The organism is Trichocoleus sp. Lan (assembly GCF_039961855.1).
GTDB lineage: Bacteria > Cyanobacteriota > Cyanobacteriia > Cyanobacteriales > FACHB-T130 > FACHB-T130.
The window spans coordinates 1-56,857 of record NZ_JAMPKA010000008.1 but is presented as its reverse complement, the minus strand read 5'-3'; the positions used below and the strand labels follow the sequence as shown (position 1 = coordinate 56,857).

Annotated in this window: 58 protein-coding genes and 1 tRNA gene (1 of these 59 cut by a window edge); 28 read left to right on the top strand and 31 right to left on the bottom strand. The window is 48.4% G+C overall.

Going from position 1 to position 56,857, the window contains the following annotated elements; genetic code table 11:
• Positions 1-151: the 5' end (the start) of a phosphodiester glycosidase family protein gene (locus NDA03_RS09175; RefSeq protein WP_348237873.1), read on the bottom strand. Its footprint begins 2,024 nt before the window's first position; 151 of the gene's 2,175 nt are visible here — the first part of the coding sequence; it begins with the start codon at positions 149-151; its stop codon lies beyond the left edge, outside the window.
• Between the two features lie 787 nt (positions 152-938).
• On the opposite strand from NDA03_RS09175, the gene NDA03_RS09170 reads away from it, so the two are divergent.
• On the top strand, positions 939-5,591 hold the full coding sequence (locus tag NDA03_RS09170) for a glutamate synthase-related protein (protein ID WP_348237872.1): 4,653 nt from the start codon (positions 939-941) through the stop codon (positions 5,589-5,591).
• A gap of 237 nt (positions 5,592-5,828) precedes the next feature.
• Here NDA03_RS09170 and NDA03_RS09165 read toward each other — a convergent pair whose 3' ends face one another.
• The 4 genes from NDA03_RS09165 to NDA03_RS09150 form a co-directional block, all read right to left on the bottom strand.
• The gene (locus NDA03_RS09165; RefSeq protein WP_339380555.1) at positions 5,829-6,806 is read right to left on the bottom strand and encodes a polysaccharide deacetylase family protein; all 978 of its coding nucleotides are present in this window, start codon (positions 6,804-6,806) and stop codon (positions 5,829-5,831) included.
• Positions 6,807-7,163: 357 nt separating this feature from the next.
• A complete protein-coding gene (locus tag NDA03_RS09160) occupies positions 7,164-8,750 on the bottom strand; it encodes a bifunctional pantoate--beta-alanine ligase/(d)CMP kinase (RefSeq protein WP_190690305.1) in 1,587 nt (528 codons plus the stop codon).
• 177 nt (positions 8,751-8,927) lie between these two features.
• Complete coding sequence (locus tag NDA03_RS09155; protein WP_347276958.1) at positions 8,928-10,235, bottom strand: septal ring lytic transglycosylase RlpA family protein; 1,308 nt, start codon at positions 10,233-10,235, stop codon at positions 8,928-8,930.
• Between the two features lie 173 nt (positions 10,236-10,408).
• Complete coding sequence (locus NDA03_RS09150; protein WP_190415379.1) at positions 10,409-10,567, bottom strand: hypothetical protein; 159 nt, start codon at positions 10,565-10,567, stop codon at positions 10,409-10,411.
• Between NDA03_RS09150 and purM the strand changes: the two genes are divergently transcribed.
• Positions 10,566-11,618: a phosphoribosylformylglycinamidine cyclo-ligase gene (purM, locus tag NDA03_RS09145; protein WP_190415377.1), complete on the top strand. Its 1,053-nt coding sequence runs from the start codon at positions 10,566-10,568 to the stop codon at positions 11,616-11,618. The two genes, NDA03_RS09150 and purM, sit on opposite strands and share 2 nt — an antisense overlap.
• 2 nt (positions 11,619-11,620) lie before the next feature.
• Here purM and NDA03_RS09140 read toward each other — a convergent pair.
• Together NDA03_RS09140 and NDA03_RS09135 are read right to left on the bottom strand one after the other, a co-directional pair.
• A tRNA-Cys gene (locus NDA03_RS09140) sits at positions 11,621-11,692 on the bottom strand.
• A 218-nt stretch (positions 11,693-11,910) separates the two neighbouring features.
• The gene (locus NDA03_RS09135) at positions 11,911-12,042 is read right to left on the bottom strand and encodes a hypothetical protein (RefSeq protein ID WP_277877673.1); all 132 of its coding nucleotides are present in this window, start codon (positions 12,040-12,042) and stop codon (positions 11,911-11,913) included.
• Between the two features lie 10 nt (positions 12,043-12,052).
• Between NDA03_RS09135 and cpdA the strand changes: the two genes are divergently transcribed.
• From cpdA to NDA03_RS09110, 5 genes are all read left to right on the top strand, one after another.
• Entirely contained in the window at positions 12,053-12,850 is a 798-nt protein-coding gene (gene cpdA, locus NDA03_RS09130; protein WP_190415375.1) for a 3',5'-cyclic-AMP phosphodiesterase, read from the top strand.
• Positions 12,851-13,101: 251 nt separating this feature from the next.
• Entirely contained in the window at positions 13,102-13,998 is an 897-nt protein-coding gene (locus NDA03_RS09125) for an ATP-binding protein (protein WP_190690316.1), read from the top strand.
• Positions 13,991-14,197 (top strand): hypothetical protein, encoded by a 207-nt coding sequence (locus NDA03_RS09120; RefSeq protein ID WP_190690319.1) that lies wholly within the window; start codon positions 13,991-13,993, stop codon positions 14,195-14,197. Before NDA03_RS09125 ends, NDA03_RS09120 begins: the two co-directional genes overlap by 8 nt.
• 8 nt (positions 14,198-14,205) lie before the next feature.
• Positions 14,206-14,412, top strand: a complete 207-nt coding sequence (locus NDA03_RS09115) for a hypothetical protein (protein WP_190690322.1) — start codon at positions 14,206-14,208, stop codon at positions 14,410-14,412.
• On the top strand, positions 14,412-14,777 hold the full coding sequence (locus NDA03_RS09110; protein WP_190690326.1) for a hypothetical protein: 366 nt from the start codon (positions 14,412-14,414) through the stop codon (positions 14,775-14,777). Before NDA03_RS09115 ends, NDA03_RS09110 begins: the two co-directional genes overlap by 1 nt.
• A 184-nt stretch (positions 14,778-14,961) precedes the next feature.
• Here the strand turns inward: NDA03_RS09110 and NDA03_RS09105 are convergent, their stop codons facing one another.
• Positions 14,962-15,696 (bottom strand): hypothetical protein, encoded by a 735-nt coding sequence (locus NDA03_RS09105; RefSeq protein WP_339380557.1) that lies wholly within the window; start codon positions 15,694-15,696, stop codon positions 14,962-14,964.
• A 97-nt stretch (positions 15,697-15,793) separates the two neighbouring features.
• Here NDA03_RS09105 and NDA03_RS09100 point away from each other — a divergent pair, with 97 nt between their 5' ends.
• On the top strand, positions 15,794-18,472 hold the full coding sequence (locus NDA03_RS09100; RefSeq protein WP_348237871.1) for a GAF domain-containing protein: 2,679 nt from the start codon (positions 15,794-15,796) through the stop codon (positions 18,470-18,472).
• Between the two features lie 664 nt (positions 18,473-19,136).
• Positions 19,137-21,344 (top strand): PAS domain-containing protein, encoded by a 2,208-nt coding sequence (locus tag NDA03_RS09095; RefSeq protein WP_348237870.1) that lies wholly within the window; start codon positions 19,137-19,139, stop codon positions 21,342-21,344.
• 111 nt (positions 21,345-21,455) lie between these two features.
• Here NDA03_RS09095 and NDA03_RS09090 read toward each other — a convergent pair whose 3' ends face one another.
• On the bottom strand, positions 21,456-21,932 hold the full coding sequence (locus tag NDA03_RS09090) for a peptidoglycan-binding protein (RefSeq protein ID WP_190525648.1): 477 nt from the start codon (positions 21,930-21,932) through the stop codon (positions 21,456-21,458).
• A gap of 475 nt (positions 21,933-22,407) precedes the next feature.
• Here NDA03_RS09090 and NDA03_RS09085 point away from each other — a divergent pair, with 475 nt between their 5' ends.
• The gene (locus NDA03_RS09085) at positions 22,408-22,614 is read left to right on the top strand and encodes a hypothetical protein (RefSeq protein ID WP_190525646.1); all 207 of its coding nucleotides are present in this window, start codon (positions 22,408-22,410) and stop codon (positions 22,612-22,614) included.
• A 34-nt stretch (positions 22,615-22,648) separates the two neighbouring features.
• On the opposite strand, the gene NDA03_RS09080 is transcribed toward NDA03_RS09085, so the two are convergent.
• Both NDA03_RS09080 and NDA03_RS09075 read right to left on the bottom strand, forming a co-directional pair.
• Positions 22,649-23,326 carry a response regulator gene (locus NDA03_RS09080; RefSeq protein ID WP_190428820.1) on the bottom strand — a complete coding sequence of 226 codons (678 nt, stop codon included), beginning with the start codon at positions 23,324-23,326 and terminating at the stop codon, positions 22,649-22,651.
• Positions 23,327-23,510: 184 nt separating this feature from the next.
• Positions 23,511-24,119, bottom strand: coding sequence for a hypothetical protein (locus NDA03_RS09075; RefSeq protein WP_348237869.1), 609 nt, complete (start codon positions 24,117-24,119; stop codon positions 23,511-23,513).
• A 181-nt stretch (positions 24,120-24,300) separates the two neighbouring features.
• On the opposite strand from NDA03_RS09075, the gene NDA03_RS09070 reads away from it, so the two are divergent.
• The 4 genes from NDA03_RS09070 to NDA03_RS09055 all read left to right on the top strand — a co-directional run bounded on the left by NDA03_RS09070 (position 24,301) and on the right by NDA03_RS09055 (position 27,475).
• Entirely contained in the window at positions 24,301-24,648 is a 348-nt protein-coding gene (locus NDA03_RS09070) for a hypothetical protein (RefSeq protein ID WP_190415708.1), read from the top strand.
• A 104-nt stretch (positions 24,649-24,752) separates the two neighbouring features.
• Positions 24,753-26,264: an AAA family ATPase gene (locus tag NDA03_RS09065; protein ID WP_190415355.1), complete on the top strand. Its 1,512-nt coding sequence runs from the start codon at positions 24,753-24,755 to the stop codon at positions 26,262-26,264.
• A gap of 145 nt (positions 26,265-26,409) precedes the next feature.
• Positions 26,410-26,763 (top strand): DUF1257 domain-containing protein, encoded by a 354-nt coding sequence (locus NDA03_RS09060; protein WP_190415354.1) that lies wholly within the window; start codon positions 26,410-26,412, stop codon positions 26,761-26,763.
• Positions 26,764-26,905: 142 nt separating this feature from the next.
• Entirely contained in the window at positions 26,906-27,475 is a 570-nt protein-coding gene (locus tag NDA03_RS09055; protein WP_190415351.1) for a transposase, read from the top strand.
• A gap of 144 nt (positions 27,476-27,619) precedes the next feature.
• On the opposite strand, the gene NDA03_RS09050 is transcribed toward NDA03_RS09055, so the two are convergent.
• On the bottom strand, positions 27,620-27,775 hold the full coding sequence (locus NDA03_RS09050; protein WP_190415349.1) for a hypothetical protein: 156 nt from the start codon (positions 27,773-27,775) through the stop codon (positions 27,620-27,622).
• Positions 27,776-27,853: 78 nt separating this feature from the next.
• On the opposite strand from NDA03_RS09050, the gene NDA03_RS09045 reads away from it, so the two are divergent.
• Positions 27,854-28,450, top strand: coding sequence for a COP23 domain-containing protein (locus tag NDA03_RS09045; RefSeq protein ID WP_190415347.1), 597 nt, complete (start codon positions 27,854-27,856; stop codon positions 28,448-28,450).
• Positions 28,451-28,580: 130 nt separating this feature from the next.
• Here the strand turns inward: NDA03_RS09045 and NDA03_RS09040 are convergent, their stop codons facing one another.
• The 8 genes from NDA03_RS09040 to NDA03_RS09005 all read right to left on the bottom strand — a co-directional run bounded on the left by NDA03_RS09040 (position 28,581) and on the right by NDA03_RS09005 (position 34,690).
• Entirely contained in the window at positions 28,581-29,372 is a 792-nt protein-coding gene (locus NDA03_RS09040; RefSeq protein ID WP_348237928.1) for a tetratricopeptide repeat protein, read from the bottom strand.
• Positions 29,318-30,205 (bottom strand): serine protease, encoded by an 888-nt coding sequence (locus NDA03_RS09035; RefSeq protein ID WP_348237868.1) that lies wholly within the window; start codon positions 30,203-30,205, stop codon positions 29,318-29,320. The genes NDA03_RS09040 and NDA03_RS09035 overlap by 55 nt, the downstream gene beginning before the upstream one ends.
• 426 nt (positions 30,206-30,631) lie before the next feature.
• The gene (locus NDA03_RS09030; RefSeq protein WP_277877672.1) at positions 30,632-30,760 is read right to left on the bottom strand and encodes a hypothetical protein; all 129 of its coding nucleotides are present in this window, start codon (positions 30,758-30,760) and stop codon (positions 30,632-30,634) included.
• Positions 30,761-30,798: 38 nt separating this feature from the next.
• Positions 30,799-31,857, bottom strand: coding sequence for a 3-deoxy-7-phosphoheptulonate synthase (gene aroF / locus NDA03_RS09025; RefSeq protein WP_190441324.1), 1,059 nt, complete (start codon positions 31,855-31,857; stop codon positions 30,799-30,801).
• Between the two features lie 233 nt (positions 31,858-32,090).
• Entirely contained in the window at positions 32,091-32,555 is a 465-nt protein-coding gene (locus tag NDA03_RS09020; protein WP_348237867.1) for a PAM68 family protein, read from the bottom strand.
• A 15-nt stretch (positions 32,556-32,570) separates the two neighbouring features.
• Positions 32,571-32,840, bottom strand: a complete 270-nt coding sequence (gene rpsO, locus NDA03_RS09015; RefSeq protein WP_190415339.1) for a 30S ribosomal protein S15 — start codon at positions 32,838-32,840, stop codon at positions 32,571-32,573.
• Between the two features lie 85 nt (positions 32,841-32,925).
• Positions 32,926-33,441, bottom strand: coding sequence for a Holliday junction resolvase RuvX (ruvX, locus tag NDA03_RS09010; RefSeq protein WP_242030640.1), 516 nt, complete (start codon positions 33,439-33,441; stop codon positions 32,926-32,928).
• Complete coding sequence (locus NDA03_RS09005; RefSeq protein WP_190674147.1) at positions 33,404-34,690, bottom strand: GNAT family N-acetyltransferase; 1,287 nt, start codon at positions 34,688-34,690, stop codon at positions 33,404-33,406. The genes ruvX and NDA03_RS09005 overlap by 38 nt, the downstream gene beginning before the upstream one ends.
• A 449-nt stretch (positions 34,691-35,139) precedes the next feature.
• On the opposite strand from NDA03_RS09005, the gene cruF reads away from it, so the two are divergent.
• Positions 35,140-36,060: a gamma-carotene 1'-hydroxylase CruF gene (cruF, locus tag NDA03_RS09000; RefSeq protein ID WP_348237866.1), complete on the top strand. Its 921-nt coding sequence runs from the start codon at positions 35,140-35,142 to the stop codon at positions 36,058-36,060.
• Positions 36,057-37,304, top strand: coding sequence for a 2'-O-glycosyltransferase CruG (cruG, locus tag NDA03_RS08995; RefSeq protein WP_348237865.1), 1,248 nt, complete (start codon positions 36,057-36,059; stop codon positions 37,302-37,304). Before cruF ends, cruG begins: the two co-directional genes overlap by 4 nt.
• Before the next feature lie 133 nt (positions 37,305-37,437).
• On the opposite strand, the gene rnhA is transcribed toward cruG, so the two are convergent.
• Together rnhA and NDA03_RS08985 are read right to left on the bottom strand one after the other, a co-directional pair.
• Positions 37,438-38,316, bottom strand: coding sequence for a ribonuclease HI (gene rnhA / locus NDA03_RS08990; protein WP_190537006.1), 879 nt, complete (start codon positions 38,314-38,316; stop codon positions 37,438-37,440).
• A gap of 82 nt (positions 38,317-38,398) precedes the next feature.
• A complete protein-coding gene (locus tag NDA03_RS08985; protein ID WP_348237864.1) occupies positions 38,399-40,003 on the bottom strand; it encodes a tetratricopeptide repeat protein in 1,605 nt (534 codons plus the stop codon).
• Between the two features lie 226 nt (positions 40,004-40,229).
• On the opposite strand from NDA03_RS08985, the gene NDA03_RS08980 reads away from it, so the two are divergent.
• On the top strand, positions 40,230-42,359 hold the full coding sequence (locus tag NDA03_RS08980) for a DNA polymerase III subunit gamma/tau (RefSeq protein ID WP_348237863.1): 2,130 nt from the start codon (positions 40,230-40,232) through the stop codon (positions 42,357-42,359).
• An 80-nt stretch (positions 42,360-42,439) separates the two neighbouring features.
• Here NDA03_RS08980 and NDA03_RS08975 read toward each other — a convergent pair whose 3' ends face one another.
• Both NDA03_RS08975 and NDA03_RS08970 read right to left on the bottom strand, forming a co-directional pair.
• Entirely contained in the window at positions 42,440-43,876 is a 1,437-nt protein-coding gene (locus tag NDA03_RS08975) for a glycosyltransferase family 2 protein (protein WP_348237862.1), read from the bottom strand.
• Entirely contained in the window at positions 43,830-44,804 is a 975-nt protein-coding gene (locus NDA03_RS08970) for a radical SAM protein (RefSeq protein ID WP_348237861.1), read from the bottom strand. The genes NDA03_RS08975 and NDA03_RS08970 overlap by 47 nt, the downstream gene beginning before the upstream one ends.
• Before the next feature lie 379 nt (positions 44,805-45,183).
• On the opposite strand from NDA03_RS08970, the gene ebsA reads away from it, so the two are divergent.
• The 3 genes from ebsA to rbsK all read left to right on the top strand — a co-directional run bounded on the left by ebsA (position 45,184) and on the right by rbsK (position 47,700).
• A complete protein-coding gene (ebsA, locus tag NDA03_RS08965) occupies positions 45,184-45,558 on the top strand; it encodes a type IV pilus biogenesis protein EbsA (protein WP_190425538.1) in 375 nt (124 codons plus the stop codon).
• Between the two features lie 26 nt (positions 45,559-45,584).
• The gene (locus tag NDA03_RS08960) at positions 45,585-46,676 is read left to right on the top strand and encodes a phosphotransacetylase family protein (protein WP_348237927.1); all 1,092 of its coding nucleotides are present in this window, start codon (positions 45,585-45,587) and stop codon (positions 46,674-46,676) included.
• 88 nt (positions 46,677-46,764) lie between these two features.
• Entirely contained in the window at positions 46,765-47,700 is a 936-nt protein-coding gene (rbsK, locus tag NDA03_RS08955) for a ribokinase (RefSeq protein WP_348237860.1), read from the top strand.
• 236 nt (positions 47,701-47,936) lie between these two features.
• Here the strand turns inward: rbsK and NDA03_RS08950 are convergent, their stop codons facing one another.
• From NDA03_RS08950 to NDA03_RS08940, 3 genes are all read right to left on the bottom strand, one after another.
• The gene (locus tag NDA03_RS08950) at positions 47,937-48,368 is read right to left on the bottom strand and encodes a nucleoside deaminase (RefSeq protein ID WP_348237859.1); all 432 of its coding nucleotides are present in this window, start codon (positions 48,366-48,368) and stop codon (positions 47,937-47,939) included.
• A gap of 141 nt (positions 48,369-48,509) precedes the next feature.
• Complete coding sequence (locus NDA03_RS08945) at positions 48,510-50,411, bottom strand: S9 family peptidase (protein ID WP_348237858.1); 1,902 nt, start codon at positions 50,409-50,411, stop codon at positions 48,510-48,512.
• Positions 50,412-50,451: 40 nt separating this feature from the next.
• On the bottom strand, positions 50,452-50,652 hold the full coding sequence (locus NDA03_RS08940) for a hypothetical protein (RefSeq protein WP_348237857.1): 201 nt from the start codon (positions 50,650-50,652) through the stop codon (positions 50,452-50,454).
• Between the two features lie 54 nt (positions 50,653-50,706).
• Here NDA03_RS08940 and NDA03_RS08935 point away from each other — a divergent pair, with 54 nt between their 5' ends.
• From NDA03_RS08935 to NDA03_RS08920, 4 genes are all read left to right on the top strand, one after another.
• Positions 50,707-51,105, top strand: coding sequence for a DUF433 domain-containing protein (locus NDA03_RS08935; protein WP_190415307.1), 399 nt, complete (start codon positions 50,707-50,709; stop codon positions 51,103-51,105).
• The gene (locus NDA03_RS08930) at positions 51,098-51,451 is read left to right on the top strand and encodes a DUF5615 family PIN-like protein (RefSeq protein WP_190415305.1); all 354 of its coding nucleotides are present in this window, start codon (positions 51,098-51,100) and stop codon (positions 51,449-51,451) included. The genes NDA03_RS08935 and NDA03_RS08930 overlap by 8 nt, the downstream gene beginning before the upstream one ends.
• A gap of 129 nt (positions 51,452-51,580) precedes the next feature.
• Positions 51,581-51,811: a CopG family transcriptional regulator gene (locus tag NDA03_RS08925; protein ID WP_190441130.1), complete on the top strand. Its 231-nt coding sequence runs from the start codon at positions 51,581-51,583 to the stop codon at positions 51,809-51,811.
• The gene (locus NDA03_RS08920; RefSeq protein WP_190441131.1) at positions 51,798-52,157 is read left to right on the top strand and encodes a type II toxin-antitoxin system PemK/MazF family toxin; all 360 of its coding nucleotides are present in this window, start codon (positions 51,798-51,800) and stop codon (positions 52,155-52,157) included. The genes NDA03_RS08925 and NDA03_RS08920 overlap by 14 nt, the downstream gene beginning before the upstream one ends.
• A gap of 81 nt (positions 52,158-52,238) precedes the next feature.
• Here the strand turns inward: NDA03_RS08920 and NDA03_RS08915 are convergent, their stop codons facing one another.
• From NDA03_RS08915 to NDA03_RS08900, 4 genes are read right to left on the bottom strand one after another with little or no spacing between them, the layout of a single operon-like run.
• The gene (locus NDA03_RS08915; RefSeq protein WP_348237856.1) at positions 52,239-52,691 is read right to left on the bottom strand and encodes an HNH endonuclease signature motif containing protein; all 453 of its coding nucleotides are present in this window, start codon (positions 52,689-52,691) and stop codon (positions 52,239-52,241) included.
• 2 nt (positions 52,692-52,693) lie between these two features.
• Complete coding sequence (locus NDA03_RS08910; protein ID WP_190415300.1) at positions 52,694-52,972, bottom strand: hypothetical protein; 279 nt, start codon at positions 52,970-52,972, stop codon at positions 52,694-52,696.
• Between the two features lie 35 nt (positions 52,973-53,007).
• Positions 53,008-53,331 carry a PIN domain-containing protein gene (locus NDA03_RS08905; protein WP_190441133.1) on the bottom strand — a complete coding sequence of 108 codons (324 nt, stop codon included), beginning with the start codon at positions 53,329-53,331 and terminating at the stop codon, positions 53,008-53,010.
• The gene (locus NDA03_RS08900) at positions 53,324-53,626 is read right to left on the bottom strand and encodes a hypothetical protein (RefSeq protein ID WP_199299815.1); all 303 of its coding nucleotides are present in this window, start codon (positions 53,624-53,626) and stop codon (positions 53,324-53,326) included. Before NDA03_RS08900 ends, NDA03_RS08905 begins: the two co-directional genes overlap by 8 nt.
• Between NDA03_RS08900 and NDA03_RS08895 the strand changes: the two genes are divergently transcribed.
• The 3 genes from NDA03_RS08895 to NDA03_RS08885 all read left to right on the top strand — a co-directional run bounded on the left by NDA03_RS08895 (position 53,604) and on the right by NDA03_RS08885 (position 56,727).
• Positions 53,604-53,873: a hypothetical protein gene (locus NDA03_RS08895; protein WP_190674102.1), complete on the top strand. Its 270-nt coding sequence runs from the start codon at positions 53,604-53,606 to the stop codon at positions 53,871-53,873. The genes NDA03_RS08900 and NDA03_RS08895 overlap by 23 nt on opposite strands.
• Positions 53,861-54,214 (top strand): 4a-hydroxytetrahydrobiopterin dehydratase, encoded by a 354-nt coding sequence (locus tag NDA03_RS08890; RefSeq protein ID WP_190441137.1) that lies wholly within the window; start codon positions 53,861-53,863, stop codon positions 54,212-54,214. The genes NDA03_RS08895 and NDA03_RS08890 overlap by 13 nt, the downstream gene beginning before the upstream one ends.
• A 74-nt stretch (positions 54,215-54,288) precedes the next feature.
• Positions 54,289-56,727: a PAS domain S-box protein gene (locus NDA03_RS08885; RefSeq protein ID WP_348237855.1), complete on the top strand. Its 2,439-nt coding sequence runs from the start codon at positions 54,289-54,291 to the stop codon at positions 56,725-56,727.
• Positions 56,728-56,857: the final 130 nt, after the last annotated feature.

Sequence of the window (56,857 nt, the reverse complement as noted above, 5' to 3'; positions counted from 1 at the left end):
GCTCTTTAGTGCTTCCGACCGGGGAAGAAGTCGCCATGTAAACTGAGAGGGCAATAATGGACGGGAGCGAGAAAGCGATTAGGCGACCGGGGGCAATTATGCCCGCCACACCATCGAACGTCTCACTCTGTGACGTCGTTCTCCTGATCATTCGACAACATCAATAAAATAGGGCAGCTCTTCTGTAGGGGCGTATTTGCCATACACCTGGATAACGCTGGATGCGTGTCTACAGAGTCAAGACTTCTAAAATAACTCAGCGCGTCAGCAGCACAACTATCAAAAAACAATGACTTTATCTTCTCAAGCCTGCTTTTTTAGCTTCATAATAAAAAGCATAACCGCAGGGTTCGGCAAGACGCTTTATTCAACAACTCAATAGGGCGAAGCATTCGCTCTCAAAGTAGCGGCTAAAAACATAGCCCAGTCTGGACTTGGTGTTGACGATAGCCCCTACAATTTGTTTGTCCTGGCTCTATGTCTTGGGGTCCCTTACCAGTCCCTTGACCGGCGTCGGGGATTTATATTAGGCGTCATTAAAAAATGATAAGATGTCTAATCCGTCACTCTTGCAGGCTGCTGGTATAGGAATCGGGTTAGAACGAGGTTCTTAACAGCACCTTGCGGGAAGCGATCGCTCTGACAACCAGTTTTGTCACCCTTGGCTCTAGCGCAAAAAAAGCAGAAAAAGTAGTAATGTCATTCAGTTGCAGCCTTCATGGTCAAATGGCATCTATATCTAGATAAGTCAGGCTTTGGAGGCATCACCTAGTCTCGGCGAGAGAAGACTGAAATGAGTGTTTAAATACATTGACGACGAGTTTTGTCATCGTTTGACAATTTTTAATCCTGTTGTTTAGTAAAGTCTTGCCACAGGGTTAGCAACCTGAGAACGGGAAATTTGTATCAGTAAGTAAAGGAAAAACGTGGATCAGCTCATGGAGAACAGGAGTGTGAATGATAATCATCAATTACAGGGAACGCTAAAGGGGGCAGAAACCTCTCCTGGCCCGCGATGGTTGGTAGAGGAACGTGATGCCTGCGGCGTCGGCTTCATCGCCAATCCGCAGGGAACGCCAGAGCATGAATTAGTCGAGAAGTCTTTATCTGCCCTGGCTTGTCTGGAACACCGGGGCGGTTGTAGTGCTGACCAGGATTCTGGGGATGGAGCCGGTTTGATGACCGCCATTCCGTGGGAACTGTTGGGTGAATGGTTGGCAACTCAAAGCATAGAAATGCCCCCGACTCAGCAGACAGGGGTGGCAATGGTATTTTTACCCCAAGATACCGAAGCTGCCAGCAGAGCCAAGGACATTGTTCGGAAAACTCTCGAACAGGAAGAATTAACTGTCTTGGGATGGCGAGAGGTGCCGGTACAGCCCCAGGTGCTTGGGATACAGGCAAAAGAGAACCAGCCACGAATCGAGCAGCTGATCTGTACCTCGACCCATTTACAGGGCGATGAACTGGAACGAAAGTTGTATTTGGCTCGCTGCCGTATCAGCAAGGCACTCAAGGCCAATAGCGACCTCGATCTAGAATGGTCTGAAGATTTTTACGTCTGTTCGTTCTCTAGCCGCACCATCGTTTATAAGGGCATGGTGCGCTCCGCCGTGCTGGGAGAATTTTATACAGATTTAAAAAATCCAGTTTATAAGAGCGCCTTTGCGGTCTATCACCGCCGCTTCAGCACCAACACCCTGCCCAAATGGCCTCTAGCCCAGCCAATGCGGCTTTTGGGGCACAACGGCGAGATTAATACGCTGTTGGGAAATATTAACTGGATGATGGCACGAGAGGCAGAGCTGAAGCACCCGCTTTGGGGAGAACGCATCAACGACCTCAAGCCACTCGTTCATCTCGATAATAGCGACTCGGCAACTCTTGATAACGTACTAGAGTTACTGGTACGCACGGGTCGGAGTCCTCTGGAAGCCTTGACGATTATGGTGCCAGAGGCGTACCAAAATCAGCCGGAATTGTTGGAGCGTCCAGAAATTGTTAATTTTTATGAATATTACAACGGGCTTCAGGAACCTTGGGATGGCCCAGCACTGCTAGTATTCAGCGACGGGAAAAAAGTAGGGGCGACCCTCGACCGTAACGGTCTGCGACCGGCTCGATACAGCATCACGCGGGATGGCTACGTCGTCGTCGCTTCCGAAGCAGGTGTAGTCGATTTGCCCGAAGCAGAGATTCTGGAAAAAGGTCGCTTGGGGCCAGGTCAAATGATCGCCGTTGACCTGGAAACCCACGAAGTTCAAAAAAATTGGGAGATTAAGGAACGGATTGCGGCTACCCATCCTTATGGAGAGTGGCTAGCGTCTCACCGACAAAATCTGGCAGCGGAGCCTTTTGCACCAGAACCAAAGCTGGATAATCAAACCTTGCTGCGCCAGCAAATTGCCTTTGGCTACACCACCGAAGATGTGGAAATGGTCATTGAGGAAATGGCGTCTTCTGGGAAAGAACCGACATTTTGCATGGGAGATGACATTCCCCTCGCAGTGCTGTCAGAAAAGCCGCATTTGCTTTATGACTATTTCAAGCAGCGCTTCGCCCAAGTGACAAATCCGCCAATTGACCCCCTGCGCGAAGGCATGGTGATGTCGCTATCGGTTTCTCTGGGTAAGCGGGGAAATCTCTTGGAAGTGAAACCAGAGTATGCCCGGTTGCTGAAGTTAGAGTCTCCGGTTCTGAATGAAGCACAACTAGAGCAAATCTGCGCTTCTTCTTTCGAGACAGAGCAGTTCTCAACGCTGTTTGAAATTGAGAAAGGGCCAGAAGGGCTAGAGGCAGCGGTTAGAAGCTTATGCGAAGCAGCGGCTCAAGCCGTCCGTGCTGGGAAAGAAATAATCATTCTAAGCGATCGCATAGCGAATGGTATTAGTGCCGAATCCAGCTATATTCCACCGCTCCTAGCTGTAGGGGCAGTACACCATCACTTGATCCAGCAGGGTCTGCGGACGAGGGCATCCCTAATTGTCGATACCGCTCAGTGTTGGAGTACGCACCACTTTGGTTGTCTAATTGGCTACGGTGCTTCTGCGGTTTGTCCTTATCTGTCTCTGGAAACCGTGCGTCATTGGTGGAGCGACAGCAAGACGCAAAATATGATGCAGCGGGGCAGAATCAAGAGTATTAGCTTAGAGCAGGCTCAAAAAAATTACTGCAAAGCGGTAGAAGCTGGATTGTTGAAAATTCTCTCAAAAATGGGGATTTCTCTACTGTCTAGCTATCAAGGGGCACAAATTTTTGAGGCAATTGGTATTGGAGGAGATTTGCTGAAGCTCGGCTTCGCGGGGACGGCGTCGCGCCTCGGTGGCTTGAGCGTAGCAGAACTTGCCCAAGAAGTGATGTCCTTCCATTCGGCGGCGTTCCCAGAAGTGCCGCGCAAAAAGCTGGAAAACTGTGGCTTTGTGCAGTACCGTCCGGGGGGCGAGTACCACATGAACAGCCCGGAAGTTGCCAAGTCGCTGCATCAGGCGGTGAAGAATCCGCAGTACGACCACTACGAAGTTTATCAAAAGCACTTGCAAGGGCGACCTGTAACGGCGCTCAGAGATTTGCTGGATCTAGAAAGCGATCGCGCCCCCATTCCACTGGCAGAAGTAGAGCCAGTCGAGGAAATTTTCAAGCGTTTCGCTACAGGTGGGATGTCTCTAGGGGCATTGTCGCGGGAAGCGCACGAAACCCTCGCGATCGCCATGAACCGCATCGGCGGTAAATCCAACTCTGGAGAAGGCGGCGAAGACCCAGTTCGTTACAAAGTTCTCGATGATGTCGATGAAATGGGTCATTCCCAGGTCTTACCGCATCTGAAAGGATTAAGGAATGGGGATACGGCTTCTTCTTCGATTAAGCAGGTTGCTAGCGGTCGCTTTGGCGTCACCCCTGAGTACCTGATGAGCGCCAAGCAAATTGAAATCAAAATCGCTCAAGGTGCCAAGCCGGGAGAAGGCGGTCAGCTACCGGGGACAAAAGTTAGCCCTTACATCGCCATGCTGCGCCGTTCCAAGCCTGGGGTGACGTTGATTTCGCCGCCGCCGCACCACGATATCTATTCCATTGAAGATTTGGCGCAGTTAATTTTTGACTTGCACCAAATTAACCCGAAAGCGGGAGTATCGGTGAAGCTGGTAGCAGAAGTTGGCATCGGTACCATCGCGGCTGGGGTCGCCAAAGCAAATGCCGATATTATCCAGATATCCGGTCACGATGGGGGTACGGGCGCTTCTCCGCTGTCGTCGATTAAACACGCCGGAAGCCCTTGGGAACTGGGGTTAACCGAAGTGCATCGCGTCCTCATGGAAAACAGCTTGCGCGATCGCGTGATTCTGCGAGTAGACGGTGGCTTTAAGAGTGGCTGGGATGTCGTTATTGCCGCTTTAATGGGCGGAGAAGAATACGGTTTCGGCTCAATTGCTATGATTGCCGAAGGCTGCATTATGGCGCGGATTTGTCATACCAATAACTGCCCTGTAGGCGTAGCTTCTCAGCAAGAAAACTTGCGGAAGCGCTTCCCCGGAATGCCAGAACACGTCGTCAACTTCTTCTACTTTGCAGCAGAAGAAGTGCGGAGTCTCTTGGCACGGTTGGGATATCGGTCGCTCAACGACATCATTGGTCGAGCCGACCTCTTGAAGGTGCGCCCAACGAAACTCACCAAGACACAGGCGCTGAATCTAGATTGCCTGACCCGTCTTCCCGATACCCGTGAAGACCGTTCCTGGCTGGTTCACGAGGCCGTTCATAGCAATGGCTCGGTTTTGGACGATCAACTGCTCAACGACCCGGAAGTTAAGGATGCGATCGCAAACCAATCGAGCGTGACCAAAGCTGTAACCGTAGTAAATACAGACCGGACAGTTGGGGCAAGGATTGCCGGAGCGATCGCGACTCAATATGGAAACACCGGCTGGAGTGGCAGTCTTACCCTCAACTTCCAAGGCAGTGTGGGTCAAAGTTTTGGTGCCTTCAACCTCCCTGGCATCACCCTCAACCTGGAAGGTGAGGCAAATGATTACGTAGGCAAGGGGATGCATGGTGGCGAAATTGTCATCAAGCCGCCCCAGTCAGCTACCTACGATCCAGCCCAGAACGTGATTGTCGGCAACACCTGTCTCTACGGTGCCACGGGCGGCATTATGCTTGCCAATGGTCAAGCCGGTGAGCGCTTTGCCGTTCGCAATTCCAAGGGCATGGCAGTGATCGAGGGTGCAGGCGACCACTGTTGCGAATACATGACTGGCGGCGCGATTGTCGTCTTGGGCAGAGTCGGGCGCAATGTGGGCGCGGGGATGACCGGGGGTTTAGCTTACTTCCTAGATGAGGATGGCAGCTTTACATCGAAGGTAAATCCGGAAATTGTCAAGCTGCAACGAGTCAGGACACCTGCCGGTGAGCAACAACTCAAAGAGCTGATTGAGCTGCACGCCGAACGTACAGGTAGCCAGAAGGCGAAAGATATTTTAGCCAACTGGGCTGAGTCTCTAGCCAAATTCTGGCAAGTTGTGCCTCCTTCCGAGGCTGATTCTCCAGAAGCCAATCCTGAAGCAACACCAGAAAAGGTACTTAGCTCGGTGCAGTAAGCACTAAAAAGTGAAGGGGAACTATCGGGTTCCCCTTACCAGCATCATAGAGAAGAAATTTTTTCTATAAATTCTATAAATGCCGCTACATCGTACAGGTCAGCAGTAATGAAAGTGACGATTGATGAGTGAAAATAAATTTCTTTAATTCAAGACTCACCACTCAAAACTTAAAACTTTTTCCCAATCACCAGCCACCTTTGTATCGCACCTGAAAAGAGGAAATATTCTCTTCCCTTATTCAGGTTTTGGAACAGCCGATTGAACTTTCGGAGGAACTCGTTTAGCCGCGGCTGCCAACTTAACTTCTTTGTCTTGCATCTCCATCAGTTCTGGCACCGTGACAAACCTGTAGCCACGCTTTTTGTATTCGGTGATTAGTTGGGGTAAAGCCCGCACCGTGTGGTCTCGATTGCCACCTCCATCGTGCATCAGGACAATTCCGCCTGGTGTGATTCCAGTTAGCGCGTGCTTGATGAATAATGGCACCGAAGGACGGCTATAGTCTCTTGAATCAGAAGACCACATCACAACCGCGTAGTTCTTCTTATGGGCGTAGGCAGCTAATCCGTTTTTAAGATGACCACCGGGTGGACGAAATAGAGTTGTCTTGATGCCTGTAGTTTGATAAATCATGTCGGATGTACGGTCAATTTCACTGGAAGCTCCAGTTTCGTTGAAGCGATGGTAAAGGTGGCTCCAAGTGTGATTGCCGATCGCGTGACCATCCAGGGAAACTTGACGCGCCAAATGGGGAAAATTTTTCACGTTCTTCCCCACCATAAAGAACGTTGCCTTGATGTTATTTTTCTTGAGGATTTCCAGCACTTCCAACGTGCTTTTAGGCCAAGGTCCGTCATCAAATGTCAGGGCGATAACTTTCTCTTTGCTGCTGAGTGTTACTTCCTGAAAGGTTTTGCCCTGAAATTGCGTAGGTACAGAAACCATCAGGCGTCTGTCTTGTGCCTCCTGTTCCAATCGAGAGAATACCTTTACAAATGCCTCATCTCGCTGTGCCTTTAAAGCTTGGATATCAATGCCACTTTTTTCGGGGGTGTGATGCCCCATTTTTTCAGTAGGGGATAGAAGAATTTCTGGATCGCTACCTTGTGGGTTTACTGGCAACATGAGACCAGCAATAAAACTACTAGCAGCCGCAGCCAGAGCAATTAATGTTGTTTTTTCCCGCCAGAGAAATCTGTCATACTTTGCCACGTTAAGTCCCCTCCACTCCTCCTTTCATCCGGGCGGCAATTCATCTGCCGCCACTTCCAGACACCATGCTTCTCAAAAATTTTTTCACAACTAGCGGCGCAACTTGCGCGAGCAAGACTGCTAGCTAGAGGACGTGCGTCTACTGTCCTTTGTTCGTCTCTAGAATCTCTGTCTAGAGCGCTAAAAGCTAGAAACTATATCATTTATCGTTAAATTGCTTATTTTTTGTACAGGGCAGTGAAGTCTGCCCTGTTGCAGGCTACAGCAGAATACTCACCAACCAGAAGTTAATCCGGGTTAAAGTTAGTTTTTACTGACCTTGTATTTTTGTTAAACCGTACATTCAGAAAGCAGCCGCTAGACAGGCACAGACAGCCTTTGATGATAAAGGCTGACAATTTGTGCAGTGACTTCGGCTATGCTCAGACCGTCGGTTTGGATCTCGATGGCATCGGCTGCCTTTCGCAGGGGTGCCAAGGCGCGGGTGCTGTCGCGGGTATCGCGTTCTTGAATGTCCCGTTCTAACTGCTCTAAACTGACTTCTGGCTGAGCTTGGTTTTTCAGGTCTTGCTGACGGCGTTGCGCCCGTGCGTGAGCGGAGGCGGTTAAGAAGATTTTGAGTTCCGCATCCGGGAAAACGTGGGTGCCAATGTCGCGTCCTTCGGCGACGACGCCTCCTTTTACTCCCCAGCGCTGCTGTTGTTTTACGAGTTCTCGGCGGACGTAGGGTTGAGCAGCGATCGCTGATACTTGAGCTGTGACTTCTCGCGAGCGAATCGCCTGGGTGACTTCCCGATCGTGAATCCAAACCCGCACTGGCGTCTGGAGGTCGTCACTGGTGCTTAGCTGAATCTGAGAACCACTCGCTAATTCGGCGATCGCGGGTTCATCTTTGACGCTGGTTCCTGATTCCAGAACCAGCCAAGTCAGGGCGCGGTACATCGCCCCCGTGTCTAAATAAAGTAGTCCTAAAGACTGGGCAACCGTGCGGGCTACGGTCGATTTTCCTGCTCCGGCAGGGCCATCAATCGCCAGAATCGGCTGGCGATCGCGCAAAGTTACATTATCAATCAAACGGGTTGTTCCTAGCCGCGCCGCGATGCTTAACAGTCCCGCCTCGTCAACTTTTTCCAATCGCATGAGAGTTGTTGGGTGAACCAGTTCAATATACTCGATCTGTACCTCTGGGACGAGTGCAAATTCCTTTTGAGCTGCCTCAATGAGAACAATGCGATCGCGATCTCCCGATTTAAATTTCTTCTGCGCTTGCTGTAAGCCGCGATACAAGACAGACGCCTGTTCTTTCTGTTCAGCACTTAGATACTGATTGCGGGACGAGAGTGCCAGTCCCGACGCCTCCCTAACGATGGGACACCCGATAATCTCTACCGGCAAATTGAGATCCGCCACCAGACGCCGGATAATCGCCAGTTGCTGGGCATCTTTCTCGCCAAAATAAGCATGAGTCGGTTGTACCAGGTTCAATAGCTTCGCCACCACTGTCGCCACTCCCTGAAAGTGTCCGGGACGAGAGCGACCGCACAACAATGAGGTCATGCTCTCCGGTGGAACTACCTGAGTTAAGTCATTGGGAATGGGTAATTGGGAATCGGGAACAGGCGCAAGCGTCCTTTCCACATTCCTCATTCCGTACATTTCTTCAGGAGCGGGGGCAAAAATCGCATCTACCCCCGCTTGTTCGCACAATTGCCAATCCTGCTCTAGCCGACGAGGATATTGTTGAAAATCCTCTGTCGGGCCAAACTGTAACGGATTTACGAAGATGCTGACGATGACCCGATCGTTGTCGCGTCGAGCGTGTTGGATTAAGCTAAGATGCCCTGCGTGCAATGCTCCCATTGTCGGTACAAAACCGATTTTCAAGGGATGCCGGTATAAATCCAAGTAGCAGTGCAATCCAGCAGTTGTCGTAAACAGGCGCACCAAACCCCCCTTTTTTGGTTGTTAGTGGTTAGTAATTGGTTTTCGAGCAACTAACTACTAACCACTAACACTACTCTCTGCCCAGTAGTCTATCTCCAGAAAAGAGGATTGGGCGTTTTAGGTGAACAGGAGGTTCAATGTCAAGAGTCTGGGCTTAACACCTTTGTGGCTAAAAGTTTAGTTGTCATCAACTGCTACCTTCTGCGGTTTGCCCAGAATTTCTACACGCACGGGTGCCACACCACTGCTGATCATGCCTAGAACTCTAGCAGCCCCGGCTGACACGTCAATGATCCGACCCCGGATAAAAGGCCCGCGATCGTTGATTCGCACGACGACAGAACGCCCGTTGTTTGTGTTAGTCACGCGCACTTGGGTTCCGAAAGGTAAGGTACGGTGAGCCGCGGTCATTGCATTCTCATTAAATCTTTCACCGCTGGCACTTTGAGTGCCATTGCCCGCGTAACCATACCAGGATGCCATGCCCTTAAGCTCGGAGATGACTGGTCTGTAGGCAATGGCGTTCGATGGTTGTTGCACGACGCGCGATCGCTCGTTCGCGACTCTGGAAGCGCTAGGGCGCTTGGCAATCTGGCGCGGCTTGGGCTTAGATGTGGGTACACCTGCAATTGCCCGTAGCGGCGGCGCGTTCCCCATCAGGCGTCTCAGCCGATTGGTTGCTTGTAAGGCATCGGTGGCAACGTTACGAGTGGTGTCGGGCAATCTTGTTTTCCCGTTTACCTCCACCAGTTCCTCGCCATTCACTTTAATGCTGTAGTTGCTCTTGTCACCATTCCAAACGACCGCGATCGCTTTCGCATCCACTTGATCTCGGCTCAACTGATTCAGCTTCGCAGCAACAGCAGTGGCTCGCCAAACCGGATTGTCTTGAGAAGTGTTGGCATCCGCTTGACGCGACCCGTCTGAAGTTCTCTGGGCTTCCCCTACTTTCGTGCTTTCTGCGGGAGCTTGACGGGAGCCGAGAAAGGTTAAGACTGGAATACTGCGGACATAGAGTGTTGCTGCCTGATACCCGTTTAACTCATGGGGAAGAATTTTAGCAACAACCGCCCGATCCATTGCACTTGGACAAGGTTTTACTAAGCACCGGAGTGCGGATTGAGACTGGTATTCTCCCAATTTGACACCGTTGGTCGGCTGAAGGTTTGACGGTGTTGAGAGTAAGGGCGAAGAGACTGCTTGCCGAAGGTCGTTTTTAGTTACTCTCGATTTGCTTGTCTGTTGCGCCTGAGAAACACGGGATTCGGAAGCTTGGTTAACCCCCTTGATTGACTCCGCATAACTAGATGTAGTCGTACCCAGGAGGGCAGTCGTTAAAAGGGTTGAAAACATTCCGAAACAAAATCTTTGGTTCATAGAGTCCTTGTGAAAAGTACTGGGAGGTCGAGCGTAGAGCCAAATGCCAGTGGTAGCGCCAGACGGCTCATTTGCCCAATCGATAACTCGTACTCGTTCTGTATTCACCCTGGTCTGTGGAACTGCAACAGACTACCATGAAGTTTTTGAAAAGGGGATCGGGGATTTCCGCTAGGAAGCAACAACTTTATGAAACCTTCACACAGTAATTTCCGAAAAAATGCGGTTATGATGTTGAAGTCAATATGGTTTGAGACAAAAATCAGGTTTCCGGAACTTTATCAGAACTTCACAAACGAGGAAGCCAGTTTGTGAATAATTGGTGAAGCAATCGGGGCATAGTGCTGCCCAACGGTACAAAATTGCGATCGCTGTCCTATCTGTCGCGTTAGCCAAGTAAAATACGTCTCTTGATCGCTGCTGAACAGGTTTGAATTCATGGATTATCGAGACGCTGGTGTAGATGTTGAGGCGGGGCGGAGTTTTGTAGAGAAAATCCGCAGTTTGGTGCAAAGTACGCACCGCTCAGAAGTATTGGGTGGTTTAGGCGGCTTTAGTGGTTGGTTTCAGTTGCCAACTGGATACAAAGAGCCGGTTTTGGTTTCAGGGACGGATGGCGTAGGCACCAAGCTAAAACTCGCCCATCAGCTCAACTTCCACCACACCGTGGGAATTGACCTTGTAGCAATGTGCGTCAACGATGTGTTGACGTGTGGTGCAGAACCGTTATTTTTTCTAGATTATTTAGCCACCGGGCAACTAAACCCAGAGCAGCTGACTCAGGTGGTTGATGGCATCGCTGCGGGATGTCGTGAGTCAGGGTGTGCCCTACTGGGAGGAGAAACCGCAGAAATGCCGGGTTTTTACCAACTGGGCGAGTATGACTTGGCGGGTTTTTGTGTGGGGATTGTAGAAAAGAGCCAGATATTGGATGGTTCTCTGGTGAAAGAGGGAGATGTGGCGATCGCGCTTGCGAGCCAAGGTCTCCACAGCAATGGTTTTAGTCTGGTGCGGAAGATTGTTGAACGTAGCGGCGTTGACTTGCACGCCTCCCCAACCGATGTTAGGGGGGAAGGCTTTGCGCCCTTAGACGGTAAGAATTTTGGGGAAGTTTTATTAACTCCCACCCGGATTTACGTCAAACCCGTTTTAGCAGCACGGAAGGCTGGGCTTGACATTCATGGCATGGCTCACATTACGGGTGGCGGCTTGCCAGAAAACTTACCTCGCTGTATTGGTGCCGATTTATCTATCCAGATCGATCTTCAATCGTGGAAAATTCCGCCTATTTTTAATTGGCTTGCTGACGCTGGTGAAGTCAAACCCGCCGATATGTTTAATACTTTCAATATGGGCATCGGTTTTGTAGTCCTTGTGCCCCCAAACCAAGCCGACCAAACCATCAGCTGGTTTGAATCGCAGAATATCCCCGCCTATGCCATCGGCAAAGCGATCGCTGGTAGCGGGGGTCTGATTGGAATCCCAGATTAAAAAGGCGGCACCCGGATTTGAACCGGGGGATAAAGGTTTTGCAGACCTCTGCCTTACCACTTGGCTATGCCGCCGCGATTGCAGATTCTTAGTATACCAAAATTTTTTCCGGACGCATTGACTCTGTACGAATTGGAAGACTAGTCGCTATATTCAAAGCTGATGCAGGTTATCTGATGTGATGACGATCACAGGAACGGGGTTCCTAGATCGCAAGTCTTTGATGATCTGAAACGCTAATCTAATACGAATCTCCAAATGTAAGTGGATTTACGGAATGGTTGACGTTCGCCTACTGCTGGGGAAGTTCGTCAGCTTTGGTTATCTCTAAGCGGAGAATCGCCTTGGTTTGACCAAAAACAGCCATCTGGGTGTACTGACTTGCTAAGTATTTTTTTGAGCAGCGACCAGAATACCTTTTCATTACAGAAACTATGACTCAAGCCAACCCGCTTCTGATTGCTCAAATTACAGACATTCACTTGTTCGCAGATACCAAAAAGGAATTGCTAGGGCTTCCTACTGCCAAGTCTTTTGATGTAGTTTTAGAGCAATTGCACCGAATGTGCCCTCAGCCGGATTTGCTATTGCTAACAGGAGATTTGTCCCAAGATGGTAAGCCGCAATCTTACACGCGGTTGGCAGAACTGCTGAGTCCTCTGGGAATTCCTACTTACTGGCTACCAGGCAACCATGACCAGCCATTGGTCATGCAAGAGGTATTAAATGAGGCTCCGATTTGTCCGGAGAAGTCGTTTGAAGCGGGAGGGTGGCAGTTTTTATTGCTCAATTCTCACGTACCAGGTTGCGTCTATGGCAAACTATCTTCAGAAAGCTTAGTTTGGCTAGACCAGCAGCTACAGCGTGCAGATAAACGTCCTACCCTAATTGCTTTACACCATCCCCCTTTTGTTGTCGATTCCGATTGGCTGGATGGCAGTTCATTACAAAATTCAGAGGAACTATTTGCTGTCATCGATCGCCATTCTCAGGTGCGGTTGGTTGTTTTTGGTCATATTCATCAAGAATTTTATCGGCGGCGCGGTGAGGTTCATTACTTGGGTAGTCCCTCTACGTCAATTCAGTTTGAACCGCATAGCCACCAGTTTTCCTTAGATGAGGAAGCGCCAGGATTTCGTTTATTTAATCTGTATCCAGATGGCAGGATTGAAACTAGGGTGGAACGGGTTGCTTACGCGCATGAGTTGGATTTGGCAGCTACTGGTTATTAGGATAGAAGTTGGTATTTTTAAAAACCCGTTTTCTTCAAGAAAACGGGTTTTTTTTGACGCGATCGCGCTTCCAAGCGATTATTTTTACTGACAATAGTTGCGCGATCGGTGCAACATAAGTGAAAATACTGAGCCGTCATTCACTAAGAAGGGAGTATCTTGAAATAGCGCTCGCTACCAGGACTGAGCAGCTACTAGCAATGTAAAGTAGCAGAAGGAAAGTTTCAAAATTTTGAGAGTACGCCATTGATATGAGCAGTATTGTTAAAAGCTCTAGTGGATTATTGCAATCAACCCACGCCGACATCAAGCGAAAAATTGCTCATCAACAGTTGTTCGGGTTAGATAACTTACAAAAGTATCTATTTCGTTTTTGTAAGGTTATAGTGACTGCTGATAACTCTGAGCTAAGTCATTTCAGCCTTTATGATCTTGCCGCATCTGTTTTACTCTACGGGCCACCCAATACAGGTAAAACAAGTCTGTGTTACTTACTTTTTGATCAGATCAAGCAAGAAGTTACTAATGACATAAACTTTTATGCGCTTAATATCGGTGGATTGCTTGACCCTGCTTTGGGTCAGTCCTCACGTAACCTAGAGCAGATATTTCAAGATTTAAGAAATAGCTGTTCAGATGGAACATCAGTGTTTTTAGTATTGGATGAGCTAGATGCTTTCTGTATGAGTCGTAGCCGCACCCAAGAGCATGATGCTGTTCGGCGAACGATGACCACTTTAATGCTGGAGCTTGATAAACTTCAGCCATCCACAAGCCAGCGTTTTTTAGTATTTGGAATTACTAACGTACCCCATCTATTGGATACAGCAGTAGTGCGTAGATTTGCTTTAAAGCAGGCGGTTGATGCGCGGTTATCCTGGCATGACTTCAAATCATATCTTGACTATCTGAATAAGCCCATTAAATATGAACCAAAAGAAGAAGATATTAAAAAACTTTACGACATTTATAATAAGTGTGATTATACTACAGGAGATATAAAATCTCTTTATAAAGTATTATTTTTTGAGGCAATGTGTGCAGAAGAAGTTGTGTCTATGAAAGATCGAATTTTTGAACTTTTTGAAAAAGGTTTTTCAACCCGTCAACATTTAGCGGAGACATACAAGGAGCTATCTAATGACTGACGAGGACAAGATGATCTACAAGCTTACAGTACACAGAAATTTTATTGGGTGGGTTATTGATAAGTTAAAAGAAGAAGGGATTTTAGCCCAAAGAACGACGGGGAATGACTCAAAGGGAGATATTTTGCTTATTAATCCTGATGAGGTTCCACGAGTAAAAGAAATAATCCGCCAGATTCAAAGTGAGTATAATAGTTAGGTAGGTTCATGCCACATATAGAAATTAAGACAAAAAAGAATATCTATCCAGGGGAAGCCCAGAAAATGATCGACAAACAAACTGTTATTGGGGTTCTTACTACAGGAACAATTTCTGCTAAAGCTAAAGAATTGTTTGATAATGCAGGTATAGCTTGGGCTGAGAATTTTCCAGAGAAGGAGTTTATGGAGTCAGAGGCTCAGGAGGAAGGCTAATGTTAGATATCAGCTTCTATCCAAAAAATGGTTATCCACCGTACACTGTAGAAGTATCAGAAGACAGTTACGAGTGGTTAGCAAAATCTGATTTTTCTAAAATAGGTACATCTGTAATAAGAAAAATACAGATAGAAGGAGAAGAGGAAAACTTACGTGTACTTCAGTTAGGTAAAGAGAATCGCAAGAAGCTAAGAATTTTTTTACTTGAGGCAATTAGTCAGGAAAGTGATGCCGTACTCAATCAGCTTGGAGATTCTCCTTCAAAACAAGAGTATCAAAATGCAACTTACCGTTTGAGGAAGCTGCAAGAATTACGAAAGTGTGTGGAAAACGAAAAGTATCAGTATCTTCAAAGAGTATAAATTAGTATCAAAAATACGCAAAAAAACGTGCGCTCGCTTCCTATTAGACAAGAAGCGAGCGCTTTATTATTAATCTCCAGTCGCAAAGGCACGTAACTGGCACTGATTACTCCTCGATTTCACAAAGACGAACGATATTTCAAAAGCTGATAAATAAAACGATTTTGAGCGATTTTACACGACTTTATTCGCTGGCTTGCCAATGCACGAAAGGACGCCCAGATGCCACGGTTTTAGAAACAATCTTCGTATAGCCAGGAACCCAATCGAGATTCACGCGAAAATAGACTTTACCATTGCGAAACTCGAAGCTGTAGGAGTGTAAATCTGGAGAACTTGCCTGACCAACACAGGAGGCATAAGCTTCTTGTAGTGGAGCTTCATATTCCACAAACGTATTGCCTGAAGATGAAATTTTCCCATTACTAGCGATCGCTTTCGTGTCAGCGACAACTGTATGATCGGCAGCACCTTCAGAAGGTAACAAGACTGTCCAAAGTCCGACTGATGCGGGACACGTTCCTGATTGCTGTTCTACAGTCAATTGCTGGTTGGGTTGTTCTGAAGACACATCGGATGCTGGCTGAGCTAACGTCGAAGTAGATGTATTCAGCAGCAACGCAGACAAAATTCCTAAAGTGGTCGCGAATTGTACGGGTTGAAAAGGGGGAATTTTGGAGAGGAGTTTTTGGGGAATTAAAGTCGTTAGTGCCATTTGAAGTGCCTGCCAGCGTCTCAAGTGAAGAGCCTCTATAAATAGGATCGCTTGGCGCAGGCGCGATCGCCCTCCTACAGATTGGTTAACCCGATCGGGTGATAGATCCGTATTTTTTCGGAAATCGGAAAGATAAATCTTGAAGATTAGATGATGAATTTGTTCCCAATTCATCATTTTTAATGATGCTTCTGGAAAATTCATTCTTCTGACTACTGCCTTTGGCTTTCAACCCATCAAAAGACTTTTATCGGCGCGAAGGATGAAAGCCTCCACTGCAATCGAACAAAAGGGTTAAAGAGTGAACAAAACCATAAGTCAGAGTCAAAAAATTCCCTATCCAGAAGAGCGTGTTTCCACTAGACTGTATGCGAAAACTAGCCCCATGTATTGCTCTAATCTCCTACAAAGTGTGGCGGAAGCGACTCACCAACTGCTGACGAATCGCGATTTTGCAGTCGGCGTGAATCAAGCTTTAGCAACTCTAGGCAGAGTAACGGGGGTGGATCGAGCTTATATTTTTGAGATTCATCCTCATCCAGAAACCCGTGAATTAGCCTTTAGCCACCGATTTGAATGGACAAAAGAGTTTGTAACACCTCAAATTCACAATCCCAATTTACACAACCAGGCATTAGCGGCTTGTCGCATCAGTCGGTGGTACGAAGATTTGCAAGCTGGGAAGGCAGTTCGGGGTTTAATTCGCGAACTTCCAAATGACGAACGGGAAGTTTTAACAAACAAGCAAATCTCCTCTATATTAGTTGTCCCAATTTCTTGTAATGGCAAACTTTGGGGCTTAATTGGCTTTGACGATCGCCGCTACGATCGCCAGTGGTCAAAGGATGAGGAAGCTTGTTTGATAACGATGGCAGCAAGTTTCGGGAAAGCGATCGCTCATCAGCAAACGACTGAAACTCTACGGCAGAGCGAATTACGGCTGCAACAAATTACCGCTAACGTACCGGGGATGATTTTTCAGTTCCTTCAGCGTTCGGATGGTTCCCAGGCTGTCCCCTATGCCAGTTCCGGTTGCCGCGAACTGTTTGAATTAGAGCCGGAGGCGATTCAGGCAAATTGTGGCAAGGAGTTAATTTATCCCGACGACCGCGAGGCTTATGAACAATCCATCGCGGTTTCGGCTGTGACACAGCAACCTTGTAAATGGGAAGGTCGGATTCAGACTCCCAGTGGCAAAATTAAGTGGATTCAATGCGCTTCTCGACCAGAGAAGCAACTCAATGGCGATATTCTCTGGGATGGGTTGGTAATGGATATTACCGACCGAAAGCGGGCTGAGGAGGCGCTGCGAAGTTCAGAGGAGAAGTTCGCATCCGCTTTTCGTTCCAGTCCTGACTCAATAACGATTAGCACCCTCAAAGAAGGGCGATACATTGATGTCAACGAAAGTTTTCTCCATCTTTCAGGTTTCCAACGCCATGAAATTATTGGTCATACGACATTGGAATTAAATATCTGGGTGAATCCAGAAGACCGCATCAAAGTTATCCAGCAGGTACAGGAAGAAGGTGCTGTCCGCAACCAGGAATGCGAGTTTCGCAACAAGTCCGGAAGGGTAATAATAGGGCTTTTCTGTGCCGAAATCATCAACTTGGAGGGTGAGCCGTGTTTGCTGACAATTGGGAACGATATCACTGAACGCAAGCAGGCGGAAATGAGGCAGCGCTTGGTGCAAGAACGCGATCGCTTGTTGGCAGAAATGGCGCTGCGAATCCGCAAATCGCTGGATTTGGACGAAATTTTTAACACTACCGTGGCAGAAGTCCGGTCGTTTCTGAAAGCCGACCGGGTCTTCATCGCTTCCGATACGACGGGAAAAGGCAGGGTAATGGCTGAATCCGTAGAACCCAATTACCCGCCGATTATGAACTGGGTACTTGACGATCGAAGTTCCCTGGAGGAGATGCGAACCTTGTTTGAGGCGAATCAGGTTCGAGTCGTTGAGGATACAACCCAGGCGATGGTTCACCCAGCGATCGCATCCTATTACCGCGATTATCACGTCAAAGCCGCCGTGGCTGTCCCAATTCGCGTGAAAGGCGATCGGTTATTGGGTGCATTAATTGTTAATCAATGCAGTGGAGCGAGGCGCTGGGAACCGATCGAGATTGATTTGCTAGAACAATTGGGAACCCAAGTTGCGATCGCCATTCAGCAATCTTGCCTCTTCCAACAAGTACAGGAACTCAATACCAACTTAGAATGCCAAGTTCGGGAACGTACCGCTCAACTAGAGCAAAAAATCCAGGAAGTTCAAGAACTATACGAACTGAAGGATGTCTTCCTCCATGCCGTTTCCCACGACCTGCGGACGCCGCTCACCGGCTGGTTACTGGTGTTGCAGAATTTGTTAACAGCGAATGGCAATGAACAAAAGACAATTCCAGTGTCTCGGTCAATTTTAGAGCGGATGATTCAAAGTAGCGATCGCCAACTCCGCTTGATTAACTCCTTGTTAGAAGTTCACACCAGCGAAGTGCGAGGTTTTGTCTTGCAGCGCGAACCAGTTCAACTTAACTCTCTCATTCAAGAGATTGTTGAGGATTTTGAGCCGTTGTGTGTCAAAAATCAGGCAATTCTGATCGATCAAATTCCTTCTGAACTGCCCACAGTGAAAGCCGATCCGCTTCAGCTGCGGCGTGTGTTTGAAAATCTACTCACGAATGCTTTTAACCATAACCCACCCGGACTCAGGATGATTCTTAAGGCGACCGTTGAAGAACAGACAATTCGCTGCACTATTGAAGATAACGGTGTTGGGATGAATCCAGAACAATGCGATCGCGCCTTTGAACTTTATGCCCGTGGTTCGCAAGCACGACGCTCAACGGGTATTGGCTTGGGATTATATCTTTGTCAACAGATTGTACAAGCTCACGGTGGCAAAATTGGCGTGACTAGTTCTCCAAAAGCTGGTGCAACCTTCTGGTTTACTTTACCTTTTGCAATGTCACCATAAACAGAAAGATGTTATTAGTCTAAGAGCTGTTTTATGCCTGCTTACTAGACCAATCTGATTTAATTTATAAGATGCTAGTCCTTTAGATACCCAACTTCTTAGAGAAGTTGGGTATTTCGTCTTCAATCCAACCGAGAAACGCAATAATAGGACTCTTGTACTGACTAGATTCCTATGCTGACTAGATAAAGATGTCAGATCAATGAATCCTGATACGTCCTTAGCTATCGCTACTAACCAATAACTAAAGCATGAGTAGAAATCACCCGATTGGGTGATTCGCTAGAAGAAAGTTTAATGCATTACTCCATCTTAAATTAGAAAATAAACCTTTGAGCGATCGCTCAATCGGTGAAAATAATTGAAAATTAAGTTTTGCTTGTTATCTTGGCAAAAAAATTATTACTTTCGATAGAAGAAAAAGATTAGGCTTTACATTTTCTGTGCCAGTTTTCTTACAATCACCTATGAACTGCATTTTTGAAGCAGGGATGGGAATACTAAAGGATGAAGGCTATAAAAAAATGAAAAACCAGAGAAGTTGAAAGTTACCGTAAAGCGTAGCTTTTCACACTTCGGAATTCATTTTTCAGGGTTTTTAGCCTGTTAATCTGGTGAAATTGTTGAAAAATGGTTGAGTTAAAAAGAAGTGAAGTAATTGCTAATGCCTGAATATCTAGAAGCCATCCGGGAGTGTTGTCGGGACGAAGCCGCCTTTGAAAAGCTCAAACAAATTCTGGCTGACGGCGAGATTGAAACGATTCAGAAAACGACAGACAAGCTCAGACAGCAAGAGTCGAGATTTCAAAGAATGGTTGCCAACATACCGGGCATGATTTACCAGTACCTGCGGTGCCCGGATGGTCGTGAGTCCATCGTCTGTGCCAGTCCCGGGTACCAAGAATTGTTTGAGTTAGAACCAGAAAATATTCAGGCGAATTTTCAACTGCTTAAGGATTTAATTCATCTCGACGATCTCAAAGGGTATGAAGAATCTGTAGATATTTCTGCCACCACGCTACAACCTTGGGCTTGGGAAGGTCGCATCGTCACGCCTACTGGCAAAATTAAGTGGGTACAATGCGCCTCCCGTCCGGAAAAGCAGGCGAACGGTGATATTCTCTGGGATGGCTTGCTGATGGAAGTGACAGAGCGCAAGCGAGCTGAAGCAGCACTAGAGCGAGAACGCAGATTATTTATCAGAGGGCCTGTTACAGTCTTCCGCTGGGTTGCCCAAGAAAATCGACCAGTGGAATATGTCTCGCCCAATATCAGTCAGTGGGGTTATCAACCGGATGACTTCATGAGTGGCAGGGTGACGTATGGTAGCGTTATTCATCCCGATGACTTAGCTCAAGTTGAGGCTCAGACTCAAGCGTATGATGCGGCTGGCTTAAATTTTCAGGAACAGGACTATCGCCTGATTCGCTCTGATGGTGAGGTGCGATGGGTTTATGAATTCACCAGCGTTGTCCGCAATGACCAAGGGAACATCACCCACTACGAAGGATATATTCTCGATATCACCAAGCGAAAGGAGGCGGAAGTCCAACTCCGGGCTGCGGGAGAACGCGATCGCGCTAGCATCTGCGCTCTGAGTGCGGCTCGCTTACTAGGAGAGATTGCGCTGAGAATTCGGCGATCGCTGGATCTCGATCAAATTCTCAACAACACCGTTCAGGAGGTTCGGCAATTTCTGCAAGCTGACCGAGTTTTCATCGCTCACTTAGATACCACTTCTCAAGGCAAAGTTGTAGCAGAATCAGTGGTACCGGATTGTCGATCGATTCTCGGCTGGGTGACAAGTGACCGTTACCTCAGAGAACTTAAATCTTTCTTTAAACAAGGTCAGGTTCAGGCAATTGATGATACAGAGAAAGTCGTTAAATCTCGCTTTCATACTGCCTACTACGCTCAATATCAAATTAAAGCCAGTTTATGCGTTCCCATTCTGGTGGGAAACGAGTTTTTTGGAATGTTGATCGCCAATCAATGCAGCGGATCGCGTCATTGGCAACAATTTGAAATTGAATTGCTCTGTTCGCTAGCAACCCAAGTCGCGATCGCCATCCAACAAGCACAACTTTACGAACAAGTATCCACTCTGAATACCTGTCTAGAGCGGACTGTCGAGGAGCGCACTGCCCAGTTACAGCAGGTAGTGGCAGAACTCCAAGAAATGAACCAACTCAAGGACGTTGTTTTACATACAGTTTCCCACGAACTCCGGACTTCGGTAATTGGAACTGTAATGGTGCTAAAAAATTTGCTCAATCAGCCATCGGAAAAAATCACTCTTTCTCGCTCAATTGTCGAGCGCATGATTCAAGGGAACGATCGGCAATTGGGAATGATTAATTCCTTGTTAGAAACTCACTCTAGCGAGGAAGAGGGCATTGTCCTCCATCGCGAGTCTGTTCAAATAAAGACTCTGTTTACAAAGATTCTCCAAGACTTAGAGCCAATGCTGTCGCAAAATCAAGCGACACTAACGAATCTCGTTTCCGCTGATTTACCCTTGGTTATAGTCGATCCGGCTCAGTTACAGCGAGTTTTAGAAAACTTATTCAACCATATTTTGAAGCATAATCCCCCTAAACTGAGCCTACAGCTGAGCGCCACCGTTGAGACTCAAAAACTGCGCTGTACGCTTCAGGATAACGGTAGCGGGATGAGCCAACAAGAGTGCGATCGCTTATTCGATCTTTATATCCGCGATCCCAGATCCAGTTGCTCAACTGGCACTGGTTTGAAATTGTATCTTTGCAAGCAAATTATCACAGCCCACGGCGGGGAAATTGGGGCGAATAGCAGTCCTGGATTGGGGACAACGTTATGGTTTACATTACCCCTAAATCGGGTTGCTTCTTAACCTTTTAGTTTTTGAAGTTATATCGAATCCGGTTAATTCATCAACCTTATAGAAAAATCTCTAGACGCCTCTCCATTCACGGAGCGGCGTCTAGAGAGGGAAGTTCCTTCTTTAGTGAGGAATCTTACTCAAAGCGTGCCAAGTGCGATCGCCAACAATTCCATCCGCTATTAAACCAGAGCGCTTTTGGAAAGAGCGCACCGCTGCATCTGTTGCTGGGCCGAAGTTTGGGCTAGTTGCAGCAGTAAAATCGCCAGTTGTCTGTAAAAGACGCTGAAGCGTGACTACGATTTGACCTTTGCTACCTTTTTGCAGCACCGGCATATTGACGGGCGCACCCTTGTAAAGCGCCTGCCAAGTTAGATTTCCCACGATTCCATCTTCTTTCAAAAAGACGCGGTGCTGGTAAGATTTCACTGCATTTTCAACGACGATATCGAAGATTCCATCAATGTCACCGTTATAAGTTCCCCAGCGAGTTAAAAGTCTTTGCAGTTCTTCAACCGATGCTCCTTGGGAACCGCGCTGAAGTACAGGTTTGTTGGTCTGGATGTTAGCATTTGCTTGAGTATTAATTGGAGCTTGCATGGTTAGTGTTCCTTGAAGTGATTTGGTGTTCCTTACACTTACCAAGGTAATGTTTAGCTCTCAGCTTCCACTTCACCCAACTAGCTCATTCTTTTGGATGATATTGATTCTTATCACCTTTTAAAAAAGCTTTTATCAATTGCTAATGTTTGTCCTTTTTTAAAATCATCCATTAGGATGAATCAAGAGCATGAGGTAGATAAAATAAATCATATGATTTAGATGATTACTGTTTTTTGAAACAGTTAAATTGTAGGGAAAGGATTTTTTAAAAGTATTGTTGACCATCTAAGTAGCTGGACACAATTAAACTAAAGACTTGTGAGTTAGCCGCCCTAACCTTGGCTTGGCAATCTTTCATCTAGCTTAAGACAGAATTGATGTTCACCCAGTTGGGTGAGACAAGCGGATGAAGTGCGATCGCTTCTAATCGTCTTAACCTGAGACCTGACACTGAATTCAAGGGTGCATGGTCATGTTGTCATTTTACTTATACGCTCGGCGCACGGGGCTTATTGTGATTCAGCCAGAGGCGATTACAAAAACTCCCCGTTTGACCAGCAGACAGTCTTTAATGGAACCAAAACCACAGGTTTCGACGCATCAACAGTCAGGTCAGTTTACGGAAAGTAGACATCAAATCGCACAACTTTATCACTTGGAGCGTCGGACATTTCTGTAGAAATACAATGAATCGCATTCCTACAGAATTTGGTTTACACCAGTCCAGAACGAAGCGCGACAACAGCTGCCTGAACCCGGTCATCGACAGACAGTTTGTTCATGATGCCACGGACATGGGTTTTGACCGTGTTGGGGCTGAGGTAGAGGGCGGCAGCAATCTCCGGATTGCTTTTGCCTTCTACCATTAATTTCAATACCTCTAACTCGCGCTGCGATAGCGTTGAAACACTGCCGGTCACTGAAGGCGGTTTAAGATGGTCAATTACTCGTCGTGCAATTTGCGGATCGAGGTAGGTAGCACCTTCTTGGGCGGCAGCGATCGCAGAGAGCAAGCGTTCTACACTGGCACCTTTGATGCAGTAAGCATCTGCACCACTAGAAAGGGCGGCAATAATCTCGGTTTCTGTCGTATGGGAGGTCAATACCACTACCCGGATATCAGGAAGCGCTGCCTTGATTTGCTGGGTGGCGGCAATTCCATCTAGTCTTGGCAGACCAATATCCATAACCACCAGATCCGGTTTCAGTTTAAGAGCAGCTTCAACGCCTAAATAGCCATCTTCGGCTTGTCCGACAATCGTGAACTGCGGATGAGCGGCTAATGACTGCTCCAAACCCAACTGCATCATGGGATCGTCTTCTACAATCAAAACTCGCAATGGCTTTGACTCGGTTGGTAGATTCTGGGGTGATTCTGTTTCGGAGGGCATGGAATTAAATGGCACTTTACACTTATGGTAAAACCACGCGGATTGGCAGGTAATTCGGATAAAGCGGATTTCCTCAGACCAATCCTAATCCCTTCCGGAATTTAAAAAGTAAAAGTTAAAATTAAAAATTGCCAAAGCCCTATATTTTTAGAGAATTTTGAGGTTTTATAGGATTTCGCGCTGATTACTGCCTGGAATCTCCCTCTCTTAACCTCTCTCCCTCTCTTCCTTCCACTTGCAAGGGGATGCTGTATTGTCCGGCAACATAATAGAAGAAGCGATAATAATTGGGAAATTGTTTAGAGGGCGATCGCCCCTGCCAGTAGTACCGTATCCTTCCCTGAATCAGTGTCAATCGCATCAAACTGATATCTGAACGTAGTTCTACATAAAGTTTTCCGGTAACTCCTTGTTGGGTAGTAAAGTTCTTCTGCGTGAATTGATGGGGAGTTTTTTGCCCTGATGGCGCAAGTTCAATTTCTGGCAAGCGATCGCCTGCCACTCCTAATATTTCCACCTCTGGGTCTTGAGGATCTCTAAAAGCTCGTCCATCCCGATTGTCTGGCATTGGCGCAGCAATCCAGGTACTGGGATAAGAAAACTCGAAGCTATAACGCGGGTTTTTATAAGTTTTCCAGGTTGGCGACTGGGTATCCGAGGCGCGACAACTCCACAGCATTACACAGAGTGCGATCGCATAAACAACAACACGCCAGTTGCAACAAGCTTCGACTCTCTGACTTCTAACAACCGATCTAGGACGCCGGACCCCTCTGGGAAGGTTATTTAGCAATGGACACCGAAACCCATCTCCGTTCTGCTTGCTTATATTCCTTACGCCAGTTCATCCGACTCTGCCGGAAAATATTAAGCAATGTAACAATATTGCCGTCATGCTGGCATGATGTCTTGACAGCCCGGAATAAGGCAGATAACCTGTGAAATATACCCGGGTAGAACAACTGAAAAGTTATATGCAAGACAAGCAAAAGGTTACGTTGTATCTTCCTCCAGGTCTCCATCGCCAGCTCAAAATTCGCTCAGCTGTTGACACGGAACCCATGTCAACAATTGTCGAAAGAGCGATCGTCTTCTACCTGGCTAACCCAGAAGTGGTTGATGAGGTAGAAGCAATCCAAGGAAGGACTCATCGAGTCTATTCCTGTCCGGAGTGTACTAGCTCTGTGGTACTGCGAGATGGAGAAATGGTTTCCCTGGATAATCAACCAGGTGTAATCGCTGAAGAGCTGACTACCCTTGAAAATGCCAGAGGTGAACTCGGCACGGATTCTCAGGGAGAAGAGGCGTTGGTTCCCTGTTAAAGTTCCAAATCCTCCAGACTGCTTGAATTCCTCGCTTGCTCACGTTGGTTGCGGTTGATAAATGTTTGGCTAGTGGTTGTGCCGTCTCTAATGGGTCGATAGATATGAAAGAAGAGCTAGATATTCTGGTTCAAGCTCAATACCCCCTCATCTACCTAGTAACTTCCGAAGAAGAGCGGGCGGAGCGAACAATTGCCAATATTGCTCAGACAAAATCCCTGGCTCGGCGCGTCTACATTTGGACTGTCACCCACGGTATAGTCGAGTACGGTCAACCCCGCCATATTACCCAGCACAACACCGTCTCCCCAGAGGCAGCGATTGAATGGGTAGTACGCCAAAGAGAGCCTGGTATCTTTATTTTCAAAGACTTACACCCCTTTATTGACTCACCAGCAACAACGCGGTGGCTGCGAGATGCGATCGCCAGCTTCAAAGGGACACAGAAAATTATCATTCTCATGTCACCCGTTCAGCAAATCCCCATTGAGCTGGAAAAGGAAGTCGTTGTTCTAGACTATCCTTTGCCAGATTTGGCAGAACTGAACCAAGTGCTATCTAGCCAGTTAGAGCAAACCCGTTCTCGCCGCACCACAACTGAAGTTCGGGAAAAACTGCTAAAAGCAACCTTGGGTCTGACGCGGGATGAAGCCGAAAAAGTTTATCGGAAAGCTTTCGTTAAAACCGGGCGTCTGACGGAAACAGAAGTCGATATTATTCTTTCTGAGAAAAAGCAGCTAATCCGCCGCAACGGCATCTTGGAATTTATCGAAGAAGATGAAACCATTGATTCGGTTGGCGGTTTAGAAGAGCTAAAGCGATGGCTGAGACAACGTTCCAATGCTTTTACAGAGAAAGCAAGGGAATACGGTCTGCCCCAACCCAAAGGGATGTTAATCCTAGGGGTACCGGGATGTGGCAAATCTCTCATTGCCAAAACGACTGCCCGCCTTTGGAGTCTGCCACTTCTGCGCCTAGATATGGGGCGAGTGTACGACGGCTCAATGGTGGGGCGCTCAGAAGCTAACTTGCGGAATGCCTTAAAAACGGCTGAATCAATTTCCCCAGCGATTCTGTTTATTGATGAACTGGATAAAGCATTTGCCGGTACTTCAGGGTCTGCTGACTCAGATGGCGGCACTTCCAGCCGCATCTTTGGTTCTTTCCTTACCTGGTTGCAAGAAAAAACGTCTCCGGTGTTCGTGATGGCAACTGCCAACCGGGTTGAACGTCTACCGGGTGAGTTTCTCCGCAAAGGACGCTTTGATGAGATTTTCTTTGTAGATTTGCCGACTGCGGAAGAACGCAAAGAGATTTTCAATATTCACCTTAGCAAGCGGAAGCGGGACATTTCTCGCTTTGACCTCGACCAGCTAGCTAAGGTATCGGATGGATTTTCCGGGGCAGAAATTGAGCAGGGATTGGTTGCGGCAATGTACGAAGCTTTTGCCCAAGACCGAGAATTTACCCAGCTTGATATCATCGCGGCAATAAAAGCTACTCTGCCGCTTTCCCGAACTATGAACGAGCAGGTAACGGCCCTGAGGGACTGGGCCAGACAGCGAGCGCGACCTGCTGCGTCCTCCGTCGCCGAGTATCAGCGACTGGAGTTCTAAAAGCTTTCTCCTGCTCCCAACAGGAGGAAAGGCTAGCAGTTTGCTAGCAGTTTGACAAAAAAAAGCCGCCCAGTAATGTGCCCAGGCGGCAGACTCACATCCACAAGTTGTCGTTTCTCTTAACTCTCTACTGGAGGAAATCCAAATGTCTCACTTTAGCACTCTGCGTACCAAAATCACCGATGCCGAAATCCTGAAAGCTTCTCTCCGCGACCTGGGTATCAGTGTTAAGACCGAAGCAGATGTTCGGGGTTATAACGGTCAGCGGGTTCGTTCTGACATCGTTGCAGTTCTGGAAGGCGAGTATGACCTCGGTTGGTCTCGCAACAGCGACGGTTCTTTCGACCTGATTGCTGACCTGTGGGGCGTCGCCAAGAAGCACAACCAAACCGAACTGATTAACTCGATTAATCAGAAGTATGCCGTGAACAAAACCTTGGCTGAAGTCAAGCAACGCGGTCTGCAAAATGCCAACGTCAAGTTGGTTGTGCAAAAGTAATTTGTGTGCGCGTTCCCAAGCTATCGGGTTAATCAACTTTAGGTTAGCCCGTTTTTCCTATCACCCAGCTCTAACTAGAGCTGGGTAATTTTTTTATGGGAGTAATGACAGAATAGCGGAGCGATCTCGTTGAGGCAGTAAAATGTCCTATAACCCAGACAAACACCATCGTCGCTCCATTCGCCTCAAGGGATATGATTATGGGCAAGTGGGTGCATATTATGTCACTATCTGCTGTTATCAAAGGCAATGTTTGTTAGGAGAAATTATAGATGGAGTAATGCACCCCAATCTCATAGGTGCAACTGTTGAGGCAGTTTGGAATAATTTACCTCATCATTTCCCTTTTATTGAACTCGATGCTTATGTTGTAATGCCTAATCACTTGCATGGGATTATTGTTATTAATGAAAGCGAAAATAATATTAGCAAGCGGGAATTATTAGGAAGTAAATCAAATTCTAAAAATAGCTTATTCAATGGAACTCAATCAGGTTCATTGGGAGCAATTATTCAAAGCTTTAAATCAACAGCAACACGCAGAGTTAATCGCGTCAATAGAAGTTCTAGCACATTATGGCAGCGCAATTATTATGAAGAGATTATCCGCAACGAAAAAGCATACGAAAACATCAGGCGTTACATCTTAGAAAATCCGTTAAATTGGGATGAAGACGAGGAAAATCTCATCAATAAATCACCAATCTTGTAGGGGCGAAGCATTCGGGCGATACCTTATGAAACCCACCGTAAATCCTTATACCCGAAAGCTTCGCCCTTTCCTGTGACAGGGCGAAGTCAGTACATATAAATTATCTGTGAGGCAGGGCGAAGCTTTCGGGTAGATCAATTATCGTCAATAGCCTATTTTTTCGCCCGAATGCTTCGCCCCTACAAAGATGGAATGCGATCGCATTCTCCGAAATTTTATCGCTTGACAAATTAACCCGCGCAGGCTGGTTTCGTCTATGTAGACGCGGTTTATAACTGCCAAGTTTTGCAATCTCTTCATAAACCCTCCTTTAGATAGGTGTATAGATAAGTTATCTTAGAAACATCAAGATCTCTACGGGGTTTTGGAACAAGTCGTATGTCTTTAGCAAAAGCAGGTTTGGTGGTAACGATTATCGGTGTTTTGATTGGTGCTGCTGCCTTTGCAAACGATGTTATTAATAACAAGAAGCCGCCGTTACTATTCAGCGGAAAAAATGACCGCTTTACTTGCGAACTCCGACCTTACTCCGAGGAAGGTGAAATTTGGACAGTGGTTTATCATAACGACAAAGAGGTGCAACCTTGGCTGAGAATGGTAAACACCTTTGGTGATGAGTGGAATACTCCAAAACGTTGTGGCGAGATTGAAAGTCGTTTGGAAAATTATCGCCAAGATGGTCTGGTTGAATTTAGTTATCGCGATGATCCCACAACTCCCAGTCAATCTGTTATCTGTGCCAAAACTAAACTGAGTGGCGACAATTGTCCCCTATTGGTGACGCTGGATGTTGGTGTTGATCCCTATAAGTCTCTGAGCAAGATGATTGAGGCTTTAGAGAATAAGAATACTGTGGATCAAAACAGTAACGGTGAACCATCTACTTCTCTGTTGTCCCCAGCTTCGCCGTCTGTTCATTTGGGAAACTTTTTGGCAGATGAGGATCTGAAAGCTGGAGAAACTGCTAAAAAATAATCTGCTGTGACTGGGACAACATAGCTACTTATAACTATTCCGCATACCGCATAGGCGCTAATTGAGAAAATCCGAAGCTGCTGTCTGTGACAAGTTATAAGTTTAGCGATGTTGTCCTAATAAATTTCCGCTATTTTGAGCGTCCTAACGGAGTTAGTAACTTCTTACGATTATTTATTGCTAATTGGAAGTCAGGCTTGAATTGAATCGCTTTGTCATAAGATGCGATCGCCTCTTGGTACTGTTCCAACGCCACTAGCGCATTGCCTCGGTTCTGCCAAGCTTCATGCTTGTCAGGCTTGAATTGAATCGCTTTGTCATAAGATGCGATCTCCTCTTGGTACTGTTCCAACTTCCTTAGCGCAATGCCTCGGTTATACCAAGCTTCATGCTTGTCAGGCTTGAATTGAATCGCTTTGTCATAGGATGCGATCTCCTCATCGTACCGTTGCAACTCCCCTAGCGCCACGCCTCGGTTATACCAAGCTTCATGCTTGTCAGGCTTGAATTGAATCGCTTTGTCATAGGATGCGATCTCCTCATCATACCGTTGCAACTCCCCTAGCGCCGCGCCTCGGTTATACCAAGCTTCATGGAAGTCAGGCTTGAATTGAATCGCTTTGTCATAGGATGCGATCTCCTCTTGATACTGTTTCAACTCCTCTAGCGCAATGCCTCGACCAGTCCAAGCTTCATGCTTGTCAGGCTTGATTTGAATCGCTTTGTCATAAGATGCGATCGCCTCTTGGTACTGTTCCAACTTCCTTAGCGCAATGCCTCGACCAGTCCAAGCTTCATGCTTGTCAGGCTTGATTTGAATCGCTTTGTCATAGGATGCGATCGCCTCTTGGTACTGTTTCAACTCCCCTAGCGCCACGCCTCGGTTATGCCAAGCTTCATGGTAGTCAGGCTTGATTTGAATTGCTTTGTCATAGTCAATAACCGCTTCTTTGTAGCGTTCGGAGGAAACAAATCATTGCCGCTATTCAACAACTCTTCCGCATTTGTTGTCGCCGCCGCTTCGGCAAGCATCTTGGAAAGATTTACCTTATAGGTATTGCTAGGGATGCCCCATTTAAAAGTATTTTGTGCGTCCCCATCAGCGGAATTTACATTTTGTGCAGACTGCTGTTCTGGCGGCAGATTTCCGTTCGTGAGTTCTGCCTTTTTAACAAGTTCTCTCTCGCTGGGTCCATGAACTGCAATTATCTTCCCTGCTGTATTTACCACCGGCCCCCCACTCATTCCCCCAGCGGTTATAACAGGGTAGGAAATCCCATAGCCATCAGATAGCTTGCCAAGTGCTGACACCGTACCCGGTACAAACTGCTGTGCCGAAGAACCACCAGGAAAACCAGTAATGTAGATGCCGTCTCCCACGTTCACTGTGTCTGAGTCGCCCAATTCAAGGGCTTTATAAGGGCAGTTTTCGCTACCTGGATCGAAGGTGATGAGTGCTAAATCTTGATTGGGGAAGTTTTGAATAGTCGCCGAGTTCCAAAATTTTCTATCGTTGGTTTGCAGCTTCAATTGACTACTGGGTGCCACCACATGACGCGCTGTGAGTACGGTGCAGACTTTCTTTTCTCCCGACACGAAAAAGCCGCTGCCATTTCCTTGTGCGTCTGCGTAGGTAATCAGAACTACACTGTTTCCGACTTGCTTGGCAATCTCTCCAGATGTGAGTTGTTTAGTACAGCCGGACGTTAAGAAAGCGATGAAACCAGAAGCAATCAACCAACGCCAAGACACCATATCCCACCTACAGAACTTAGCTTTTAAGATGTCCGCAGCCTGTAGGCTGGGGTTACACAAACAAAGCCTGACAAAAGCAGGCTTGTCGTATTGTTCTTTATTGTTGTGGCATCAAAAACCTATCTGAGGGTAGAGGAAAGCGATCGCATTTTGCGAATTCAATTTCTGCAACCAAAGTAAAACCCGCGAAGGCGGGTTATCAGAGTCTGCGAAGGCGGACTTTGTTTGTGTAGACGCGGTTTCAACCGCCCAGTGGTTGATAAGCTGGCACATTTTCGGAAAAATGTTAAATCTCATTCAGGAGCGATCACATTCCAGAACTAATCAAAGGTAGCGATCGCATTCCCAATACCTCTGGCATCAGACTTGATCCCCCGCCTGCGGCGACCCCCTTAATAAAGGGGTTTTGAAGAATCTAGCCGCCTTTTAAAGGGAGGTTGGGGGATGTACTGGGAGCGATCGCATTCCATCACTAATCAAAAGTAGCGATCGCATTCCATCACTAATCAAAAGTAGCGATCGCATTCCAAAACTAATCAACAGTAGCGATCGCATCCATAAAAAAGGGTGAGCCTTTGCCCACCCTTGTAACTCTAAGCTAATGCAACAGCAGGTTCAGGCCAACGACCTACAGCTTTACCAATTACAGACATCTCTAGCATCAGGCGGTCGAAACGCTCTGGTGTCAGAGATTGAGGGCCGTCTGAAAGGGCTTTCTTCGGGTTGGGGTGGACTTCAATCATCAACGAGTCAGCACCAGCAGCGATAGATGCCATCGCCATCGCAGGCACGTATTCAGACTTACCTGTACCGTGACTGGGGTCAATCATAATTGGTAGGTGAGTCAAAGTTCTCAGCACCGGAATTGCCGACAAATCCAGCGTATTCCGCGCATATTGACGGTCAAAGGTGCGGATACCGCGTTCGCACAAAATCACGTTCGGGTTGCCAGCAGCCATAATATACTCCGCCGCCATCAACCAATCTTCAATCGTCGCCGCCATTCCCCGCTTCAGCAGCACAGGCTTTTCTTGCGCCCCTACTTTCTTCAACAGGGAGAAATTTTGCATATTTCTGGCACCGATTTGGATCACGTCGGCAAATTCTGCCACCACATCCAATTCAGGGCTATCCATCAGTTCTGTAATAATGCCCAAGCCTGTCGCTTCCCGCGCCGCCGCTAGCAAATTCAAGGCACTCTCACCGTGTCCTTGGAATGCATAGGGCGAAGTCCGAGGCTTATAGGCACCGCCGCGCAAAAACTGCGCTCCCGCCGCCTTAACTCGACGTGCAGTTTCAATAATCATTTCTTCGTTTTCGACCGAACAAGGGCCAGCCACAACCACTAAAGGATGGTGTTCGCCAAAAGTGACATTACCGTTAGGCGTTGATACCACAACGTCACTAGCTTCACCGTGACGATAATCGCGGCTTGCCCGTTTAAAGGGCTGCTCAACTCGCAGAACCTGTTCAACCCAAGGGCTAATTTCTTGCATCTGGAGGGGATCTAAGTCAGCCGTCTCACCAACCAGACCTAATACCACCTTGTGCTTCCCAACTATTTTTTCTGGTGTCAGTCCCCAAGTACCGAGTTCGGCGCTAACGCGCTCAATCTCAACCTCTGGAGTGCCAGCTTTCATGACTACAATCATTTTTCCAAATCCATAATTCGGTTGTTTATCTGCCGAATATCTCCTTTTTCAAAAGTCACCAGAGATAATACTTCTCTAGCTTTGCCTAGATAGACCGCCGAGTTTATCTCTCCAGCAAAAAATGAAAATAGCCTGGGGTTCAAACCCCAGGAAAGAGCGAGACCGATGGCAATCGTTCTCTAAACAACTTATAAGTAAAACTCACCTTTGAACTGCTGGTATTTGCGCGGGATTTATGAATCCTTTTGCCCAGCAGAGCGCCATGCTGCTGTCATCCGTCCCCAGTTCGTGGTGAACTCGTTCCAGCCGATTTTACTACCCGGTCTCTCTTCGTCCCAGGAGGCTGAGAGAACCCCGTAACTTAATCCCAGAACGCCCAACCCAAAGAAGCCCATACTCACAAGTACAACTGCGGCGTTGGGCAACTTGAACCAGTGCTGGCTAACCACGACATAACTGACAATAAAAGTCAAAATGCCTAAAGCGCTAGGAATCCCACAAAAAAGAGCCATCCGGCGAGCCATGCGTTTGCTCACCACCTCTGGGACTGCCGAAGATTCGAGCTTTCTTGGAGAGGGCTCTTGACCTTCCTTTTTGGCAGTGCTTGGGGCTGTTGGTTGGTTTTTCGCTGGTTTTTTGCGATTCTTCTTAGCGGGTTCAAACGGTAAGCGATTCCGTTGGGATTCTTCTGAAGACATAAGTTTATCGGCGGTTTAACCGCGAATACCCAGGCGACCAATCAAGGCTTGATAGCGGGGTCTATCTTCCTTTTGCAGGTAGGACAGGAGACGCTTTCTGGTACCAATCATTGTCAACAAACCTCGCCGGGAAGCATGATCCTTCTTGTTGGCTTTGAGGTGAGTGCTGAGACGATTGATGCGTTCTGTCAGCATCGCAATTTGGAGATCCGTCGAGCCAGTATCAGTTTCGTGAACCTGATACTCCGTCATAATTTCGTGTTTACGCTGTTGCGGCAGAGTCATGGATAAAGTCTATTTTTAGAATGCAGCAATCTCTCATATTATCATCTGATTTGGAAATCGGTGATGGAGAATCGGGAATTGCGAATCAATTGGGAATTTCCGATGTCTCTGCCTGTGTCTGTATCTGTGCGCCAGACGCGATATAGGTTGTTTCTACAAGTTGCTTTGCGACTTTGTTTGCGGCTCGACGTTCATCTAACCAGCGTTGCAAAATCAAAGCTGCCGCCTTGCGGTCAATTAGAGGTTTATTTTGGGAGAGCGATCGCCTTTCTGTTTTCAGCAGTTCCTCTGCCTCATAAGACGTGAGCCGCTCATCCATATATTCCAGCGGTAACTGGAGAGCCGCTGCCACTCTTGTCGCAAATTTCTGCACCTGCTGCGCCTGAAATCCTAGGGTTCCATCCATCGCATAGGGTAAGCCGATGACCAGAACTTGCACTTGTCGCTCCTCAACCAGGCGTCGCAGTTGCTCCATATCCCGCTCAAAGGAAGTGCGTTCGATCGTAGCGATTCCGGTGGCAATCAATCCAGTGCCATCGCAGCCAGCTACCCCAACCCGCTTTTTACCGACATCCAAACCCAGTGCCGAGATTCTCTCCATTCTCTTCTCCCCGCTCTGTGCGGCTAGCTTTCGTGGCATCAAGGGATTGGGAATTTAGCACGATTCCCCCTTTTGGAGGCAACGCCACAGAGGACGATAAATCCTTCTGCGGTTCTACCTGCGGCTTCTTATGCTTTGACTTCAGCCAAGACATCCGCCCCGGTACTGCTTTGCGAGCGGGTTGGAGACCCTGAAGCATTTCCGCCAACTGTAGCCCTTCTAGGGAAATGGGCTTTGCCTCCCGTAGCTTGTGCCACACAGAACGAGACATCAGGAGCGAGTGGGAAATTCGTTCTGCCCCCAATTGTTCCAAATATTCTTCTCGTTCTGGCTGATAGTCGGCTGAAGCCAGTTGTAAGGACTGGGAAGGGTAATCCTTAGCCATCCGAGCCATTTGGGAAAGTAGCTCCGGGTATAACCAAGTGTAGGCTGGGTGTACGGTCAACTCAGCGACATGGGGTTGGGAGCCATCGCGGGACAGAAAAATTTGAAAATAGCCAATTGCTGCCTTGCGCTGCGGTTCAAATACGTAACCACTAACGCTAACCGTCTTGCCAATCCATTGCTTCAAGCTGGTGAGAAACCCGCCAGCGAAGCTAGTTTTGAAGTCATGGATGTGACGGTCATAAACTTGGCGTAGCAGCGGTGGCATTGACACCGTATCGAGTTGATAGAGTAACTGGGCATCAGCATTGCTGACTGGGAGAAGATTGGGTAAATCCGGTTCGCGCTCTTGCAGTGACGAAAGCAGCTCTGGAGCGATCGCCCAATAAGTCAGCTGAGCCAAAGGTTGAAACCCATTCTGGCGGTAAAGAGCCAGTGTTGCTTTGTTGTTAACATTGACTTCCAACACCCAGGTACGCGCTTCCAAGATTGACTCAAAGCAATAACGTAAAAGCTGCGAGCCAACTTCCGCCGGTACCCCTGTCTCCAAAACTACCTGCTCAACCCGCCAAGTGCTGCGCGTGCGGTTGAACGGTGAAACCTGGATCGTACCGCGAACTTGGTTATCCTGCTCCGCGACATAAACGCAAAAAGTGTGCTGACAAGGATTGGGAAACCAGCTCAAGAACTTCAGCGGGCCAAACCAGGGTCGAATTTGATGAACTTTTCTACCCAGATTGTCCGTTGAGTAAATTTGGTCTCCTGCGTCAAAATCTTCTGCGGCTAGCCGTTCCAGCGCATCTAGATCGCGGTATTGAACGGGACGGATCGCAATTTTGGTTTCTTTAGGCAGAAATGAAGTCATGTTAAGTACATGCGCCATGAAGCCGATAGGGTCGACCGAGCTGCTCTTGGAGAGCAAGCCCAGCTTAAAAACGCAACCAATAGGTTTTTAGTGAAAAAGCCTTTTAAGTGTTGCTGCCAATATCTTAACTGCTTTCCCCTACTGACCGCCGACCAGGAAGAGCCAAAAGCCGACTGGCGAAGAATTTATTTGATTGTCGTTTTTTTCTTTCTAAGTCCTTCTCTGGAAGTCTGGAGTCCAGCAGCAGCCTTGAACTTCGGAATATTCCAAAGGTTGATCGAGGTCGCTGTGCTAACGGGTGAATTGGACTTCTGACACGAGATTGGGAGACTTCCAACTAAATTTGGACTCTTAAGCCACGACTAACGACGACAGCCGCACAAGCATGGGGTTATTTGACAAACATTTGTAAACTACTATTAAGAACATACAGAAGTAAGAATTCTGCAATGAAGCAACTTGTCACTGTCGAGCGTTTCTGCCTGATTGGTCATATTGTAACGATGGTTTTTGGACTGGCGGGGCTGGTGCTGGTCGTACCCCATCCTGAAATAATTATGAGTTTAGGGGAGACTGGGCAGACTGCATTCCAGTGGAGTATGACTTGGGGTGGCGTGGTGAATATCGTCTTGGGAACGGTCGCCGTTGCCATTTATGCCTATAGAAAGTTAGGACTGTGGCACTGGCTGACTTTCATGTTGCCTGCGGTGTGCCTGTCCTTGGGAAGCGAATTACTGGGAACCAGTACAGGCTTTCCATTTGGTGACTACAGCTACCTGAACGGCTTGGGGTATAAGATTGGTGGACTGGTACCTTTTACCATTCCCTTGTCCTGGTTTTATATGGGATTGGTTTCTTATTTAATTGCCTGCGCGGGTCTAAAAACTCGGCAACATCCGAGCTTGGTTCGCTATGTGGGCGCGATCGCTGTAGCTGCTATGATGTTCACCTCTTGGGACTTTGCGCTGGAGCCAGCGATGAGTCAAACAATGGTCCCTTTTTGGTATTGGGAACAGCCAGGAGCCTTCTTTGGCACACCTTACGGAAACTATGCCGGTTGGTTTGGCACTAGCTCGCTCTTTATCGGTGTGGGAGCAATATTGTGGAGAAAGACGCCAATTTTATTGGATCGTTCTGGGCTAGGTTTCCCGCTCATCATCTATCTAAGTAACTTTGGTTATGCAGCCGGATTGAGCTTGGCAGCTGGGTATTGGATACCCGTCTCCTTGGGCGTTCTGGTCGGTGTCATTCCCACTTTGACCCTCTGGCAAATGGCACAACCCGCAGAGATTCGCGAATCCACAGCGGAAACTGCTGCGAGTTTGAAGCCAGAAATTCCAGTGACTCAAGTCAAAGTGGCGGTGAAGTGAACGTCGATTGGTTAACACTCCAGAGCGCACTATCGCTGCTGCTGCTACTCGTTCAGGCACCAGCAGTAGCGATCCTGCTCTCGCGTCTATTGAAAGGGCCGTCTCGGCGATCGCCTATTCAACCCGACACTACCACGCCTGAACTCTTAGGTGCTGTGAGTGTCGTGGTTCCGACTTTAAATGAAGCAGAGCGAATTAGCCCAGCGCTGGCTGGGCTAACCCGCCAAAGCTACGAAGTCCGGGAGATTATCGTTGTTGATAGTCGCTCCCAGGATGGAACTCCAGAGTTAGTTAAAGCGGCACAGCAGCAAGATCCCCGGTTTCGTTTAATGACCGATGACCCTTTACCGCCTAGTTGGGTAGGGCGTCCTTGGGCTTTACATACCGGATTTTTGCACACTAGCGAACAGAGCGAGTGGATTTTGGGAATGGATGCCGATACTCAGGCGATTCCCGGTTTGGTTGCCGGTTTGCTCAGGACAGCGGAAGAAGAGGGCTATGACCTAATTTCCCTGTCGCCGCAATTTATCTTGAAATATCCAGGGGAGTGGTGGCTGCAACCAGCACTCTTGATGACCCTGCTTTACCGATTCGATCCAGCGGGTACAAATACCCAAGATCCGGAGCGGGTAATGGCGAACGGTCAGTGTTTCCTGTGCCGTCGCTCTGTTTTGGAGGCTGTAGGGGGTTATACCAGCGCCCGGAGTTCTTTTTGCGACGATGTGACCCTTGCCCGCAATATTGCCTCCCGTGGGTTCAAGGTGGGCTTTCTGGATGGAGCCAAGGTTTTGAAGGTGCGGATGTATGAGGGCGCAGCCGAAACTTGGAAAGAGTGGGGGCGATCGCTTGACCTAAAAGACGCTGCTTCCAGGGGTCAGATATGGGGGGATTTGTGGCTGCTATTCGCCGTTCAGGGTTTACCTTTACCTGCGTCCTTGGTTTTGCTCAGCTGGCTGCTGATGGGAACTTCGACACTCCCAGTGGTGGCTGCTGTCGGGTTAAATTTATTTCTGCTATTGATTCGGTTTGCGTTGCTACTCGCGATCGCGCCGTCTTATGAAAGCAAAGTACAATCCCCCGGCTTTCGGGGATCGGAAACAGGTAAACGGGAAAGGAACTTTGACTTTTTACTTTTACCTGTTTACTTTTATCTTTCCCCTCTGGCAGATCCTTTGGCCGTGCTGCGGATTTTTCTGTCTGCTATCCGTACTCCTAAGCAGTGGCGTGGTCGGAGTTATGGATAGTTTTGAGTTTTCAAGCAAAGGGGGAATGGGAGTGATGAGTCTTGGATTTTGAGTCATCAGAGAGTTCTTTAAATTCAAAAATCAAAACTCAAAACTCACAACTTTTTCCCACTTCCCCAAAACCAAAACTCATTTAAGAATCGAAATTACTGTTAACCGCATCCACCCGTTCTAGCTGCCAGAGAATTTGATTGCCTTCGCGGCGAACCCGCGACACAATCCAATTGCGCCATCCCCAGTGGTCTCCGCGACTGGTGACAGCGCTGGCATTGACATCCATCAAGTCAGCTAATTCAGAGCTAGTAATTAGGTAGCCTTTAGCAGCAATTTCATCAGCCACGTGGAGAGTTTCTATCAGATTACGCAGCTGGGCGACTCTCACCTCACGGGGCAGATTGTCCTGAGAATCAAGAGCAGATGGAGTAGTAGAATCTACCATGACTAGGCCGAGGTTAGGAGGGTCAGAAGATAAGTCACTCGATTGTATCGTTTTGTTATCAATAGAATTAGTGGCGGGTGAAACAATTGACTCTTCTGCTACGGGTTGTTGCAACGCAGGAGTCTTCCCCGTCGCAAAAGCCCGCGCGATCGCATCGCATCGCTCATTCCCCTCATTTCCTGCGTGACCCCGGACATACCGCCACTCGATCCGGGGAAGATTGAGTTCATCGAGTATTTCCCAGAGGTCTTGGTTGAGGACGGGTTTCCCTTCTGCTGTCTTCCAACCCTTCTTTTTCCAACCTTTCACCCATTTGGTAACACCGTTTTTCAGGTATTCACTATCGGTGTAGAGGGTGATGGGTTCTTGTTGTCCGAGGCCGTTCACGAGTTTCAATGCGCCGATTGCGGCTTGCATTTCCATTCGATTATTAGTGGTTGCCGGATCGGCGTCGCCCATTTCATAGACCGAACCATCGGTGAAATAGACAACAACACCCCAGCCTCCAGGACCTGGGTTGCCGACGCAGGCACCATCGGTATAGATACTTTGGATTGTCCGAGTCAAGGGCATGAAAGTGGTTTTGCGAGGTTGAATGGTTATTGTACAAAAAACGGGCAGCCCCAAGCGAGGGAAAGCTGCCCTGTCAGATTATTCAGGATTCTTCAGAGGGTCGTCCTAAAGATTGCTGGAGTTGCAGAAGGTCTTGCAAAATCTCTTGATGCAACTCTGGAAAATCGGCTTCGGGGAGGCTTGATAGCACCTGTTCGTACTCGATTATGGCTTTTTGGCGCAACGGATTGGGTTCTGGATTCACTTGCGATCGCTCATAGTAAGCATTGCCGATTGCTTGATGCAATCTGCCCCAACCTTCTGGGTTATTGTCTTGAGAAACGTACTTTAAACCTTCCTCGTAGCTTGCCAATTGCCCTTCATCGCCGCGCTGGTTCAAGGCTGGATTATTTTGAGCGACCTTACTTAAGGAACTCAGTAAGGGGTCCAAACTCGCTGAAAGAAGCGCCGACTTGCCGCGACCGATCCAGGAGTCCCAGTCATCCAGTTTGAGTTGCAAAGCTTGGTCGTAGCTGGCGATCGCTTCCTCATATCTAGCTAAGCGGTGTAGGGTCTCGCCTCTTACCATCCAGACTTCTGAATAGTTGGGTTGGAGTTGCAGAACCCGGTCAAAACTAGCCAGCGCTTCCTCATAGCGGTTCAAGTTTTCTAGCGCTAATCCCCGATTGTAGAAGGCTTCTGGGTCGTTTGCTTTAATTTCTACTGCCTTGTCGAAGCTAGCGATCGCTTCTTCTAAACGGTCTAAGTCCTGGAAAGTATTGCCTTGGTTGTTCCAAGCTTCGTAAAAGTCGGGTTTAATTTCTATCGCCTTGCTAAAGCTGGCGATCGCATCTTGCAACTGTCCTAAATTTTTCTGCATCACGCCTCGGTTGTTCCAGGCGATATAATTATCCGGGCTAAGCGCTAAGCAACGATCGTAGCTAGCGATCGCATCTGACAATTCTCCAGCACTGGCTTGCTGATTGCCTTGATTAAACCAAGCTTCGGCTTCCTCTGCACTCGATGGATTTTCTGCTTCCTCGGCACTGGATGGATTTGCCGCATTGAATTGATTCATCAATGCTTGCACAATGACTTGTGGATCGGTCGTCTCAATTTGCAGTTGCTCGGAAATTTGCTGAAGTAAACCGCTATCCTGCTGCAACATTACCAACAACTCATCCAGGGTGACTGTTTTGAGTTCTCCGCCTTCCTCCCCTTCCTCACTAACTGCGGGGACTTCCTCCTCCGGCGCGTCGAACTCCTCGTATTCATAGATAGAAGAGACGGGTGGGGGGTTTACTGCTCGTGCCGGAGCGTTTCTCGTCAGCAGTTGCATCCCAATATCATAAGAAACTTCCCCGATTTCTCCGCACCCCACCTGACCAAGCTGCACCATTCGCGCCGCTAACTCATTATTAGGTGCAGGGGAAGCCAATAATCTTTCCCCAAAGCGGTTCAGCCACCCCACCCATAGGGATGATTGACCGCGATCGCCCAGAGACTCAAAAAATCGTAAAACCCGGTCTTGCTGCCAGCCATGCGCGACTCCTTCGAGCAGTTGGCTGTACAAAAATTCATAATCTGTATCCGTCAGGGGTTTAGGGGGTTCCGAGCGAACCGAGGCGGGTGTTGGGTTTCGCCTGCCGCCCGTTCCAAATAAACGCTGAAACCACCTTACCAGCGATCGCCATAGTTGCTTGAGCATTTGCTAGAGTCCCCCCGCCCTTACTTTCTCAGATTTTATCTAACGGGCTTGAACAGTTTACTGGCTATTATGAGCTTTTGATCGGTTAACCGTAATGTTTGCTTTCCAGAAAACCACACCAATTCTCTAAAGACAACCAGAAGGCGATCGCATCCGGTTCGACTAGAGCAACACGTTACACTTTTATCGACACCTCTGTCGCTTATCTGTCTGACGAAACCCTGCCGTGACCTACGAACCCCTACATCACAAGTATCGCCCTCAGACGTTCGCGGATTTGGTGGGACAAGAAGCGATCGCCCACACACTCCGCAACGCCATCCGCACCGAACGGATTGCCCCCGCCTATTTATTCACGGGTTCTAGAGGAACGGGCAAAACCTCCAGCGCCCGGATTCTGGCAAAGTCGCTGAACTGTCTTCAGAATAGTCAGCCGACAGAACAACCTTGTGGTATTTGTCCTGTTTGCCAAGGCATCGCCAAAGGTTCAGCGCTGGACGTGATTGAAATCGACGCTGCGAGTAACACCGGAGTAGACAATATCCGGGAAATCATCGAACGCGCCCAATATGCCCCCGTTCAGTGCCGCTACAAAGTGTATGTGATTGACGAAGTTCATAGTCTCAGTTCAGCTGCGTTCAATGCCTTGCTGAAGACCCTAGAGGAGCCACCCAAGCACGTTGTCTTTGTCCTGGCTACTACCGACCCGCAGCGGGTGTTACCGACGATTATCTCTCGCTGTCAACGCTTTGATTTTCGCCGCATTCCCTTAGAAGCGATGGTGGAGCATCTGGGAAAGATTGCCCAGTTGGAAAACATCAACATCACTTCCGAGGCAATTACCTTGGTGTCTCAAGTGGCTCAGGGAGGCTTGCGGGATGCGGAAAGTCTGCTCGACCAGCTCAGCCTATTATCCGGTCAAGTGACGGTAGAGGCGGTCTGGGATTTGGTAGGAGCGGTGCCAGAACGAGATTTAATGGAGTTGTTGAAGGCGATCGCTCATTCCGATCCCGAAGCAGTTCTGGAAAAAGCTCGTCACCTCATGGACAGGGGCAGAGAACCGCTGATTGTCCTCCAAAATCTTGCCGCTTTCTACCGCGATTTACTGATCGCCAAAACTGCCCCCAAACGCCCGGATTTGGTAGCTTTGACTGCGCCCACTTGGACTCAGTTGTGCGAATTTGAGGATCTGGACATCCCGACAATTTTGCAGGGGCAAAAGCACCTTAAGGACAGCGAAGTTCAAATTAGAAACACGACTCAGCCGCGCCTGTGGCTAGAAGTGACGCTATTGGGATTGTTGCCATTAGCTAATAGCAGTCAGCAGCCCCAGACAACGGGCAGTATGAATCTGAGTCGCCTGCGTGTCGAGCCGCAAGAGGCAAGAGTCGATCGGGCGTCCACACCCAACACTCAACACTCAACCCCTGCCCAACCCGCTAAGCCAGTCATTGAACCCGTTCTCCCTAGTGTTCCGCAGATTCAGCCGGAAGCGCCACCAAAGACGCCCTCAGCGGCGGCACCACCACCAGAACCGAGAGAATCGACCGAACCTCCTGCGCCAGTTTCTCAGCCTGGAGAGGGTACGGATCGAGTTGTCGAACTCGATCGAGTTTGGCAACAGGTAATTAATCACGTCCAGCTATTTGGGACGCAAGAATTTTTGCGTCAACGATGTCGCTTACTAAACTTTAATGGTCGGGAAGCAATCCTGAGTGTCAGTTCAACGGGTTTGTTAAAGTTGGCCCAGACAAAATTGCCAGATGTGGAAGCAGCTTTTTCAAAAACCTTTCAATCTAAGGTAAAAGTCAGCTTTCAAGTTAGCGGGGGGGCTGAGTTGAAGTCTAATCCTTCTTCAAAGCCACCAAACTCTGAAAAGTCTGATTCTTTGGGAACATCGCCCAGTCAAAATTCCGTAGGAGCGATCGCATCTGGGACACCAACTCCTCAAGCACCGCCCGTACAGCCTTCTGGGGAAGGCAAGACAGGGAATGGCGCTAGTAACGATTTAGCACCCCCTTCAACCAGCCCGCTGCCGTCAAAGATGCCACCGCAGGCAAAGCATGAGGTGAAGAACGGCAGTTTTTCAGCTTCACGAACTCCAGCCGCTACTGCCCAACCACCCACACCGCCCGATTTAGAGTGGGACGATGAAGTCGCGATCGCTGCCAAACGCCTCGCGGACTTTTTTAAAGGGGAAATCGTCAAGCTGGCTGACGAGCGAGAGGAAAATCTGGAGACTTTAGATTTACCGTCTCTTTCCGAGATGCCGACGCGCTTGCCACTCGAAGAGATGATTGATTCTGCCGACGAGCTACTCAATGAGTGGCAAGAAGATGATGATGTAGGGTTTTAGAGTAAGAACACGGCAGTGCTGCTTCCTATTTAAAAAAAGGGACACGGTACTGCCGTGTCCCTTTTTTTAAAACTCAAAACTTAAAACTCAAAACTTTCCTCGCTATTGCCTTGATGCACCGTTTTAATCCATTTCAGCCGCTTCGGTCGCACGGACATCCGGGCGGTAGTAGCCGCGATGATTACCATCCAGTGCAACATATAAAGGACACCCCGTAAGGTTTGCAACAGGGTGACGAAAAAGACCGATGCAGTCAATTTCTCTTCTTTATGGGTGCGGCGCAGACCGACGAACATCCCCATCAGAAACAGAATGAACGTCATTCCGGTGATGGGGCTGAGAATCGGCAGACGATTCCGCGCGATCGCCATCAGGCAGTCGGGCACCGCAGCGGCGGGGAGAATATACTGGGTGAGCAAAAACGAGAACGCATCAATGCTTTTGAGGGTGCCCATCCGGTTTGAAACCAGGAGACGCCAGTAGTCCAGATAGCGCTGGAATCCACCTTCTGCCCATCGATTGCGCTGATGCCACAGTGCCTTAGCACTGGTGACGCCTTCCTCATATACGGGGGGAAAGATCAGAAATTCGATATCCCACCGATCCAGGTGTAAGCGGATCGTTAAATCCAAGTCGTCCGTGATGGTTTCCTCATTCCACCCACCGCAATGCTCCAAGGCAGCTCTGCGGACAAATTGACCGTTGCCTCGAAGTTCCCCGATGCCGCCAATGGCAATGCGCTGCTCCTGGAAATAGGAGTCCAGTGCCATTTCTGCCATCTGACCGCGAGTCCAGAAATTCAGCGATGGGTTCGCGATCGCTTTTCGCATCTGCACGGCTCCCACCTGTTGCCGCTCAAAACTTGGGCAAACCCGACGCAGCATATCTGGTGGCACTTGGGCGTCGGCATCAAATACCCCGACAATTTCTCCTCGCGTCAGGGACAACACTTGATTCAGCGCTCCCGATTTGCCGCCAACCCCATTCGCACCTCGGCGCAGGACTTTTAACTGGCGATATTCCTTCGCCAGATGCTCTAACACGAGGGGGGTTCGATCGGTGCTGTGGTCGTCAATCACCCAAACTTCATACCGATCTACTGGGTAGTCCTGATTACACAGCATTTTCACCAGGTTGCCAATAACAGCTTCCTCATTTTTAGCTGCCACCAGTAGGGAAACAGAAGGCCATTGGTCTTTTGTTGCTTCCGACAACGGCTCTGGGACTGGTCGGGGTCGCGCGAATACGACGCGGAACGCTTGAATCACCAACAGTCCGGTCAGTCCTAGGACTAACCACGAACCCCAAACAAACAGATGTAGGGCAATGATGCTGCCCCAAATCACCGTTAAGGCGAACGCCGCTTTGCGTCGGCGTCCTGCCAGTCCCTGAAAAAAGTCGCTCTCAAATTCTTCTGTAGAAACTTCATTGATTGCGTCTCTACATTCAGACAACAGAGAATCGAGCGGTTCAAGCTCGTTGTAAGAATCTTTTTCGGGCCAGGAATTCTCCGGCATAGGTTACTTGATTCAACCACCAATACTTATCTACACCCATAAAGAAGCTGGGGATCAGGTAACACCATACCGTACATCCTTCGCACACGGACAGCTTGCCCTGAGATTGGCGGTAGGATTCCACTTCCTCTGACTGGCGATAGAGGTCGTAAAGCTTACCGTTAATGGGAACGCCGGTTTGGGCAAAGTGATAGCAAGGTAGGAGTAGCTTGTCGTCGGGAGAAATCGCAATTACTGCATCTACCGCTTTACAGCGGGGATTTTTCGTATCATTCCCCCCAGCTTCAATGAACGCCAGTGCAGCCTTATTGTATCCGACATTCTTATATTTCTTGGCGGCGGCTTGAATTGCTGCCACCATGTCTGGGGTGGGATTCTTGTTGGAATTGTAGTGGTCGTGGGCGGTGAAAGCTGGGTTGAGCCATACCCGGACACCTAGGCGTAGACCGAGTTCTGCGACTTCGTTGATGTGCTGATAATTTTGGGCGGTAACGGTGTGGTTGAGAACGGGTTGTTCGCCGAGTTCTTGCGCGATCGCGACCGACTCAACCAGGGTGTCAAAAATTTTCACTCCCCGCGAATGGTCGTGGGTTTCAGCATCTGCACCATCTAGCGAGAAATTCAAGAAGTCAACTAACCCTTGAATTTCTTTGGCTTTTTTCGGGTAAAGAATTGTATTCGTCGTCATGCTGGTCCAAAATCCCTGCTTTTTGGCTTCAGCGTAAATCTGACCAACATCTGCACGTAGCAGGGGTTCGCCACCCGTAAAGTCTATGTACTTCAGACCCAAGCGGCGCAAGTCCTTTAAGTTGTGTTGAATCGTAGCAAAGTCAGCTTCTTGGGGTGGCTCTAATGCCCAGATGTTACAAAAATGACATCTGGCGTTGCAGCGATAAGTTAAGTAGTAATTAGCAACTAAAGGAGGCATAGATTTCTCGCGTGAATAATTCCCTAACTTTATTCAGTCAGCGTAAACTAATCGGCAACAGATAGGAAGTTTTACTCAGAAATCGGGGAAAAGGGGAAAAAAATTCGCTACAAAGGGAAAAAAGGGGAAGGAAAACGAAAATTTCTCTACTACTCTTTCCTGCTCTTTCTCCCTCCCACATAGTCCTTAATTCCTTTAATGAATGAATTTATCCTGGGGAGGACGCGGGAACCTGTATATTAAGGTAGAATCACCATTAGCTCCACCGTCCAAGGCTAGAACTCTAAGCTATTGTGTTCCCAATCGGCTGTCAGAGCGCAGAAAATTAGGGACAACGCCCTACTGCCAGTCAGACGGAAATTGAGGAAGATTTAAGACAATGTCAATTGACCAACTTCAGCCTGCAAACCAAGGGGATGTCAGTGTCTACATGCCCTACTACCAGGGCAATAAGCGGAATATGTTGCCCTTGGCAATTAGCCTGTATCAAAAAGGGTCTTTAGAAGGGAATCGCAAAATAGAAGGCGGCGATAGCATTCCTTTTGTTGCCACCTGGTATGTGTCTAGGCTCCCATTGGATTTGACCCGTTGTCGGTTGCAGTTTGATGGAAATGCGGAACTGAGTTACGAAGTGATGATGGCAAATTCAGAGTTAGTCGATTTTTTAATCGACGTAATTATGAATTTCAAGCGCACTCGCACAATCGACTTTTCCCACACGTTCTATCGTAAGCTGCTACGAGCAGATGGTTGAACACTGTAGAAATGAGGAGTGAGGGTGTGCCAAAAGCGGCTAAATATTTGCTTATCGGGTCAACAGAAGCTTACAGTGGCAAGTCAGCAACGATCTTGGGGATTGCCCATCAGCTGAAAGAAAAGGGGCTGGATATCGCCTATGGGAAACCGCTGGGCACCTGTTTAAGTGAATCGCAAACAGATGCGATGGAGGAGGATGTTCGGTTACTCGCTCAGGTATTGAAGTTACCAGAAAACCGAATCAGACCGACTCTGCTGTCTCTGGATGAAGAGACGATTCAAAGACGCCTTTCTGGAGAAGACCAGACGGATTACCGTCTGTCTCTGGAGCAGTATCGACGGGTGCCTGGTGCCCCAATGGTTTTATTAGAAGGGCCAGGAACTTTGGAAGAAGGCAGCTTATTCGACTTGTCTCTGGGACAGGTTGCTGACGCTGTTGATGCGGCTGTTTTACTGGTGGCTCGTTTTCACTCGGTTCTATTGGTGGATGCGCTGTTGTCAGCCAAAAAGCGGCTGGGCGATCGCTTAACGGGTGTTTTGATAAACGATATTCCCGCAGCTAATCTGGAAGCCGCTGAGACGCTCGTACGACCTTTTCTAGAGCGGCAGGGGATTCCTGTGTTGGGAATGTTGCCAAGAAGCGAGTTGCTGCGGAGTGTCAGCGTTCGGGAACTGGTCAGCCAGTTGAAAGCAGAAGTTCTGTGCCGTCCAGATCGATTGGATTTAATGGTACAGAGCTTGACAATTGGCGCAATGAATGTAAATTCAGCGCTGAAGTATTTCCGCAAGGGAACGAACATGGCGGTGGTGACGGGAGGCGATCGCACGGATATCCAGCTAGCCGCCTTGGAAACTTCCACCCAGTGCCTGATCTTGACTGGACAATTGCCGCCACAACATTTTATCCTCAGCCGCGCTGAAGATTTAGAGATTCCGATTTTGTCGGTTGACCTGGATACGCTGACAGCTGTAGGAATTATTGACCGTGCCTTTGGTCAAGTGCGGCTCCACGAACCGATTAAGGTCGAGTGCGTTCGCCAGATGATGGCTGAAAACTTCGATATTGAGCGGTTAATGGCGACTTTGGGTTTAGAACCGGCGGTTACGGTGCAGTGAGCGAGTCCAAAGCGTGGTGAATGTTGAGTTCTGAGTTAGGAATCCCTTTAATTCAAAACTCAAAATTCAAAACTTTCAAGAGCGACCAATGACCAAAGTTATTGTCTTCGGCAGCATCAACATGGATCTCGTGACGCGATCGCCCCGATTGCCAGTTGCTGGTGAAACGCTGCTGGGTCATGACTTTTTTACCGCTGCGGGTGGGAAAGGGGCGAATCAAGCGGTAGCAGTGGCGCGGCTGGGAATTCCGACTCAGCTGGTTGGGCGTCTGGGTGCCGACAATTTTGGAAGCGAACTCCTCGCCAATCTTCAAGCGTCTGGTGTCGAGACTGGGGCTGTCTTGGTGGATGAGGCGGCTCATTCTGGCGTCGCCGCGATCGCTGTGGGTGCGAGGGGAGAAAATCACATTATCATCGTCCCCGGTGCCAATGGGCGCGTGAACGATGAGGATGTGGGACGCCTTAGCGATTTGTTACCCGGTGCTGCTGCATTGCTCCTTCAGTTCGAGATTCCGATGCCAGCCGTTGTAGCCGCGGCTAGGGCAGCCCGACAAGCCGGTGTCCAGGTGATTCTCGATCCCGCACCTGCTATCGAGATGGGAGATTTTGCGTCTGTTTTATATCCGTTGGTTGACATTATCACCCCCAACGAAATTGAGGCGGGGCAATTGGTGGGTTTTGCGGTGGATGGGCAAGAAACCGCTGCCAAAGCAGCCGCAGCTTTACGTCAACAGGGCGTCGGTACTGCAATTGTGAAACTAGGCGATCGGGGTGTCTTCTGTGCCACACCGGAGGAAACATTCTTCGTCCCCGCTTTTCCCGTTCAGACAGTTGACACCGTTGCGGCTGGGGATGCGTTTAATGGGGGATTGGCAGCAGCTTTGGCTTCTGGGCGTCCTCTGCGGGAGGCAGTAGTCTGGGGTGCTGCGGCTGGCGCGATTTCGGCAACCATTACCGGTGCCCAACCCTCTCTGCCCGATAGAGAGACGTTCGACACATTTCTCAGAAACAGAGGGATTCTATAGTTGAGTGGAAAAAGGGAAGGATATTCAGTATATTTTTATGATTAATCCCGTATTTGGTAACGATAATTCCGCCTTTTCAAGGTATATTTAAATAATAGAAATCCGTTTTCAATAAATATTGAAGCTTAGTTCTTCCTTATCAAGTTTATTATATCGAAAAAAAACAAATAACTTCTAGAGGGTAAAACAAAAAGTTTTCCCTGATTATTTAAATTTAAAAGCTATTTTATGGGAAATTACTTGCCAATATCCTCATTCCATAACTGGGGATTATTCTGGATGAAATCGCTCATCAACTGCTTGCAATCATCCAGGTTTAAATCAATCACTTCAACGCCATGAGATTCCATGAATTCCTTGGCACCAGAAAAAGTTGCAGATTCACCGGCGATGACTTTTCTAATTCCAAATTGGACAACAGCACCCGCACAGAGATAACAAGGCATCAAGGTAGAATATAGCGTTGTATCTTTGTAGCTGCCGATTCTGCCAGCATTGCGTAAGCAATCGATTTCTGCATGGGTAACGGGGTCATTGTCTTGGACGCGCTTATTATGTCCTCTACCGACAATTTGCCCATCTTTAACCAGAACTGAACCAATGGGAATTCCCCCCTCCCTGAGTCCCTGTTTAGCTTCGGCGATCGCATCTGTCATAAAGTCGTCCATAACAGTCTAATTGTCAACAATTTAGTTTGTTTTAGAATACTGCTTTTCTGTGCAAAAGGTTCGGTTTTCAACGCAAAGGTACGCGCAGAGGTACGCAAAGTTTAGACTTTCTTTGCGTACCTTGATTGGTGAGGATGGGGACTATGGGTTTAGTACGCCGGAATGTCCGGGGATGTCTCCTAGCGGTTCACAGCGTCCACCCAAGTATTTAGAGAGAAACTCTTCTGCGATCGCGTAAAAGTGCAATCGGTTTTCGGGACGGGCGAAACCGTGTCCTTCGTCGGTGTAAAGGGCGTATTCTACAGGCTTATTTGCCTTTTGCATCGCCTCGACGATTTGTTCGCTTTCCGCCTGCTTCACCCGTGGATCGTTGGCACCTTGGGCGATTAACAAGGGTTTGGTAATGCGATCAACGAAAAATAAGGGCGATCGCGACTTGAGGAATTCTTCTTCCGTCTCCAAGTTGCCAACCCGATAGTAGAAGTTCGCCTTCAGCGGTTCCCAGTAGGGTGGGATACTTTGCATCAGCGTAATCAGGTTACTGGGGCCAACAATATCCACACCGCAGGCAAACACATCCGGAGTGAAAGTTAATCCCACTAGCGTCGCGTAACCGCCGTAAGAACCGCCCATAATGGCAATCTTTTGCGGGTCGGAGATGCCTTGTTGCACCAACCAGTTGACAGCATCAATGAGATCGTCGTGCATTTTCGCCGCCCATTCCCGGTTGCCAGCGTTGACAAAGGCTTTGCCATAGCCGGTGGAACCCCGGAAATTCACTTGCAGCACCGCGTAACCCCGGTTTGCCAACCACTGCGCTTGCGGATCGTAACCCCAAGTATCTCGCGCCCAAGGGCCACCGTGAACCAGCAACACGGTTGGTAAATTTTGGGCGGTGATTCCCACAGGTGTTGTCAGGTAGCCGTGAATCGTCAAGCCGTCTTGGGCTTGGTAAGAAATCGGTTGCATGGATGCCAGCGACAACCCTTCGAGTGTGGGTTTGTTGCTGAACAGGAGAGTGCTGGTCTTGGAATCTCGATTATAGGCGTAGTAGTAGACCGGACCGTCATCGGTGAGGAAAGCGACTAGCCAATTTTTGTCAGCCAGGTCACGGGAGGAGATGCCGAACTCTCCGGGACGAATTTGGGCGATCGCTTCAAAATCTGCGGCGATACTTTGGTCAAGTACCTGCCATTCTTGTTTCTCTTTGTAGAAGGAAACTGCTTGGATAACTCGCGTAATTGGGTGAATGACGATGCCGCCCAAATCGTATTGCGGATCTTCGGCAATTACGGTTTCTTCGCGGCTAGCGACATCCAAAGCAATCAGGCGACTGGCGTTGGCATCGTGACTGCCGCTGATATAAAGCGTTTTCCCATCTTCCGAGAAGCTGACGGCACCGCCTTCATCATCTGGCCCCCAGTGACGCAGCGTTTCCCAATCACCTTGGCTTGTTTCCCGGAATAATAGGTCAGAACCCCCGTCAGGCGTGGCAGCGGTAGCGGCACGTACCTGGAATTGGGCGTCTACTGTCCAGCTAACGACATTGCCTGGGTTTTCAGCGTATAAGTCAACCGCACCGTTAGCCAGGTTGATGCGGTAAACGTCAAACTTTTGCAAGTCCTTCAAGTTCATCCCCACCAGCACTTGATCGGGGAACTTGGGGTCAAGATCCACTGGCTGTGCTTTCACCCCTTGGAATGGCGTTAAGTCCCGGACAATATTGGAGTGAATATTGACTGCATAGAGGTGAAAGTTCTCGTCGCCATCTGAGTCTTGCATATACATCAGCTGGTCGGCGTTATAAGTCCAGAAGAAAATCCGGATACCGCGCTTCTTATCGGCGGTGAGTTGGCGGTCGTCTTCCTGTCCGACTGTCCGCAACCACACCTGCAAGACATTCTTCTCGTCGGGGGCGATGTACGCCAGATACTTACCATCCGGTGAAAGTCGCGGACTGGTGCGTTCTGGGTTGCCGAAAAGAATCTCGCGGGGAATCAGCGGCGGTAGTTGGGTTGCCGATCGCTCAATAGTTGATTGCATTTTTACCTCTTACTACTCGATCTCCTTATTCTTACTTTGCTCATAGAACTCGCGAATCCCCCAGTATGGTTAACCGACCCGATAAAGCGCGAACTGACAAGTCAGCGCAAGCTATCGCGTTTCTTTTGTTGGGGAGAATGCGATCGCTTTGGCTGTGACGGGGCGAGGATGCGATCGTGTGCCGATACAAATTAGGATAGCCAAACAGTTGTCTTGACGACGCTTGTGGATTAAATGACATATCATACGACGTAATATATGATGTGTATAATATTGGCACGCTGAGGAAGAATCAATGGCACGTTACTCCTTGAACTTACCGACTCAGTTAAAGCAAGATGCCGAAAAATATGCAGCTTCCCAAGGTATTTCGCTAAATCAATTCATTTTGTGGGCTGTGGCAGAGAAGGTAGGGGCGCTAAGCCAGCAACTCGACGATCCGGCATTTCCTGAAATTACATACCGTCGCGGCGCTAGCGGTCAGCCAATGCCTTTTCTGCGCGGGACTGGCTTGCGCGTGCAGACAGTGGTAGTTGCTGCGAAACTTTGGGGTTTATCCCCGAAGGAGATTGCTGCTGAGTATGGGTTGAGTGAGGCTCAGGTGAAGCAGGCTCTAGCTTACTTTGGAGCGCACGCGGCGGAAATAGAGATGGCGATCGCATCTGAAGAAACTCTTGAAGCGGCAAATGTCTAAACCGCTGTTGCACCTTGATGCCGATACATCTATTAAAGCCCTACATCAAGCCTTAATTTCTCGCGGTCACGATGTCACCCGAACACCAACTGATTGGATGCCTTTAGATGCCAGCGATGAGGCTCAGTTATTAGGGGCTACGGCACAAGGACGGTGTATCTTTACCTTTAACATCCGCGATTTTTTGATTTTAGCCGAATACCCCCAACATGGGGGCATTATCCTGGCGGCTCAAAGCAGTTGGACACTCTCGGATTTAATTGCTGCTCTAGATCGCCTGCTGTCAGAGACACACGCATCTGAGTGGATCGGGCAAGTACGCTGGCTGAACCAGTGGCGAACATAAGCGATCGCACTTTGTCTTGGGGAAGGATGCGATTTACTGAGTTTGATCTGTTCGCTGCACACACGATGCCTAAAATGAACTGGGAGAATTTTGAGTATGATGAAATTACCATACCCATAACTCATACTGATGCAGAAAGTCACAATCTCTTTAGAAGATGACATCCTGCGATTTGTAGATCGGCAGGCAAAAGGCAACCGCAGCGCCTATATTAACGATTTGCTGGCAGAACACCGCCGTCGTATTTGGGAGGCACAAATGATTACCGCCCTCCAACAGGATGCTAAAGATCCAGAGTACCAAGCTGAAATTGCAGCTTGGGATAGTGCAGCTGGGGATGGCATGAATGCCAGCGAGTAATTTAACTTATCGGCGGGGAGAAATCCGTTGGGTCACACTCGATCCAACCGTAGGGGCTGAGGCGCAAAAAACCCGCGCTTGCTTGATTGTGCAAAATGACATTATGAACCAGTATGGACTTCTGACAATTGTGATGCCATTTCGACCGGGAAATAAAGAAGCCCCCTACGTTGTAAATGTCAAAGCAACACCCTCCAATGGATTAGACCAAGACCGTTTTATTGATGTCGGGCAAATTCGTGCTGTCGATCATCGTCGCATTTTGGGTTTATTGGGTGTCCTGGAGGAAGAATACTGGGAACAGATTCGCTTTAGTTTAAATATTGTTTTAGGGTTTGCGATCTAAAAGTGTCAAGGAATTAGAGAAAAAATTAGAAGAATGCGATCGCGCTCATTATGTTGGGAAGAATGCGATCGCGTTTATCATTTACTCAGCTTGCTGAATTGGATCGCCTATTGGTGGATGCCGCCCAATTGCTCGATCGGCGGCACGAATATTTATAACCCATTCGCGATTTAATCCTAATGCAAGGACTGTAGCCTTACCAGTGGGTGTTATACCGACGATTGAGAGTACATCACCAGACCAAATGAAATGCTCCTTCCAGATATCTTGTCTGGGGTTAAACAGCAGAACTTGTGCATCAAACTGAGGATCTATCGCTGTTATTTTATCGGCTTTTCTTCGATTGCAATGGAAACAAGCTAAAGCCAAGTTTTCGATAGTATCCACTCCGCCTTGAGCAATTGGAATTACATGATCTACTGTGAATTGCACGTATTGCCATTGTTCTGATGCGTGACAATATTCGCACAAACTACTGGCTCGCTGACGTACCTGCTGCCGAACAACTTCGCTTATTTTACGATGAGGAGGCAAATTTATAGATATCCTTGATTTTGAGCTAGAAAAAGATTCCGAACAGTGCGATTAAGAAAACTCAGATAATCATCAATTTCTTCGTAGCTATCAAGTTCTTGTTCTTCTGCTTTACTAAGAGGGGAATCTTTTTGTTTAGACAATAACTCTTCTATTCGAGTTTGCACAAAACTTGAAGCCCGAAAAATAGGTACTCCTTCTTCCAGTTCGATTCGGACAGCACCTTCTACTGGCAGGCTATTGGGTAGGCTACGAAGTTGTGGAGGAAGAGGTATTGTCATTTGGATTCAAAAACACTTTGATGGTTTGATTATAGCTAGCGGTAAGCTTTATTTGCCACTACAGCAGCAGCCAAAATTGGTGCATCTTTTGCTTCGATAATAGCTGTCCATTGAGCCGATTCTTGTAAGGGTGGGTTAGGTCGAATTTCAGGAGCGATAGCAGTCAGAAGTTGTGCAAAAATTGGTTGGGCAGCGGGTAATTTTTTGCGAAGGTTGCGCTCGCACTCATCTAATACTTGCTGGGAGATGACCAGCTTAAATAAGCCTATTTCAGCCATTGTTAGTACAGCACGGCTGGCTCCACTGCGAGACCCTGCTCCAGCAATTAAAATACTTGAGTCAGCAAAGACTCTACGCATCTTGTTGCTTTTGCCAGATTGCTTCCCGTTCTGCGTGTATTCCTTCTAGCAATTCAGTCAAGCCTACGCCTTCATCTTCCATGAGGGCTATGATTTTATCGGCTAGTTGGGGAACTTGGGGCTGTTTGGGGGTAAGCAAGACTATATTGCCTACTTGCAACAGCGTCAGCATATCTCCTTCGGTTAAGTTGAGCTTATCTTGCACCATCTGGGGAACGGTAATTTCCCCCCCTTCCCGCAAACGAATCGGAAATTCTCTGATCTCTACGTCCGTGTCTTGTGAACTTGGTGTCACGGTTTTAACCTGTAATGGGTATCAGATTTTCTTATTTTACAAGTGCTGGCTGGAGGAGATGCGATCGCGTTTTGCTGTGGAGGTGGAAGAGTGCGATCGCGTCGTTCCTCTCCCTGCAACCCAGGCGAGATCGCTCCCACCCATCCTTCCCATGCAAAATCCGCATTATGGCAGACGTGGGAAAAACAACACTTGGGTAAAATCGGACAACTTAAGTGCCGAAAATAGGGAAATATGGCAAATCTGACACAAGAAAAGTGTATTGCCTGTCATAAGGATGCGCCACGCGTCACTGAGGCGGATATCGCAGAACTGAAACCAGAGATTCCAGATTGGAACATTGTGGAAGAGGAGGGAGAATCGCGGCTGAAGCGCACCTACAAGTTTGCAGATTTTCAGACAGCGCTAGCGTTCACCAATAAAGTGGGCGAAGCGGCGGAAGCGGAAGGGCATCACCCGGCGTTGCTGACGGAGTGGGGTAAGGTGACGGTAAGTTGGTGGACTCACGCGATTTCTGGTTTGCACCGGAACGACTTTATAATGGCGGCAAAGACAGATCGGATTGCGCCGGCATTTACTCAAAAGTAAGCTGCTGAAACGTTTGCAGCCTGGGCAAACAGTCGGGCATCTTGAGCTGGTCGTACTGAGAAGAAGACTTGAGGATGAGTGAGACGGAGTTAGAAGCGGCACAGCGAGACGCTGAGGCATCAACAACAGCGCTAGCTGTTAGCATTAGCGAAGCGGCTGAGCAGGAAGTAGCGGCACGAAGTGCAGCAGAGGCACATCGGCGCTTTGTCGAGCTAGTGCAAGGACTAGATGCGATTGTCTGGGAAATGGACGCCGTGACGTGGAAATTCACGTTTGTTAGCGATCGCGCTCAAGATATTCTCGGCTATCCGATCGGTCAGTGGTTAGATGAGCCGACGTTTTGGCAGGATTGCTTGCTGCATCCGGAAGACCGCGACTGGTGCGTTAATTTTTGCGTGAGTGCAACCAATCAAGCAAAAGACCACGAATTCCAGTATCGCGCGATCGCATCGGATGGTCGCCTCGTCTGGCTCAAAGATGTGGTGCGCGTGGTCTGCGATGAACAAGGTTGCCCCAAGCTGCTGCGCGGCGTAATGGTCGATATCACCAAGGAGAAGGAAGCTGAGGAAAAAACTCAGCTTCTATTGCGCGAACAGGCAGCACGAATCGAGGTGGAAACGGTGCAAGAAGCACTCCGCAAGAGTGAAGAACGCTACCGTTCGCTTGTGGAAGCCACAGCTCAAATTATCTGGGACACCAAAGCTGAGGGAGAATTTGTCACTCCACAGCCGGGTTGGAGTGCGTTTACCGGGCAATCCTACGAACAGCTAAAAGGCTGGGGGTGGCTCAATGCCGTTCACCCAGATGACCAAGCGCATACCGTGCAAGAGTGGTCGAATGCGGTTGCCAATGGCACCCTTTACCAAATCGAGCATCGTCTGCGGCGTTCCGACGGGATTTATAAATATATGAGCGTGCGAGCCGTCCCCGTATTTGAAGCGGACGGCAGCATTCGGGAATGGATTGGCGTTCACACCGATATTAGCGATCGCAAAAGTGCCGAGGAAGCGCTTAAACAGAGCGAACACCGCTATGCCCAGATTCTCGATTCCGTGCAGGATATGGTGTTCTGCAAGGCTCCCGGCTCAGTTGTGGTGTATGCCAACAAAGCTGCCTGCGAATATTATGGAATGACCCTTGAGCAGCTGCACGGCATCACGGATGTCCCCTACAATCAACTCGATTACACTCAGCAGTACCTGCAAGACGATCTGCAAGTCTTCACAACAGGTCAGCCAATCGAGGTTCTGGAAGAGCCGAATGTCCGCGCTGACGGCGAAACTCGCTTCTTCCACACGATTAAATCCCCAATTTTCGATACCAATGGCAACGTTGTGGAGATTGTAGGGGTTTCTCGCGACATCAGCGAACGCAAGCAAGAGCGGGAGATTCGCGATCGCGCTTTAGCCGAAGCCCAAGCAGCCCGTGCTGAACTACAGCGAGTCTTCATGCAAGCACCGGCGGCAATTGCCATCACCCGTGGCTCGAACCATGTCACGGAAACAGTGAACCCACTGTATATGCAGATTGTGGAAAAGCGGGATATCGTTGGTAAACCCGTGCGCGAGGCGTTCTGGGACTTGCAAGGGCAAGGCTTTTTCGAGTTGTTAGACCAGGTTTATACCAGTGGCGAACCTTTTGTCGGCAATGAGATGCGGGCGATGTTCGACCGCAACAGCGATGGCATTCTAGAAGAGAGTTTTTGGAATTTCGTCTACCAACCCTTAGTAGATGCCAATGGTAAAGTCAACGGCATTATGACGCACGCCGTGGAAGTGACCGAACAAGTGCGATCGCGTCAGGAAATTGAGAAGAAGGCGGAAGAACTGGTTCAAATGACCCAAGCACTAGAGCGCAGTAACCGGGATTTAGACCAATTTGCTTACATTGCATCTCATGACTTGAAAGCACCTTTAAGAGCGATCGCTACGCTTTCAGAATGGATTGAAGAAGACCTCGCAGATAAACTGACTGAAGACTCCCGCGAACATCTGAATTTATTGCGGGGACGAGTTCACCGTATGGAAGCTTTAATTAACGGCATTCTGCAATATTCGCGGGCGGGTAGGGTGCAACAACAGATAGAGGCAGTGAATGTCTCCTCCTTGCTCTCGGAAGTCATTGAATTGCTCGATCCGCCGCCGGAAGTTGCGATTGTTGTAGAGTCTATGCCAACGTTGCAAACCGAACGGGTGCCACTACAGCAGGTATTTATGAATTTGATCGGCAACGCCATCAAGTACGCAAAGCGCTCGGATGTGTGTATTCAGGTCACTGTTCGGGAACTGCCAAAATACTACGAGTTCTCGGTCGCTGATAACGGGCAAGGAATCGAACCCGAATATCATCAGAAGATTTGGGGCATTTTCCAAAGGCTGGAAGCGAGGGACAAAGTTGAAGGCACTGGCATCGGTCTATCGGTGGTTAAGAAAATCGTCGAAAGTCGCGGTGGACGGGTGTGGGTGGAGTCCGCAGCAGGCGCTGGAGCAACGTTCCGATTCACTTGGAGCTAATTGAAAGCCATCACATAATACTAAGTTGCGTTCTAATGTAAAATTTAATTTATCAGAATGGATGTCAATAAATTGGGTTGATAGCAAATGAGTAGAGTAAGTATTGCGGCTCCTCACTTAAGTGCCCAAG

Bases quoted from the DNA above. Each gene is read 5' to 3' on its own strand.
- NDA03_RS09170 (WP_348237872.1), top strand. From the start codon at position 939: ATGGAGAACAGGAGTGTGAATGATAATCATCAATTACAGGGAACGCTA.
- purM (WP_190415377.1), top strand. From the start codon at position 10,566: ATGGATTATCGAGACGCTGGTGTAGATGTTGAGGCGGGGCGGAGTTTT.
- NDA03_RS09150 (WP_190415379.1), bottom strand. From the start codon at position 10,567: ATGAATTCAAACCTGTTCAGCAGCGATCAAGAGACGTATTTTACTTGG.
- NDA03_RS09135 (WP_277877673.1), bottom strand. From the start codon at position 12,042: ATGAAAAGGTATTCTGGTCGCTGCTCAAAAAAATACTTAGCAAGTCAG.
- cpdA (WP_190415375.1), top strand. From the start codon at position 12,053: ATGACTCAAGCCAACCCGCTTCTGATTGCTCAAATTACAGACATTCAC.
- NDA03_RS09125 (WP_190690316.1), top strand. From the start codon at position 13,102: ATGAGCAGTATTGTTAAAAGCTCTAGTGGATTATTGCAATCAACCCAC.
- NDA03_RS09120 (WP_190690319.1), top strand. From the start codon at position 13,991: ATGACTGACGAGGACAAGATGATCTACAAGCTTACAGTACACAGAAAT.
- NDA03_RS09115 (WP_190690322.1), top strand. From the start codon at position 14,206: ATGCCACATATAGAAATTAAGACAAAAAAGAATATCTATCCAGGGGAA.
- NDA03_RS09110 (WP_190690326.1), top strand. From the start codon at position 14,412: ATGTTAGATATCAGCTTCTATCCAAAAAATGGTTATCCACCGTACACT.
- NDA03_RS09105 (WP_339380557.1), bottom strand. From the start codon at position 15,696: ATGAATTTTCCAGAAGCATCATTAAAAATGATGAATTGGGAACAAATT.
- NDA03_RS09095 (WP_348237870.1), top strand. From the start codon at position 19,137: ATGCCTGAATATCTAGAAGCCATCCGGGAGTGTTGTCGGGACGAAGCC.
- NDA03_RS09090 (WP_190525648.1), bottom strand. From the start codon at position 21,932: ATGCAAGCTCCAATTAATACTCAAGCAAATGCTAACATCCAGACCAAC.
- NDA03_RS09085 (WP_190525646.1), top strand. From the start codon at position 22,408: ATGTTGTCATTTTACTTATACGCTCGGCGCACGGGGCTTATTGTGATT.
- NDA03_RS09080 (WP_190428820.1), bottom strand. From the start codon at position 23,326: ATGCCCTCCGAAACAGAATCACCCCAGAATCTACCAACCGAGTCAAAG.
- NDA03_RS09070 (WP_190415708.1), top strand. From the start codon at position 24,301: ATGCAAGACAAGCAAAAGGTTACGTTGTATCTTCCTCCAGGTCTCCAT.
- NDA03_RS09065 (WP_190415355.1), top strand. From the start codon at position 24,753: ATGAAAGAAGAGCTAGATATTCTGGTTCAAGCTCAATACCCCCTCATC.
- NDA03_RS09060 (WP_190415354.1), top strand. From the start codon at position 26,410: ATGTCTCACTTTAGCACTCTGCGTACCAAAATCACCGATGCCGAAATC.
- NDA03_RS09055 (WP_190415351.1), top strand. From the start codon at position 26,906: ATGTCCTATAACCCAGACAAACACCATCGTCGCTCCATTCGCCTCAAG.
- NDA03_RS09050 (WP_190415349.1), bottom strand. From the start codon at position 27,775: ATGAAGAGATTGCAAAACTTGGCAGTTATAAACCGCGTCTACATAGAC.
- NDA03_RS09045 (WP_190415347.1), top strand. From the start codon at position 27,854: ATGTCTTTAGCAAAAGCAGGTTTGGTGGTAACGATTATCGGTGTTTTG.
- NDA03_RS09035 (WP_348237868.1), bottom strand. From the start codon at position 30,205: ATGGTGTCTTGGCGTTGGTTGATTGCTTCTGGTTTCATCGCTTTCTTA.
- NDA03_RS09030 (WP_277877672.1), bottom strand. From the start codon at position 30,760: ATGCGATCGCTACTGTTGATTAGTTTTGGAATGCGATCGCTACTTTTG.
- aroF (WP_190441324.1), bottom strand. From the start codon at position 31,857: ATGATTGTAGTCATGAAAGCTGGCACTCCAGAGGTTGAGATTGAGCGC.
- NDA03_RS09020 (WP_348237867.1), bottom strand. From the start codon at position 32,555: ATGTCTTCAGAAGAATCCCAACGGAATCGCTTACCGTTTGAACCCGCT.
- rpsO (WP_190415339.1), bottom strand. From the start codon at position 32,840: ATGACTCTGCCGCAACAGCGTAAACACGAAATTATGACGGAGTATCAG.
- ruvX (WP_242030640.1), bottom strand. From the start codon at position 33,441: ATGGAGAGAATCTCGGCACTGGGTTTGGATGTCGGTAAAAAGCGGGTT.
- NDA03_RS09005 (WP_190674147.1), bottom strand. From the start codon at position 34,690: ATGACTTCATTTCTGCCTAAAGAAACCAAAATTGCGATCCGTCCCGTT.
- cruF (WP_348237866.1), top strand. From the start codon at position 35,140: ATGAAGCAACTTGTCACTGTCGAGCGTTTCTGCCTGATTGGTCATATT.
- rnhA (WP_190537006.1), bottom strand. From the start codon at position 38,316: ATGCCCTTGACTCGGACAATCCAAAGTATCTATACCGATGGTGCCTGC.
- NDA03_RS08985 (WP_348237864.1), bottom strand. From the start codon at position 40,003: ATGCTCAAGCAACTATGGCGATCGCTGGTAAGGTGGTTTCAGCGTTTA.
- NDA03_RS08975 (WP_348237862.1), bottom strand. From the start codon at position 43,876: ATGCCGGAGAATTCCTGGCCCGAAAAAGATTCTTACAACGAGCTTGAA.
- NDA03_RS08970 (WP_348237861.1), bottom strand. From the start codon at position 44,804: ATGCCTCCTTTAGTTGCTAATTACTACTTAACTTATCGCTGCAACGCC.
- ebsA (WP_190425538.1), top strand. From the start codon at position 45,184: ATGTCAATTGACCAACTTCAGCCTGCAAACCAAGGGGATGTCAGTGTC.
- rbsK (WP_348237860.1), top strand. From the start codon at position 46,765: ATGACCAAAGTTATTGTCTTCGGCAGCATCAACATGGATCTCGTGACG.
- NDA03_RS08950 (WP_348237859.1), bottom strand. From the start codon at position 48,368: ATGGACGACTTTATGACAGATGCGATCGCCGAAGCTAAACAGGGACTC.
- NDA03_RS08945 (WP_348237858.1), bottom strand. From the start codon at position 50,411: ATGCAATCAACTATTGAGCGATCGGCAACCCAACTACCGCCGCTGATT.
- NDA03_RS08940 (WP_348237857.1), bottom strand. From the start codon at position 50,652: ATGTCATTTAATCCACAAGCGTCGTCAAGACAACTGTTTGGCTATCCT.
- NDA03_RS08935 (WP_190415307.1), top strand. From the start codon at position 50,707: ATGGCACGTTACTCCTTGAACTTACCGACTCAGTTAAAGCAAGATGCC.
- NDA03_RS08930 (WP_190415305.1), top strand. From the start codon at position 51,098: ATGTCTAAACCGCTGTTGCACCTTGATGCCGATACATCTATTAAAGCC.
- NDA03_RS08925 (WP_190441130.1), top strand. From the start codon at position 51,581: ATGCAGAAAGTCACAATCTCTTTAGAAGATGACATCCTGCGATTTGTA.
- NDA03_RS08920 (WP_190441131.1), top strand. From the start codon at position 51,798: ATGCCAGCGAGTAATTTAACTTATCGGCGGGGAGAAATCCGTTGGGTC.
- NDA03_RS08910 (WP_190415300.1), bottom strand. From the start codon at position 52,972: ATGACAATACCTCTTCCTCCACAACTTCGTAGCCTACCCAATAGCCTG.
- NDA03_RS08905 (WP_190441133.1), bottom strand. From the start codon at position 53,331: ATGCGTAGAGTCTTTGCTGACTCAAGTATTTTAATTGCTGGAGCAGGG.
- NDA03_RS08890 (WP_190441137.1), top strand. From the start codon at position 53,861: ATGGCAAATCTGACACAAGAAAAGTGTATTGCCTGTCATAAGGATGCG.
- NDA03_RS08885 (WP_348237855.1), top strand. From the start codon at position 54,289: ATGAGTGAGACGGAGTTAGAAGCGGCACAGCGAGACGCTGAGGCATCA.